Raw genomic sequence first — 57,671 nt, 5'->3', positions numbered from 1 at the left:
CCGTAGATTTAGGGACACTTACTGATGAATACGAAAAAGAAATCACAATCCATACCACAGCGACCGACAAGAAAACAGGCGAAAAAATGATTGTTGCCGGAAAAGCCATCAAGATCGTGGACAAAGTCACACTTAATGGCTTGGAAACAGGCAGAAAATATAAACTTTCCGGCTGGCAGATGTTAAAGGAAGAAAACGCCGAACTTCTGATTGATGGAAAACGTGTAGACAGTGATTACACATTCACTGCCGACAGTGAAAAAATGACGGTTGAGATTACTTACAGTTTTGATGGTTCAGCTCTTGGTGGTCAGAACCTTGTTACCTTTGAGGAATTGTACGATATGAGCAATCCAAAAGAGCCTGTCAAGGTTGCCGAACATAAGGACATCAACGATGATGGACAGACGGTTCTTATCACGGAACGTATCATCAAAATCCATACGACCGCTACGGACAAGAACGGCAAGAAAGAAATTGAAGCCGGAAAAGATGTAACGATTGTGGATAAAGTCACATTAGATGGTCTGGAAGTTGGAACAAAATACAAACTTTCCGGTTGGCAGATGTTAAAAGAGGAAAATGCAGAACTTCTGATTGATGGAAAGAAAGTATCCAATGAGTATGAGTTCACAGCCGACAATGAAAAAATGGCGGTTGAGATTGCCTTTACCTTTGATGGTTCTTCTCTTGGTGGTAAAAACCTTGTTACCTTTGAGGAGTTATACGATATGACCAATCCAGACGAACCAAAGAAAGTGACGGAACATAAGGACATTACAGACGATGGACAGACTGTGACAATCAAGGAAGTGCCGGAAATCCCAGACACACCAAAGGATACCGACACGCCGGATACACCATCTACGGTTACTAAGACAAGTGACAGCCCAAAAACAGGCGACAATACCAATATCTATGCTTATCTTGCCATGCTTGGTCTTTCCTGCGTAGGGCTTGGCGGTATGCTTTATTTCAAACGCCGTAGAAAGAAATCATAAGGCGGTAATGTAGCGGTTGGTAGAGCGTTCAAGGTCGCCACCCTTTTTGCAACTTCACGCTCCCGTGAAGCACTTGGTTTACGGGAGCGTGAAGTCCACTAGGGGCGTGGGGAGTGTAGCTCCCCACAAAGTACAGCAGGAAAGAAAATAAAACAGAAAGAAAAGAGGTCAATCATTTATGGAATTAAGATTTGTCGTACCAAACATGGAAAAGACATTCGGAAACTTGGAGTTTGCCGGAGAAAATACTACGGAACAGCAGAGAATCAACGGACGTATGGCTGTCATTAACAGAAGCTACAACCTGTATTCCGATGTGCAGAGAGCTGATGATGTAGTTGTGACGCTTCCTGCCAAAGCTGGCGAAAAACATTTCTCGCCGGAGCAGAAGGTCAAACTTATCAACCCACGAATCACTACCGATGGCTATAAAATCGGGGAACGTGGATTTGTCAATTACATCTTACTCGCAGACGATATGTTACCAGTGGAAAGTAAATAAGGGGGGTATTCAGATTATGAGATTAGCAAATGGAATCGTCATTGATAAAGAAAAGACTTTCGGAGTGTTGAAGTTCTCCGCATTACGCCGTGAGGTTCATGTACAGAATGAAGATGGAACGGTCAGTGAAGAAATCAAGGAACGTACCTACGATTTGAAATGCAACACACAGGGACGCATGATACAGGTATCCGTTCCGGCGACTATTCCGTTAAAGAATTATGATTATAATGCCGAAGTGGAACTTATCAATCCTGTTGCGGATACAGTGGCAAATGCAAATTACCGTGGTGCAGATGTGGACTGGTATGTAAAAGCAGACGATATTGTTTTGAAGAACAAAGGCACTCATGCCGGAAATTCACAGAACAATGTTCCACAGCAACCGCCGAAGAAATAAGTCTGTAACTAAGGGATTTTCATTGTATTGTTCAAATGTAATTGATATAATATAAAACAATCAAATCGGAGTTTGAAGCGGAGGTATGTATTATGAATATATGTATTATGAATATAGGATTTTGGTCGTGTATAATTTTGGTAATACCATTTCTGATTATAGGTGTGTTATTTGCGATTTTTAAGGAAAAAGCAACAAAATTTGTTTCAGGATTTAATTCATTTTCTAAAGAAGAACAGGCATTGTATGATAAAGCTCATATCTCTCGTGATATAAGAAATCAGTGCTTTATGTGGGCTATTATAATGTTGGCAGGAGCATTATTATCCTGCTTTTTAACCCCATATATAGCTATACCAACCTATATTATTTGGTTAGTTCTGTTTTTTAGAGAAGTCCACTTTGATAATCATAAAGCGTTTGAAAAATATTTATTAAAGTAAATTCAAGTTTGGAGAATTGAGAAAATCGGTAGTTGTGAACTTAGAATTAGAGGTGTTGAAAATGAAAATAATAATTATATTTATTGATTTACTGATGGCAACTGTTCTCTTTTTTGTTGGAAGATTTTTTATCAAATCAAGGAATACAGAAAGAAGTGTGCTGTTTTTATCAGGAGATTATACTGGATTAAATACAGAGAAAATATGCAGAGTTACTGGAAAACGGATTAAGACATGGGCAATGCTCTTTTGTCTTGGCGGTATAATTGATTTTATCAAGCTGGGTGCAGGAATAATAATAGTTTCCGTTTTTTTTATTATCTTACTTGTATTTCATTTGGTTGATATGACTATAAATCGAGACAAGTACCGGGTATAAATTCCAGTTTTACAATTCAATACTTATATTCACAAAGCAGTTAGTCTACATGATTGACTGCTTTTCTTACGTCCAAAGAAAGGAGTATATATGAAAGTATGGCAAAAATTTAAAGGGAACAGGATTCGTGCCAGTGACAAATCACTGGTTTATCATTTCTGTATCGGCTGGCTGTTGCTCCTGTTCGTTGCGGTATTCCTGCTACTGAACCTGCGACAGCTCCTTGTTACCGACTGGAAAGATTTTAACCTGCTCCATGCCGGAATTACTTGGACTGCCTACAATTCCATTACGGTTCTGATAGCGATTGGTGTTTGTGCATTGGTCGCTTTTCTCTACTACCATTACGGATATGACCGTGTCAAGCGGTTGCTACACAGACAAAAGCTGGCTCGTATGGTGCTGGAAAATAAATGGTATGAAGCAGAAAATACCAAAGACAGCGGTTTTTTCACTGACCTGCAAAGCAGATCCAGAGAAAAAATCGTGTGGTTTCCAAAAATCTACTATCAGATGGACAACGGCTTGCTCCATATCCTGTGTGAAATCACAATGGGAAAATATCAAGAACAGCTCCTGTCCTTAGAGGATAAACTGGAATCGGGACTGTACTGTGAGCTGACCGACAAGACACTGCATGACGGCTATATCGAATACACCCTGCTCTATGATATGATAGCGAACCGTATTTCGATTGATGAAGTAATTGCCGAAAACGGCGGTCTGCGGTTAATGAAAAATCTGGTGTGGGAATATGATTCACTTCCCCATGCCCTTATCTGCGGTGGTACAGGTGGTGGAAAGACCTATTTTCTACTGACCATCATTGAAGCACTGCTTAGAACCAATGCAGATTTATATATTCTTGACCCGAAGAACGCTGACCTTGCAGATTTGGGAACGGTCATGGGAAATGTCTACCACACGAAAGACGATATGATTGACTGCGTCAATACCTTTTATGAGGGCATGGTCACACGCTCGGAAGAAATGAAACTGAACCCGAACTACCGTACAGGAGAAAACTATGCCTATCTGGGACTTTCTCCACAATTCCTTATCTTTGATGAATATGTGGCTTTCCTAGAAATGCTCACAACAAAAGAAAGTACCGCCCTGTTAAGCCAGCTAAAGAAAATCGTCATGCTTGGCAGACAGGCTGGCTATTTTCTGATTGTGGCTTGCCAGCGTCCAGACGCAAAATATTTCGGGGACGGTATCAGAGATAACTTTAACTTCCGTGTGGGGCTTGGTCGCATGAGTGAACTTGGTTACGGTATGCTCTTTGGAAGTGATGTGAAAAAACAATTTTTCCAGAAGCAAATTAAAGGGCGTGGATACTGTGATGTGGGAACAAGTGTCATATCAGAATTTTACACTCCCCTTGTACCCAAAGGCTATGATTTCTTGGGTACGATTGGGGAACTTGCAGAAAGGAGAACAGAAAAAAAGGCTCTCGAACAATCCGAAGCCTTACTTTAATTTCAAGATGTCATTAGGTGTGCAGTCCAGATATTCACACAACTTTGCTAAGATGGAGAAGTCGATTCTGGTTACTTTATTTTTGCAGTAGTTGTTGAGCTGTGTCCGCTGTAAATTACAGGCTTCACAGACTTTGTTTTTACTGATATTCTTTTCTTTGAGAAGATTTTCTAAATCCATGTATACTGTCATTTTTGTTTACCTCGTCTTTTAATCAAATTATAAATATAGCTGTATTGAAAAATAAGCTGTTTTGCTCTACACTTGTACTGTAATACAGGTGTACGGAGGAAATTAAAATGATAAGAAAACGGACAATAATTATAGTAATCACTATACTTCTGCTCTTGGCAGGAATCCTGTTTTACCTGCAATTGGGACGACAGATGGACGTATCTTCTTCGTCTGGCTCTGGCTCTGATAACCATTATGAGCTACGGGTGTCGGTCATACTCAACACTTTGGTCGTGACCGATCAACAGAAATGTGCGGAACAAATATTTGAAAAATGCAGGGACAACTCTTTTCACAGTGTCCGTTTCAGTTATGATATTCAGATTCCCCACGCACTTTCTGTTACGGTCTACAAGAACCAGAAAGACGCTGAATCCGGCAACTCGGCATTTAGCTTTTCCTATCGGCAGGAGAACCAGATAGACGGCACATACAATATTGTGGACAATCCAGAAAAATTTACTCTGGAAATGGACTGATTGCACACATAAGGCAGGACGGACAGGTGGCGTGCGAAGCGAAAGCCACAGGTACGGACTAGCCTTGCTGGTGTGGCGGTAGCCACGCCAGCAGACAATAGCCCCTCGGTATCTAACAGAGGGGCACAAATCACAAGGAAACATACACAAAAGTTACCGATTCTTGGCTGAAATCAAGCGTTTGGTAGCTTTTTTTATTGCTGTGACATCGGACTAAAAATGTCACAGTTTTCTGTAAAGGGGGTATCGCACTGAATGATACAGAGTGGATACAGGATTTTGCAGACAGGCGTTTGCAGTACGGTGTATCCCAGACGAAACTTGCGGTCATGGCTGGAATCAGCCGTGAACATTTAAGCCGTATCGAATCCGGCAAGGTGGCGGTCACAGAAGAAATGAAAGTAAAACTTTTGGAAGCTCTGGAAAGATTCAATCCAGAAGCACCGCTTACCATGCTGTTTGATTATGTGAGGATACGGTTTCCGACACTGGATATTGGACACATCATCAAGGATATTTTACAGCTCAATATCCAGTACATGATACATGAGGACTTCGGGCATTACAGTTATACAGAACACTACTACATCGGAGATATTTTCGTATATACTTCTCCCGATGAAGAAAAAGGTGTCCTGCTGGAACTGAAAGGAAAAGGCTGTCGCCAGTTTGAAAGTTATCTGCTGGCACAGGAACGGAGCTGGTATGATTTCCTTATGGACGCTCTGGTGGACGGTGGTGTGATGAAACGCCTTGACCTTGCCATCAATGACCATACAGGAATGTTGGATATTCCAGAACTGACCGAAAAATGCCGGAATGAGGAATGTGTATCGGTGTTCCGTTCCTTTAAGTCCTATGCTTCCGGCGAACTGGTCAAGCATGAGGAACAGGACAAGGCTGGTATGGGCTATACACTTTATATCGGCTCATTGAAAAGTGAGGTGTACTTCTGTGTTTATGAAAAAAGCTATGAGCAGTACATCAAACTTGGGATTCCCATTGAGGAAGCACCGATAAAAAACAGATTTGAAATACGGTTAAAAAATGAACGTGCTTATTATGCTGTCCGTGACCTGCTGACTTACTATGACGCTGAACGGACGGCATTTTCTATTATCAACCGTTATGTACGCTTTGTGGATAAGGAAGCAGACAAGAAACGGAGCGACTGGAAATTATCTGTCCGCTGGGCGTGGTTCATCGGGGAAAACAGAGAGCCGTTAAAGCTCACGACCAAACCCGAACCCTACACACTGGACAGAACCCTACGCTGGATTCAACGGCAGGTTGACCCGACACTCAAAATGCTGGAAACAATCACAGCGAAAACAGGCATTGATTATCTGAAAGAAATCCGTAAATCCACAAAACTGACGGAAAAGCACTACAAGATAATCGAACAACAGACTACATCTACCGAAGATGTGATTTTGGAAAAGGAGAATTGAAAAATGCAACGATTATTATTTGACTTCCTGTTCTTCTCTTTAGGTGGAACAGTTGGCGTGATTGCCATGTGTATTTTACAGGCTGGCAGACAGTCTGACAGAAAAATGATGGAACTGAAAGGAGAAAAGAAAGCATGAATTTTGGACAGAACCTTTATAACTGGTTTTTAAGCAACGCACAGAGCCTTGTGCTGATGGCGATTGTTGTTATCGGAATCTACTTGGGATTCAAGCGTGAGTTTTCCAAACTTATCGGATTCTTGGTAGTTGCCTTAGTCGCCGTTGGTCTTGTATTCAATGCGTCCGGCGTAAAAGACGTATTGTTACAGTTATTTAATAAGATTATTGGAGCGTAAAATTAAGAATCCCACATTTTGAACACAAACTTGTGGTAATATACTAATATCATTAAAATGTTTAAAGGAGATTCTTATTATGGTTAGATACAGTATTGAAATCGGACAGCAAGAACAAGATATTTTAAAAGAAATCGTTTTAGCCAGTGATAAAAATGTAAAGAAACGTAAATTTGCAACAGGGTTATCGTCTGTGATGGCTGTCATAATGTTAATATATACGATTCTTTGTTTTATGAATAGTCGTATTGGATATGGTATTATTGGATTATTATTTTCGGTTTTCTTTATCTGGATTATCATAAACGGAGCTAACACATTTCAGAAAAAAGTAATAAATATTGTTCATTCAAAGATGGATAATAAACTGACTTCGGGAAAACGTGAATATTGTTTTGATACCGATGGTATTACAGTTAGTTCTGATATCGGTAACGGGACTAATCATTGGAACGCCTTTAAATGTTGGGGGATTTTCAGAAATTACATATATATCAGAACAATAAAAAATGAAATGGTTCTTGTTAATCAAAATGATTTGTCTGAAAATGATGTAAAAGAGTTAAAATCCCTTTTGAGTCAGAATTTAAAAGAAGAAACGCTTTAATATTGTTTTAGAGTTAAGCAGTCTTTCAGTTATGATCGACTGCTTTTTTCATACTCAAAATTAGAAGAAAGGACTGAATTACGATGGAAGAATGTAGCGTATTGATTGAAACGACCAAATCAGCAGAGGATAAAACCTCTCGCTGGTTTGATTTACCCATTGATTATGAGCTGTTCCGTGACCTGCTCGGTGTGGAAGCTGACAGCAATGATTATCAAATCATTGATATGAAGCTCCCCTTTGCTGGCGACATTGTAAGGTCAACTTCTGTCAGACGGTTAAACAAGCTGTACTTTGCTTACACGGATTTATCGACAGAGGTTCAGCAGGCTTATAAAGAGTTGATTTCCTATTGTGGCGGTGTTGAGGATTTATTGCAGAAGTCGGAAGAATTTCTGTTTTATCCAGAGTGCCACAACATCGTGGACGTTGCCCGTTACCGCTTGGAGCATAACATTGAATTTTCTGCTCTATCCGAAAAAGGAAAGAAATACTTTAATCTGGAAGCCTACGCCCATGAACTGGAAGAAAAAGGACGTTATGCTCTCTGCAACAACGGTATGTTCAAACTTTGACAGGTGGTATTGCTTATGGCAGAAATGAAAGTATTTGTTATCAATCTTGATGAACAGGAAAAAGATACAGGCTGTGCATGGTTTACACTTCCCTGCAACATAGAAGCATTAAAACAATCCATTGGCTTACCGCCGGACAGTGACCGTTATCTTATCAGTGATTATGATTTTCCTTTTGAAATCCTGCAAGATACAGACCTTGACCTGTTAAACAATATCTGCCTTGCGATTTCGGAGAGTGAAATCCCACCCGAAGATATACCTGCAATTCAAAGAGAATTTTTTTCAAACCTGCAAGAGCTGGAAGCCGGACTTTGCAATATTACATACCATCGGAACTGTTCAGATATGGAAAAAACATCAGAACATTTCTTATGTGTGCATGGCAGATTTTATGAATACAATGAGTGAAAGGAAGTGAACCGCTTATGATTGATGATATGCAAGTCTATATAGCCAATCTTGGCAAGTACAATGAGGGAGAACTGGTCGGGGACTGGTTCTCTTTTCCATTGGACGAAGAAGTGATTGCAGAACGTATCGGCTTAAATGCTGAGTACGAAGAATACGCAATCCATGATACGGACAACTTCCCGATGGAGATTAGCGAATATACTTCCATCGAAGAACTGAACCGTATCTATGAGCAGTTGGAAGAATTACCAGATTACCTGCTGGACGACTTGGACAGTTTCGTATCCTGCTATGGAAGTCTGGAAGAACTGGTGGAACATAAGGACGACATCATTCTGTATTCCGGCTGTGAAACGATGACCGATTTAGCCTACTATCTGATTGATGAAGAACAGATACTCGGAGAAATCCCGTCCTCTTTACAGAACTATATCGACTATGAAGCCTACGGGCGTGACCTCGATATAGAGGGGACATTTATTGCAACAAACGCTGGTATCTGTGAGGTACTGCGTTAAGGGCTGGCAGATCAGCACCGCCACTGGTGCTACTGTCAGCTTTTTCTTGGGGACAGTCTGGAAATCCGGCTGTCCCTGTTGTTATGAAAATGAAGAAAGGAGCATTTACAAGTGAAGAAAATCCGAAGTTATACAAGTATCTGGAACGTGGAAAAGGTACTGTATGCCATCAATGATGTAAACCTGCCATTTCCTGTGACCTTTACCCAGATTACATGGTTTGTACTGACGGAATTTATCATCATTCTGTTTGCAGATGTACCGCCACTTTCCATGATTGAGGGAGCATTTTTAAAATATTTCGGGATTCCCGTTGCCCTCACATGGTTTATGTCACAGAAAACCTTTGACGGGAAAAAGCCATACAGTTACATCAAGACGATGGTGCTGTATGCTCTGCGTCCCAAAGTGACTTATGCCGGAAAAGCCGTGAACCTGCATAAGCAGAAATTTGAGGAAACTATCACGGCAGTAAGGAGTGTGACCTATGTTCCCGATTAAATATATCGACAATAACCTTGTCTGGAATAAGGACAATGAGGTGTTCGCCTACTATGAGCTGATACCGTACAATTATTCATTCTTATCCCCAGAACAGAAATACCTTGTGCATGACAGCTTCCGTCAGCTTATCGCACAGTCCCGTGAGGGAAAGATTCATGCATTGCAGATTGCAACCGAAAGCTCAATCCGAAGCATACAGGAACAGTCAAAGAAGCTGGTAACGGGGAAATTAAAGGAAGTCGCCTATCAGAAAATAGACGACCAGACCGAAGCCCTTGTATCTATGATAGGCGACAATCAAGTGGATTACCGTTTCTTTCTGGGATTCAAGCTCATGGTCACAGAGGACGAAGTCAATCTGAAGAACATCAAAAAATCGGTATTTCTGACATTCCGTGAGTTTTTGAATGAGGTAAGGCACACGCTGATGAATGACTTTGTTTCCATGGGCAATGATGAAATCAACCGTTATGCGAAGATGGAAAAACTGCTGGAAAACAAAATCTCCCGTAGATTCAAAATCCGCCGACTGGAAGCCAAAGATTTTGCCTATCTGATGGAACACCTCTACGGCAGGGACGGGATAGCTTATGAAGATTATGTGTATCCTCTGCCAAAAAGAAAATTAAAAAGAGAAACACTGATTAAGTATTATGACCTTATCCGTCCTACCCGTTGCGTGGTGGAAGAAAGCCAGCGATATTTGCGTCTGGAACATGAGGACAGCGAAAGTTATGTATCCTACTTTACGGTCAATGCCATTGTCGGGGAGCTGGACTTCCCATCATCGGAAATCTTTTATTTCCAGCAACAGCAGTTCACATTCCCTGTGGATACGTCCATGAATGTTGAGATTGTGGGAAATAAGAAAGCCTTAACCACTGTCCGTAACAAGAAAAAGGAATTAAAGGACTTGGATAATCACGCCTATCAAGCCGGAAACGAAACAAGTTCAAATGTGGTGGAAGCCTTGGACAGTGTCGATGAACTGGAAACAGATTTAGACCAGAGCAAGGAAAGTATGTATAAGTTAAGTTACGTCATACGGGTGTCTGCACCCGATCTTGACGAACTGAAACGCCGTTGTGATGAAGTCAAGGACTTTTACGATGATTTGAACGTGAAGCTGGTACGTCCTGCCGGAGATATGATGGGACTGCATGGAGAGTTTCTTCCAGCCAGCAAACGTTATATCAATGATTATATCCAGTATGTGAAATCCGACTTTTTAGCCGGACTTGGTTTCGGTGCTACCCAGATGTTGGGAGAAAATACAGGAATCTATATCGGATATTCCGTGGATACGGGAAGAAATGTCTACCTGCAACCGTCCCTTGCCAGTCAAGGGGTAAAAGGTACGGTCACAAATGCGTTGGCTTCTGCCTTTGTGGGTTCGCTTGGTGGTGGAAAGTCATTCTGTAATAACCTGCTGGTGTATTATTCCGTCCTGTTCGGTGGACAGGCAGTTATCCTAGACCCGAAAAGTGAGCGTGGAAACTGGAAAGAAACACTGCCGGAGATTGCAGAGGAAATCAATATTGTAAACATTACCAGTGATTCCAGCAATCAAGGGCTGTTAGACCCGTATGTGATTATGAAAGATGTCAAGGACGCTGAAAGTCTTGCCATTGACATTCTGACATTCCTTACAGGAATTTCTTCAAGGGACGGCGAAAAGTTTCCTGTCCTTAGAAAAGCTGTCCGCACGGTATCCCAGAATCAGAACCACGGGCTGTTGCAGGTCATTGAGGAACTGCGAAAAGAGGATACCGCCGTATCCCGTAACATTGCAGACCATATCGAAAGTTTTACGGACTATGATTTTGCACAGCTTCTGTTCTCGGACGGTTCGGTGGAAAATGCAATCAGTCTGGATAACCAGCTCAACATTATACAGGTTGCAGATTTGGTTCTGCCGGATAAGGATACCACCTTTGAGGAATACACGACCATTGAACTGTTGTCGGTATCCATCTTAATTGTTATCAGTACCTTTGCCCTTGACTTCATTCACAGTGACCGAAGCATTTTCAAAATCGTGGACTTGGACGAAGCATGGGCGTTCTTAAATGTGGCACAGGGAGAAACACTCTCAAACAAGCTGGTGCGTGCTGGTAGAGCCATGAACGCCGGAGTATATTTCGTGACACAAAGCTCTGGGGACGTATCGAAAGAAAGTCTGAAAAATAACATCGGCTTAAAGTTTGCGTTCCGCTCCACAGATACCAATGAAATCAAGCAGACCTTAGAGTTTTTCGGGCTGGACAGTGAGGACGAAAATAACCAGAAACGGTTGAGGGATTTGGAGAACGGGCAATGCTTAATGCAGGATTTATACGGGCGTGTCGGTGTGGTACAGATACACCCTGTCTTTGTAGAACTACTCCATGCCTTTGATACCAGACCGCCGATAAAAAGTGAGGTGGATTTGGAATGATGAAATCTGTCACAAAAGAAAAGGTATTCCATGTACTGAAACAGGTTCTGCTTGCCGTGACCGTCACGCTGGTACTGCTGTCCCTGCTTGGGACGGTAGCTCATGCGTCTGGACTGGTCGATGATACGGTCAATGCAGGCAACCTGTATTCAAAGTATCCGCTTTCCAATTATCAGCTTGATTTTTACGTGGACAATAGCTGGTCATGGCTTCCGTGGAACTGGCTGGACGGCATTGGAAAATCGGTGCAGTACGGGCTTTACTGTATCACAAACTTTGTCTGGACAATCAGCCTGTATCTTAGCAATGCCACAGGATATGTGGTGCAACAGGCGTATAAGCTGGACTTCATCAATGACATGGCAGACAGTATCGGGAAAAGTATCCAGACACTTGCCGGAGTGACCGAAAACGGATTTTCCAGCAGTGGATTCTATGTGGGATTCCTGCTCATTATCATTCTGATTGTAGGTGTTTACACCGCCTATACAGGGCTTCTCAAACGGGAAACAAGCAAAGCACTTCACGCTGTTATCAACTTTGTGGTGGTGTTCATCGTGTCTGCGTCCTTTATTGCTTATGCTCCCAATTATATCCAGAAAATCAATGATTTCAGTTCGGACATCAGCACCGCTTCTCTGGACTTGGGGACAAAAATCATGCTCCCAGATTCACAAAGCAAAGGCAAGGACAGCGTAGACCTTATCCGTGACAGCCTTTTTGCGATACAGGTAGAAAAACCGTGGCTGTTGTTGCAGTTCGGGAACAGCGATACCGAAGAAATCGGGACTGACCGTGTAGAAGCTCTGGTATCTGCCAGCCCGTCCGATGATGATGGGGAAACAAGGGAAAATATTGTGAAAACAGAGATTGAGGATAACGACAATGACAACCTTACCATTCCACAGGTCGTCAACCGTCTTGGCATGGTGTTCTTCCTGCTCATTTTCAATCTCGGTATCACAATCTTTATCTTCCTGCTTACCGGCATGATGTTATTTTCCCAGATACTTTTTATCATATATGCCATGTTTTTGCCTGTCAGCTTTTTACTGTCCATGATACCGACCTATGAGAACATGGCGAAACAGGCAGTTGTCCGTGTATTCAACGCCATTATGACAAGAGCTGGAATCACGCTGATTGTGACCGTGGCATTTTCGATTTCCAGTATGTTCTACAACATTTCCACAGATTATCCGTTCTTCATGGTGGCGTTTTTGCAGATAATCTGTTTTGCCGGAATCTACATGAAGCTCGGAGAGCTAATGAGTATGTTCAGCCTTAATGCCAATGACAGCCAGCAGATAGGTCGCCGGATTTTCCGTAGACCGATGGTGTTCATGCGACACAGGGCAAGACGTATGGAACGCCGAATTGCAAGAGCTGTCGGTGCTGGAAGTGTTGCAGGTACGGTGGCAGGTGCAAGTGTTGCCAGAGCCGGAAAGCCAGCAACGAACCAACCGCCAAAGAAACGGGAAAATACTTCTGCCAGCATGGGAAGCCGTGTCGGTTCTGCTGTCGGTGCTGTGATGGATACGAAAAATAAAGTCCGTGACAGTGCTTCCTCTCTGAAAGAAAATGTGAAAGACCTGCCGACACAGGCTGGTTATGCCGTCCACTCTGCCAAACAGAAAGCAAAGGATAATGTATCAGACTTTAAACGTGGCGTTGTGGAAGAACGGGAAAACCGACAGGAACAACGTACACAGAAACGAAACCTGCACAGGGAAAATATCTCACAGAAAAAACATGAATTACAGAAAGCACAGGAAGCAAAGCAGACAGTTCATGCGAATGGATCAGCGACAGCCGGAGCTACCAGAAGCCATGAACGCCCTGTTGCCACACCTGTTCCAAAACCAGCACAGACCGATATAGTTACGAAGCCGGATATGAAACGTCCTGCTACTTCTCCTGTGATAAAAAATGCAGAAATCAAGGCTGGAAAAGAAACCGTCCGAACCAATATCAGACAGGAACAACAGGTCAAATCTGTTGCCAGAACGAATCAGTCAAACGTAGCGGAATCCAGAAGTAATCAAAAGAAAACAACCGTACAGAAACAGGTCAACCAAAAACAAAATCGTAAGACTGTTACGAAGCAACCAGAGAAAGGACGGAAGAAATGAGATTAAAGCGTATCCTTATCATAGGTACGATATTCCCAGTCCTTTTCTCCCTCGTCCTCTTTTTCGGGATACTGATTTCCGGCGAACATGACGACAATTCAAACAGCTATTCGCCTGTCTATTCTGGCATGAACCTGTCAGCCGATGTCCTCAAACATCAGCCGATGGTAGAAAGATACGCCAGAGAAAACGGTATTTCGGAGTATGTGAACGTCCTGCTTGCCATCATACAGGTGGAAAGTGGCGGTACGGCTATTGATGTCATGCAGTCCAGTGAAAGTCTGGGACTACCGCCAAACTCCTTAAGTACAGAAGAATCCATTAAGCAGGGGTGTAAATATTTTGCGTCCCTGCTTTCTTCCTGTAAAGCAAAAGGCATGAATGACATTAACGTGGTCATTCAATCTTATAACTATGGTGGTGGCTATGCAGACTATGTGGCGAAGAACGGGGAAAAGCACAGCTTCAACCTTGCAGAGAATTTCGCAAAGAATAAATCCGGCGGTACAAAAGTGACCTATACGAACCCGATAGCGGTCAGCAAAAATGGTGGCTGGCGTTATAACTACGGGAATATGTTCTATGTGGAGCTGGTCAACCAATATCTGAATATAAAACAGTTCAGTAACGAAACGGTACAGGCGGTTATGAATGAAGCGTTGAAGTATCAAGGCTGGAAATATGTCTATGGTGGCAGTAACCCGAACACCTCTTTTGACTGTTCTGGTCTTACCCAGTGGTGCTACGGAAAAGCCGGAATCAGCCTGCCACGAACCGCACAGGCACAGTATGACGCAACCCAGCATATTCCATTGTCACAGGCACAGGCTGGCGATTTGGTCTTTTTCCATTCCACCTACAACACCAGCGACTATGTAACCCATGTAGGAATCTATGTGGGAAACAATCAGATGTATCATGCCGGAAATCCAATCGGCTATACTGATTTGACCTCTGCCTACTGGCAACAGCACATCATTTGTGCCGGAAGAATCAAACAATAGAAAGGACTTGAAATATGTTTAAGAAGAAAGAAAAAACAGAGAAAGCACCTAAGAATAAGAAAGTGCGTACCATGAAAGTCGGGACACATAAGAAATCTGTCCTGCTGTTGTGGGCGGTGCTTTTAGCAAGCACCAGCTTTGGTGTGTATAAGAATTTTACCGCTATTGACACCCACACGGTACATGAAAAAGAAATCATTCAGCTAAGATTGAACGATACCAACGGTATTGAAAATTTCGTCAAGAACTTTGCGAAAGCCTACTACTCATGGGATACCAGCAAGGAAGCCATTGAAGCAAGGACAACGGAAATCAGTAAATACCTTACCAAAGAATTACAGGATTTGAACGCCGATACCATCAGAACGGACATACCAACCAGTGCGACCGTTACAAATGTGCTGGTCTGGAATGTAAAGCAGTCTGGAACGGACGATTTTACCGTTGCCTACGAAGTAGATCAGCAGGTAAAAGAGGGAGAACAGACACAGGCAGTCATAGAAAACTATACCGTGACCGTTCATGTGGATAAGGACGGTGCAATGGTCATTACCCAGAATCCAACCCTTGCTCCGGCGGTACAGAAATCAAAGTATGAACCCAAAACACAGGAAGCCGATGTCAGTGTCAGCTCCGATTCAGTCAAAGACGCTACCGCTTTCTTGGAAACATTCTTTAAGCTGTACCCGACAGCTACGGAAAAGGAACTTGCCTACTATGTCAAAGACGGTGTGCTTGCTCCTGTATCCGGCGACTATGTATTTTCAGAACTGGTAAACCCTGTCTTTACCAAAGACGGCGATAATCTCAAGGTCAGTGTGTCTGTAAAGTATCTGGATAACAAGTCGAAAATGACGCAAATCTCACAGTATGAGCTTGTGTTACATAAGGACGATAACTGGAAGATTGTAGAATAAATATTACAGCAGAATAGTATGGTAATTGTTTATCCAATCTATACTATTCTGCTTACAATTAGATTGACAAAATAAGAATCCCTCTCATATAATTGGTTGCAATGGTATTGAGGAAATACAACCTTAAATGTATAATGGGAAAGTAGCATTGCAGGAATGAGGTAGGCTAATGAATAAAATATTGATTATTGAAGATGATTTAGAAATAAATGCGTTATTGGCTGATTTTCTAAAAGAAAAAGGATATGCTGTGCATTGCCAATATGATGGACTTCATGTTCTGGATTTTTTGAATAAAGAAAAAATTGATTTGATTATACTTGATATTATGCTTCCTTATCGGAGTGGTGATATTATTTTATCTGATGTACGCAAGAAATTTACGATACCTGTTATTATTATTTCAGCGAAAGAAACTACACAAAATAAAATCGACTTGCTTCGTCTGGGAGCAGACGATTATATCACAAAACCTTTTGATATGGAAGAAGTGCTTGCCAGAATTGAAAGTAATCTGCGAAGAGTACAATTTCAAAATAGCCAGACAGAATGTTTGCAATATAACAATCTGACTTTAGACCTAGAGAAAAATACAGCATTTTTGAATGGAATAGAATTATCCTTAACCGCTAAAGAATTTGGCATTTTAGAATTGTTGATGAAATATCCAGATAAAGTATTTTCAAAATCGAATCTTTTTCAAAGTGTTTGGGATACAGAATATATTGCTGAAGATAATACACTTAATGTTCATATCAGTAATTTACGCAATAAATTAAAAGCGATATGCTCTGATACAGAATTTATTGATACTGTTTGGGGCATTGGCTACCGCCTACATAAAGCTAAGGATTAAACGTTCCTTAGCTTTATTATTTTTTTAACTTTTCTCATTACGATTTAAGAAATTCTTTAAAATTGCCCGTTATACTGGTTTAAGTAAAGGAGGTTTGGGATATGAGTTCAATTATTTTAGAAGCAAAGTCTTTAACCAAAGAATATAAACAAACATTAGCATTAGACCACATAAATTTACAAATAAAAAAAGGAAAAATTTATGGATTTATTGGTCAAAACGGAGCAGGTAAGACTACTTTTTTAAGATTAGTCACAGGGCTTGCGTTTCCAACAAGTGGTACACTTTCTTTATGGGGAAATTCTGGAACAGAAGAATTGCAGAAACAGCGTAAACGAATTGGAAGTATGATTGAAACGCCTGCCCTATTCCCGTCAATGACTGCCTATCAAAATATGGAAGTACAGCGTATTCAACGCGGCATACCAGATAAATCAGTTATTAAAAGGACATTAGATATGGTTGGATTGCAAGATACAGGTAAAAAGAGTGTCCGCAATTTTTCATTAGGTATGCGTCAACGATTGGGGATAGCGATTGCACTTTTAAATACACCAGAACTATTGATTTTAGACGAACCTATCAATGGTCTTGACCCTGCTGGAATTGTAGAAATCAGAAATTTATTAAAAATTTTGAATAAAGAATATGGTATGACCATTTTGGTTTCAAGCCATATCTTAGAAGAATTGTATCAAACAGCATCAGAATTTATTCTGATTGACCATGGAAAAATTATAGAAGAGATTTCTGATTATGAATTAAATGAACGGTGTAAACGACATATAGCAATTAAAACAACAGATGTTCAGAAAACGGTTCTGGTTTTGGAAGAGAATCTTCATACAGATAACTTTAAACTAATGCCAGATGGCATAATTCGTTTGTATGATTATTTGAATGATTTAGAGACAGTTGCGTCTGCTTTGGCAGAATCGCACATTCTTGTAACAGGACTTTCTGTATCTGGCGATACTTTGGAGGACTATTTTTTGAGCAAAATAGGAGCTTCCTGTATAATTCAAATATAGGGAATTCCAAGAAAGAAGGTTGAGAAAAAGAAATACCTCAGAGTAAAATAAGATTACTGACTTTGGACGGTTAGTAAAAAATCTTATTAAAACAGTGAGGTATCTATAATGAATTGTAACACACAGAACGCAAAAATTGCATCCATAACTGAAAAAACTTTGATTGTTGGAATTGATGTCGGCAGTGAAACTCATTTTGCCAGGGCATTTGATTGGCGGAACTATGAATATACAAAGAAGCCGCTGGAATTCAGTAATACTGAGGCGGGTTTCATGATGTTCAAGGCATGGGTGGAAGATATCGCAGAAAAGCAAGGTAAAACAGCTGTAATTCCCGGAATGGAGCCGACCGGTCATTACTGGTTTGCACTGGGGAAATTCCTGCAGGACAGCGGGATGAAGCCTGTACATGTGAATCCGCACCATGTCAAGAAGTCGAAAGAGCTGGATGACAACAATCCCAATAAGAATGACCGTAAGGATCCAAAGACGATTGCGGCACTGGTCAATGAAGGACGCTTCTCTTATCCCTACATACCAACCGGTATTTATGCGGAGATCAGGAGCTTATCGAATCTTCGTTTCCAGACGCAGGAAGAGCTAACAAGAATCAAGAATCGAATCGCTAGATGGTTTGCCATTTATTTTCCTGAATATAAAGACGTTTATGGGGATTTAATGGCAGTCAGCGGACGAATGATACTCAAGGAAGCTCCATTGCCGGAGGATATCAGAATACTTGGAGTGAACGGTGTAAACCAGATTTGGAGAAACGCGAAGCTGCGAGGCACTGGAATGAAGAGGGCAAAGATCCTGGTATCAGCTGCAGAGCATAGCGTTGGAAGTAAGGAAGCACCGGAAGCGGCAAGGATTGAATTGAAGAATCTGCTGAATGACATGGATGTATATGTGTCAAGGATGGAGGAACTGCTCCAAACTATAGAGGAAAAACTGAAGACGATTCCATATGTTGATAAACTGATGGAAATCAAAGGAATCGGATTGATTACAGTCAGCGGATTTATTGCAGAAGTAGGTGACATTGGACGTTTTGATAATCCGAAGCAGCTGCAGAAGCTGGCGGGATATGCAATCGTGGCAAATGATTCCGGAAAGCACAATGGAGAGAGCCGGATCAGCTACAGAGGCAGAAAACGGCTGAGATATGTGCTGTATGAAGCTGCGATATCACTGGTGGGGAAGAATGCTGAGTTTAAGGAAATACATGAGTATTATCGAACCCGTAAAGAAAACCCGTTAAAGAAGATGCAGTCAGTAGTAGCAGTGGCATGTAAGATTATTAGGGTATTCTACACAATCCTGACAAAGGGTGTGGATTATGACCCAATGAAACTGATGAGTGATATCAGAAGGCCACAGTTGCAGGCAGCGTAGTAAGCAGAGACAAACAGGTAATGTTCTGTCACAGTTGAATTGAACTTTCAGAAATAGCTGCGGAGAGTTGAATTCAGCTGTGACAGGAAGGCTGAGAAGTATGAAGACCGAGTCGGGAAAACGTCCGCCGTAAGGTGCCGTGAGGTATTGATACTTAAACAGGTCAGTAAGACTTAAAACAAAAAAGAATGAGCCAGTAGTCGGCAGGAATAATCACCATAGGGCATGACCCTGTAGAGGAGCTAAGCTGACACCCTGGTTATGGACAGGCGGGACGAAGGAAGTTAGGACCCGGCAGAAATGCGGGTGATCCTGGTAGACACGGGAGGTTCGCTGCCGTAGATGGGAGGGTATACACAAGGCCATGTAGAACGAAAATGATGACGTTTTATTTTGTGTACCCCAACCCCTCTATTTTCGTACCAGATACAGAGAAATGTCCATCTTCTTGGCTCATTCATCTGAGATATGGAACTAAAAATCCCTTGAAAAATAAGGAAAAAAGACTTGACTATATAGGGAGGAACAAAAGATGTCAAATCTCCTAAAAACTGAGTTATATAAGTTGTTTCACAGTTGGTATTTTTGGGGAATTGGAATATTCAATCTCCTTTTAAGTAGCATATTGCTGTTAGATAGTAAAGAACGCTCTTCAAACTTAATTATGGCATCATTATACAATATTCCGTTACTCTATTTTTTGAGTATAGTGTTTATAGCATTGTTCATTGGAAGTGATTTTAGTGGAAGAACTTTAAATACTTATATTACTGCCGGACATAAAAGAAGTTCTATATTTAGAGTAAAGTTAATTGTATCTCAAATAGGTTGTATTATCATTCTGGTATTTCCATTATTTGTACATGGAATTATTAGTCAATTTTATATTGGAGAAAAACTTTTTTGGAATGATAGCACATATACTATGGTTTTACTAACTCTGTTTGCCATGATAACACTGTGTGCATTACCGATATTTTTTGCTTTTATTTTTCGTGATATGGGGAAAACACTGACAGTTTCAATGGTTTTATTTTTTGTTATGATTTTTTTGCTGAACAGTGAATCTGCACAAATAATCAGCAGAATAATACCAATGGGACAACTTAGGTTAATTTCATTGCAAAAGGTCTATTCGACAAACTTTTGCTTGCTTGTAGATTTTTTATGGAATTTTATTTTATATTTCATTGCAGGTAGTGTTTTTTTACATACAGACTTGAAATAACCGGAGGTGTTTTTTATGGATAAATTATTAAAACTGGAAAAATATCAGTTGTTACATAATTCTATTTACTGGTGTGGTATGATTGGAATATTTATTTTAGGATTTTTTACAGCAGATACTTATGTTACAGAGGTCATGGGATCGACAGAAGAAATTGCTTCTTCTCTTGCTGATATTTTTAATGGAATGGTGTATGATTCTACGTTTCTTCTTATCATCATGTCGGCTATACTTGCATTGATTTTAGGACAGGAATTTTCTAAGAGAACAATAAACTTAGAGGTCAGTGCTGGACATTCCAGAAAACAAATTTTTACAAGTAAAATAATATCGTATTTAATTGCTTTTAATCTTATGGCTCTTGTCTATCCAGTTTCAGGGTGCATAAGGGAATTTGGACGCTTTGGTGTTGCAGACGTGGGAATGTTTTTTTACAATATTATAAAAGCAATCATTTATTCTTGTCTGCTTAATAGTGCGATATTTCTAATTGCAATACTTATTTGTTGCTATTTACAGGATGCTGTAAAAGCAACTTCGGTTACAGTAATTATTATTTTTGGTCTTAGCTTATATCTTGGCTATGGAATGATGTTGAGATTACCAGTCGGTTTTTTACCTACTTATCAAATCAGAATCGTTGTCAGCATGAAAACCTTTTTTCAACCGATAGCTATTTTAGTAGGATGTATATGGTCTGGTATATTGGTATTGCTTTCGTGGATAAAATTTTGTAAATGTGATTTTAAATAGGTGGAGAAAATGTCTAACATAGAATGGATTTTAATTATCATAACAATATTTTTAGTAATACTGCTATTTCGATATATTCAATTAAAAAAACAAATCCGTAATCTTGCGGATCAAGTTAATGAATTGAATTCTGGAAATTCACAGCAGATGTTAGACATTTCGTTGATTGATAAAGATTTAGAAAGACTGGCTGGTATATTGAATCAATATAATATCAGACAACGACAGGCTGTTGCAGGCGTATTACGCAATGAAGAGTATTTAAAAGAATCTGTTGCTAATATATCACATGATTTGCGTACACCTCTTACAGTCATTCTTGGTCATTTACAATTATTGCAAAAAGAAAATTTGGAATCCAGTCAAGCACAGCGTGTAAAAGTGATTTTTAGCAAAGCCGAAAAAATGAAAGAATTGGTAGAAACATTCTATGACCTTTCTATTTTGGAGGAACAGCAGACAGTTCCAGAAAAAGAAAAGTTTAATATATCTAATATGTTAATAAATTTAATTACGGAAAATGCCGTTGCATTAGAAAAGGAGAATATTTTACCCGAAATAAATCTCCCAGATTATTCAATATACGTATATTCTGATAAAAATATGGTAGAACGAATTTTACAAAATCTGTTGACAAATGCAATTAAGTATTCTGTTGGAACGATAAAAATAACACTTATGGAGAAAGAAAATAATAATATTATATTTACCATTGAAAATCCAATGAGTGACAGTTCAGAAATTGATTGCAATCGACTTTTTGACCGTTTTTATACAGGCGATAAATCAAGACATAATGGAAGTACAGGATTGGGACTTGCGGTAGTAAAAACACTTGTTGCCATTCTTGGCGGAAATATTGTTGCAAAAGTACATGCCAATAGCCTTATTATTACTCTTGAATTATAAAGTATTGAAGATATATTCGTATGATAATTCATTGAAGAGTGGACATCAAAATGTAAAGTCAATAGTTTGTAAAGTCCAGTTACAAACTATTGGCTTTTTTCATTACTGTGTAACAAGTAAATTTACGATAAAGAAATAAGGATAGTCGGCTCTTATTTGTTGCCTGCGGAGCAGATCAACAAATAAATGTTGAAGAATCTGTATAGGAAAACAGAGAAAACAAGAAGCAAATCACTTCTTATTCTCTCTGCTGTTCAAGATACCGTCAATCGTACCTTGAATGATTTTTAATTCATTATCACTCAATAAATCAAGTGACGAATCTATCTGACGGCGGGCTGTGTTTTTCTCAACATTCTTCGCTGGATAGAAATACTCGTCAACAGATATATTGAACATTGTAACTAAATCATGGAATAACTGAAAGCTAGTATAACCGTTATTAATTAACTGGACTTTTGAATTGGCAACGTATCAACCACCACCTCTTCACTTGAATTAATTTCTTCAAGCTTATACTTCCAGTGATATACGACAGGTTGTTCGTTTACTTCATCGAAGTATCTATAGATACGCTGCACAAGTTCATCCTTAGTTTTTACACGTATGCCTTTTAGCATCTGACGTGTGAGTTTACTAAAGAATCCCTCAACAAGATTCAACCATGAACCATGCTTGGGAGTAAACACAAATTCAAATCTTCCCGGCTTTGTCGCAAGGTATTTTCGGGTTTCCTCTGAAGAATGAACTTTCAGATTATCCAATACCAGACGAATCCGGTCAGTCTCCGGATATTTTGAATCAAGTATTTTTAGAAACTCAATATATTCCTTGCTGCTGTGTTTATCTTTTACAAGCGGAATTGCCTCCCCTGTTTGTAAGTCGATTCCAGCAAGCAGTGAAATAGTTCCAAGACGTTTATATTCATAATCACGGCTGACCGTCTTGTGATTTTCATCCGGCAAGAGGTCTTCTGTGGTATTGGCAATTGCCTGAATTCCGGGTTTTTCATCATAGGAAAGTACATGTACAACCTGTTCATCCTCCTTAAACGGAATGAGCTGTCCCTTCTCGTCAAACTGTAAAGACAATTGTTTATATACAAGAAGAACATTATGCATTTTCTGGTCAAAATCAGGGTCACGATTTTCGCAGTAATAAGTTATTTTGTTAGGCTTAATATCCGCTTCTTCCAGTATTGTGCGGACCTTTGACTGACTGATTGTTGACAACCTTGTATGACCTGCTTCTTCGGCAAATTTATTAATATGTTTTGTAAGAAGAGCACGCGTCCATACTTCTGCTGAATATCCAAGATTGACAGGCTTCTGACAGGCGATATTTATTATCCAGGCTTTTTCATCATCGGTTATTTCAGCATTCCTGCCACGACCGGGTGCATCAAACAGAGCATTTTCCACACCACCCTCAAGGTATTTATTGATACAGAGCATGACGCTTTTGCGATTCATTCCTACTTTGTCTGCAATATGGTCAACTGAAATACCTTCTGCTTTGAGTAGTAAAATTCTTGCCCGAATTACTGTCTGGGCTTGAATTGTTCTTGCACGCATCTGAGTTTCAAGATATAAACGTTCGTCCTCGCTAAGATTAATAGTGGATGCTTTTCTTCCCATAGTTTAATGCTCCTTTTGATTTGATGAGAACAGTATACTACAGAAAAGAAATATAGTCCATTTATTTAAAAACTTTTGTACTAGGGTGTTTTCCGATATTTTCAATATCTGCGATATGACGTTCTCCGTAAAAGACTTTATCGCCTAAATCATTTCTGGAAAGCCCTGCTTTCTCTCTGGCTTCTCTGATTGCCAGTCCTAAAGGACGAAAATCAAAGCTGTGTGTATCTTTCTTTTTCCTCATTTTTAATCACCTAGCATGAGTTTATACTTCATGTTGTGCGATTAGAATGTATTAAAAACTCATATTATATGCACTATAAATTCAAATAAAGTATTACCTAGTTCGGTAAATAAAAAAAACCGTTCTGTGGGTAATCTCTTTTATAATGTCCAAAAATATAGGGACGGTTTTGGTATAACCAGAGCTGTCCTGTTTCTATTTTCACAGGATTGCTCTGGTCAAGGAGCAATTTGTGATTCTAAGTAAAACAGGCAGTCTATACCAACAACCGAATTTATTCCGTTTTTTTCTCAGTACATCATCAGTCCTTGAACATGAATTAAAAACTCATATATCAGATGTTTTAAAAACAGTCTATTTGTTATTGATGCAAATAGGCTGTTTTCATATTTACAAAAAATTTTTTCAATCCTGCAACAAATCACACCCTGCCGTACAGATATGGTGCGGAAAGAGGGATACATACTTTTCACTTTATAGAGAAAGGGGGTGTGATTTTGAAACCATCAGACTTCCAAAAGACAATACAGTGTCAGTTTGACTGTAAGCTCAAAAAGGTTGTGAAAGGCATTGCCCGTAACTACCGCAAGGAATTAGCCAGACGACAGGCAAAGGAAGTATCCTTTTGTGAGCTTCCAGAGATTGTTGTTGAGAAATTGATTGTATGGGACGATTACGAAAGTGAATATACAACATTCGATGTGTGCGGTACAGAAATCCGTGTACTTGACGAAGAACTTGCAGAAGCACTGAAACAGTTGCCGGAGCAGAGCCGGAACATTGTATTGATGTTTTTCTTCTTGGATATGAGTGATTCGGAGATAGGCGAAAAGCTGAACATTAACCGAAGCACATCATACAGGCACAGAAGAAATTCACTTGAAGAAATCAGAAAGCAGTTAAAGGAGAAGAAAACAAATGAAGAATAAGCAACACACACTTCCATCATTTTTTCTCATATCATCAGCCGTAGACGGTAACGAAAACGCCATAGAAAAGCTGTTGCTGTTCTATGAAGCCTACATATCAAAATGTTGTTTACGCCCATTTTATGATGAATACGGTAACGTATACATTGTGGTTGATATGGAATTAAAGGGACGTATCAGAGAAGCCCTTTTGAAAATGATATGTGAATTTGAAATAGACGAACATTAAGTAATATTTGAGCGGAGCATGATTTAACAAACTCCCCTCTTTCCTGTTCCGCTTTTTCTTATCATTCTGTATCAGTCCATTTGCAAAAATGAATTGATACAGGCTGACAAGAGCCTAACAGTTCTTTGACAAGTGAATAAAGCAGTCAGATACGTTTGTGCTTGCAGTGAGCCATCAGAGGTTGTACGCCGTGACTTTTCCAATCGGGAGATAGCGATTCATGCAATGATCTGGGAGCGACCGTTGGAAAAGTCGTTCTGCCATGACCTGCAACACAGGATAATGATACACCCGTATGACACGGTTCAGCCCACAGGAATGGGAATGGTTGAGATACCAGCGGAGCTTGCCGAAGCCGTCTGATTGCTTGTAAAACTATCTAACAACGATTTTGCAAGAAAAAATCATCTTAATAGAGCTTTTTTGCTCATCATTTGATATACTGATAGACAAGATATTGAGATTTCCTTATCTGGTCTATGGAAAGGAGGATTATGATTACCGTAACAAAAAAAGACCTCATAGCACTAGGTTATGGAACTTCTTTCTCGGCAGACATCATAAGAAAAGCAAAAAAACTTATGATTGAAAAAGGGCATACTTATTACCAATCCCGTAAATTGGACAGGGTACCCAAAGAAGCCGTGGAAGAATTATTAGGGATTACATTATCAGACACAAACGATTGATTGTACTTCTTGCATATCATGTAAGGAGAGAAATCATGGCAAAAGACCCTATTAAGAAAGCAGATAACGGGACTTATTATTTCAGAGCTAATTTAGGCTACAATCCCATTACCGGAAAACAGATACAAAAATACCGAAGTGGATTCAGAACGAAAAAAGAAGCAAAGGAAGAATATTCAAAACTGGTGTTAGCTTCTACCGAAGAATTAACAACAAAAAAAGATGGCGTTTCTTTTCAGCAATTTATAGAAGAAACCTACCTGCCATGGTATAAAACACAGGTAAAAGAAAGCACTTATCTTAATCGTGCTACTACCATCAAGAAACATTTTTCCTATTTCTACAAAATGGAAACAGACGAAATCGAACCTATCCATGTTCAAAACTGGCAGTTGAAACTTGCAAAAGATTTTAGCCCTAATTACATTCGTATCGTACAGGGAATGCTTTCTATCGCATTTGACAGAGCTATTGTTCTTGGAATTGCGAAGAAAAATCCTTCTCGTATGATAGGCAATATCAAAAGCAAGAAAACCAAAGTTGATTTCTGGACATTAGAAGAATTTCAAAAGGTTATTTCCTTACTCTGTAAGAAAGACTATTATGAACATTATCTGTTTATATCGTTCTGGTTATTATTTATGACTGGTATGCGAATTGGCGAAGCGTCAGCATTACATTGGTCAGACATAGATTTTGAAACAGGCTTGCTTAGCATTACCAAAACATTATATTACCGAACAATGACGGACTATAAATTCGTTGAGCCGAAAACACAGGCAAGTATCCGTACTATTTATATTGATTCAGATACACTCAATGAGCTAAAGGCTTGGCAAAGTGTTCAGCAACAGGTTCTTCCCGATTGTCCACTTGTACTAAGTTATAACGGAACTCCAACCAGTAAAACAACGCTTCCCAGAGCTTTGGAAAAGTTGTCAAATTTAGCAGGTGTTCATCGTATTAAAATTCATGCCTTGCGACATTCACACGCTTCATTGCTTATCAGCATGGGCGAAAATCCTTTACTTATCAAGGAACGTTTAGGACATGAAAAAATACAGACAACACTCGGCACTTATGGTCATCTGTATCCAAATACGAATCTTGAAGTTGCTAAAAAACTGACTGGAATATTACAAGTACAATCTGCTACTGAAAGCATTGCTAATTATACCAGCAATCAACATACAGCAATCTATCACAGAACAGTTGAAGAAAAATAATGCAATGAAAATGCAATCCTATAAAGGAAAAGCTGTAAAACCCTTGTAAACAAAGGCTTTACAGCTTAGCTCCAACTATTCAAACTCAATCGTTCCCGGTGGCTTACTCGTCAGATCATAGAATACTCTGTTTACTCCACGCACTTCATTGATAATTCTGCTCATCACCTTATTCAGAACTTCATACGGGATCTCTGCCGCCTCTGCAGTCATGAAATCAACTGTATTCACTGCTCTCAGTGCAACGGCATAATCATAAGTTCTCTCATCACCCATAACACCAACACTTCTCATGTTCGTCAGTGCTGCGAAGTACTGACCGATCGTGCGGTCAAGTCCTGCATTGGCAATCTCCTCACGGTAGATAGCATCTGCATCCTGAACGATACGAACCTTATCGGCTGTTACTTCACCAATGATGCGGATTCCAAGTCCCGGTCCTGGGAATGGTTGACGGAATACCAACTTCTCCGGCAGTCCAAGTTCCAATCCTGCTTTGCGAACCTCGTCTTTGAAGAGGTCACGAAGCGGCTCGATGATTTCTTTGAAATCTACATAATCCGGAAGTCCTCCTACGTTGTGGTGGGACTTGATCACTGCTGATTCTCCACCGAGACCACTTTCTACAACATCCGGATAAATTGTTCCCTGTGCAAGGAAATCAACTGCACCAATCTTCTTTGCTTCTTCTTCAAAAATACGGATAAATTCTTCACCAATGATCTTACGCTTTGCTTCCGGCTCTGTAACGCCTGCAAGTTTATTATAATATCTCTCCTGTGCGTTCACACGGATAAAGTTCAGATCGAACTGTCCTTTCGGTCCGAATACAGCCTCTACCTCATCTCCCTCATCTTTGCGAAGAAGACCGTGATCTACGAATACGCAGGTAAGCTGCTTTCCGATCGCTCTGGAAAGTAATCCTGCTGCCACTGAAGAATCAACTCCGCCTGATAATGCAAGCAGTACTCTGCCGTCTCCGACTTTTTCACGGATCTCTTTAATTGTATTCTCCACAAATGCATCCATTTTCCAGTCACCAACACATTCACAGACATTTTTTACAAAATTATTGATCATCTTTGTTCCTTCAGCAGTATGGAGTACCTCTGGATGGAACTGGATTGCATACAGCTTTTCTGCTTCATTTTCGGCTGCTGCCACAGGACAGTCTGCTGTATGTGCAGAAATCTCAAATCCCGGTGCAATTTTTGAAATATAATCGAAATGACTCATCCAGCAGATTGTCTTTTCAGATACTCCCTCAAAAACTTTGGATTCCCTCTTATCAATAATAACTTCTGTCTTTCCGTATTCTCTGACATCTGCTCTCTCAACTTTTCCGCCAAGAACATGAGACATCAACTGTGCTCCATAACATAACCCAAGAACCGGAATACCAAGCTTGAACAGCTCATCTGTATAAGTCGGTGAATCCGGCTCATAGCAACTGTTCGGTCCCCCTGTCAGAATGATTCCCTTAGGATTCATTGCTTTAATCTTCTCAATATCCGTCTTGTAAGAATAAATTTCACAATATACATTACATTCTCTGACACGGCGTGCAACTAACTGGTTATACTGGCCACCGAAATCAAGAACGATCACTAACTCTTTCTTCAAGGCTCTCCTCCTGTAAAATATGATCTTATAAGATCTTCTTTTTTGTTCCGTACCCTTAATTATAGTAGAGCTTTCCCGCTTTTACAAGCATTATTTCAGTCCTTCCAAACTGTTGTCCTTCCAAACTGTACATATTTCAATCCTCCAAACTGTCATAAATTGAGCTGGCTGACACCTACGGCTCACCATTGCCCACAACACATCACTTAACAGTTCAGTGTTCTTCCTCCGGCAAATTATATCTCATGTGAACCCGACTGCAGCTTACCAGGTTTTTGCAACAAAGAAACTACGATACTCCGCACCATCTATCTCTACTGTTTCCCAGATGCAGCTTACCGGATTTTTGCAAAAAAGAAACTCCGATACTCCGCATCGTCTATCTCTACTGTTGCCCGGATGCAATTCACCGGATTTTGCAATAAAAAGAAGCAGTCCTGCATTACCAGAACCGCTTCCTCTTTTCAATCCTATTTTTTTCTATAATCAAGCTGCATATTTTTCAAGTTCTTTCTGTAATTCTTCACATTGATCCGAATACATCTGAAGTTCGATCACGTTATTAAGTCCAAGGTGCATAATGCCAAGCAATGATTTTGCATCTACCACTGCACGACCTTTTCTCATATCCATATCAAAATCATATTTTGAAACTGTATTAACAAACGCTACAATTTCCTCAGGATTTTTAAATGTAATCTGCATCTTACTCATTCTTCTCACCTCTTTATTTCCCGACTATGTAATGCATGAAACCCTTTTCATCTAAATCAGTTGGTATCATATCATATATTTCTATCTTGAAAAGGTGGAAATTCTTTAAAAAGGTGGACTATTTTAATCTATTTTATTGCATTTTTTTGCGAAATTCCGTTGGAAGCATCCCCACTTCTTCTTTAAATACCCGGCTCATATATTTGGGGTCTGAATATCCTGTTAATTCCGCAATCTGATTTAATTTTAGCTTACTGTTCAACAGCAAATCTTTGATCTTTTCTATTCTGAATTTCCGTACCGTTTCTGTAAAACTGCTCTGTGTCTCTTTCTTAAACTGCGTACTCAGATACTCTTCCGAAACATAAAGCCTGCTGGCTGTCTCTTCCAGGGTAATCCCCTCACTATAATATTTTTTTGCCATCTCGACTGCCTTACGGACCATCGTACTGAATGCTTCATTTCCCTGAAGATCCTCTTTTTCAAAATTAAAATAATTTAATAATTCTTCTATCGCTCTTCGAATCTGCTTCCAGCTCGTTGCCTGACCTATTTCAAGAATCAGAATAAGTACCTGAATTTCTGCTCCAAGCTCCCATTGGATCTTATACATATTTACGATGTTCAGACTGAAACGAATCAGACAATCTTTCAGTGTCTCGGGAAAACAAAACTGCCCCTCCAGCATTTCACATAATTCTTCAAAGCACTTTTCCAGCTCTTTTTTTCTTCCCGCCAACGTACAATCTCTTGCCCGTAATTCAAGTTCTGCAGGATATTTCAATGGAAGAAGCTCCAGTTCCCGTCCCGCTATTCCCTTCTCACTGATCAGCACACCTCTTCCAAGCGTCAGATTCCACTGCCGCAATAACGGTATTTTTGTCCGATATTGCCAAAGATCCATCATATGATCGATTCTTTTCCACACGCAGACTACATCCCCATTGAGATTACTGCATAACATAGGGACAATATTTTCCTGGAAGTATTGCTCTGCCATTTCAAATTCCGCTGTCTGATATACAATCACAAATATTTCCTGCCATACTTCCAATGGAAGAATGCAGACTCTGAATTTATTTTCTTTTTGCAGACTTCTTTTCAGCAAATGAACTGCTTCTGCTTTATTTTTTTCAAAATCTTCCCCCAACCACAAAATAAACATCCCACAAGAGTCTTCCACCGTAAATCCATAATTTCTGACTGTAATCTCATTTAATTTATTCTCCGGCTGATACTGCCCGTTCATACACCCGATCAGGAGATTCTCCACTGTAAAAGATGCATTCAGCCAATACTCATTTCTCATTTTTTCGCAGATCTGCATCAATGCCCTTTTTAACTCAAGCGGACGGATAGGTTTCATGATATACCCGTCCACGCTCAATTCAATCGCCTGCTTTGCATATTGAAAATTTTCCGTTCCACTCAAAACTACCACTTTAAAATCAAATGCTTCTGCACGAAGTTTCTTCAACATCGACATTCCATTCATTCGTGGTAATTCTATATCCATAATCACCAGATTCGGACGCAATGCACTGATCAGCTCATAGCCCGACTGTCCATTCACGGCTGTCCCTACCAGTTCATAACCGGAATCAACTTTTTGCAGGATTGACTGTATCTGCTGCAGTATTTTTTCGTCTTTCTCAATAATTACAGCCCGCACTTATCTGCCCCTTTCAAGAATCTTACTGCCTGCTTTCGTTTATCTTATCGTCTATTTCATGGTTGCATCATTCTTTGCATTATAACATATCTTCCTGTTATCAGAAAAGAAAAAGCAAAAGGACTTTGAATCCCTATATGCTCCTTTGAGATTCTGTCCTTCTGCTCTCTCTAAACTAAATTCTATTTTTCTCTCATTTATCTGCTCTCATTTACATCTGTCGCAAATGTTGATGGAGATATTTTTCTCTTGTTGCCATCCCACCTCTGATATGTCGTTCTGATTTATTCATGTCCAACACTTTTCGTGCCTCCTGTGCCAGAGAGGGATTGATTTGAAGAAGCCGTTCGGTGACGTCTTTATGTACCGTACTCTTACTTATCCTGAATTGCTTCGCAGTCTGTCTCACCGTCGCACTATTTTCTATAATATAGTCTGCGATTTCCACCGCCCGCTCCTCAATATAATCTCTCATGGAAAAGCCCCTGCATCGTTTATTTTTTACAATCTATGCAGAGGTCTGAAGATGTATGTCTGAATTGTATATTCAGACAATATCTCCTGATCATCCGCGACATATGGCAATTCATATACAGGGGGCACTTAGTTTTTCTTCCTTATCCCCCGGATCGCCAACACGATTCCCGTCCATATAATCGCCGTTCTTGCCAGCCACTCAACTTCGCCGCCAATGATATAACAGATCAGATATATGATAACTACTGCAACAATTATTTTCACAATATTATCTTTTTTCTCTTTCTCATTCTGCAGACGTTCTGACACAGCTCCGATGGTATTCTGATCTAGATTCATCTTTCTGAAAATAGCTCCAAGGACCTGAACTGCAGGATTCTCGAGCACCCGCTCTCCTCTTCCGTTGGTGATTTCTTTAAAAATTTTGGACATCCAGTTCGTATAAGTTATTCTTCTCATAAATCATATTCCTTTCTGCTGCTTCATTGCTGCCGTATTGATTCAGTCTGTATTCATTTGAGAACTGCATTTACAACTTATTTTTTTAAATAAGCTTTCAAATTTGTGTAACAAAAATAAGAACCAGATAAGAGTTCCTCATCTGATTCTTATTATCTCATTTCAGGTATCCTTTTGTACGGACACCCTTCTTTGCATTTTTAACGCTGCATCTTAGTATCTTTTTCTTTTCAGCACGGTTACAACCGCCCCTGCTGCCAGTATCATCAGTGCAAATGCTCCTGCGATCGGTGCAGTATCTCCGGTCTTGACTGCTCCGTTAGAGGATGTGCCATTTCCTTTGCCCGATCCATTTCCATTACCTGCTGTATTTCCATTATTCTGACCATTGTTGGAATTACCGTTCTGGTTATCCTTTCCATCATCAGACTTGGATTTTACAACCAGGTTGTTGATTGCATCATGAATCGCATCTGCATAAGCATCTACTTCTGCCTGCTTGGACAATGGCTGATTTCTGTCGACCTTGGCGATCGCATCTTTCAGTGTCTTCACAGTTGCGTCTGTATAAATACTCAGATCAGCCGGTACTTTTGCAAGTGCTTCATCCACTTTCGTGTAATCTGCCTTGATCATTTTCAGTGCTGCCTGTGCATTTTCAAATCTTGCTTTTGCTGCCTGGAACTCATCCGCAGATACATTTCCTGTACTGCTGTCCAGTGCCATCAGTGCATCGTAAGCTTCCTTATACTCTGTATAAGTCTCTTCTGTGTAATCTCCTGCTTCAGACTTGAACTGAATCTTATCTCTGTAAGCATCCATATCTGTTGCTCTTAATACAAGACCATCGATTGCATTGCGGATAGACTGTACTGCTTCTGCAATCTGTTCTGCTGTACCGGATGTCTTCAATGCATTCATGTTATCCGCATTTACAGTTGCTGCCAGAACTGTATAGGAATCTGTTGTATAATTAGCTGCTTCATATTTTGCTGCATCACTTAATGCTGCATTCAGTTCCACGATGCTGATAAGATTTGCTTTCGCATCCTGCATAGCACGGATATTGGCATCTGCCTTTGTCTCATCATCAATCTGGCTTTCAGCCTGTGCGATAGCTGCTTTCAGGACTGCATAGCTGTCGCTTGTGTAATTTTCCGCATTGACTTTCTTCATCTCATCAATGACTGTCTGTACTGCGGATGTATCTTTCAGTACAAGTGCTCCTTCTGCTGCCCGCAGAGCTGTCTCTGCTTCCTGTACACTTTCTGTTGTTCCATTTGCAAGAACAGCATTTGCTGCATCCAGTGCATCACTGTAATTCTTCCAGCTTGCTGCTGTATACTTCTTTTCATTTCCCTCATGCCGTTCATTGCATTCTGCGATCACGCTCTTCAGACTTCTCACATCAACTAATGCTGTAATACTGTCTGTATAAGCTGCTTTCTTTGCTGCGATCTCTGTCGGATTAACTCTTGTAGTATTATCTGCTTCGATCAGATCACTCAGAGCTTTCTTTGCATCGGTATATGCTTTGGCAGATGCTGTCGTATAATCATCTGCATTATACTCAACTCCTGCCTGAAGCTCCAGTTCAGCAAGTTCTCTTTCTACTTTTGAATACTCAAGAGCTGCTTCTTTTTCTTCAATCTGAGTCTTCAGCTTTTCTGCTGTATCCTGGGAAAGATTATCTGTATCTTCCAGTGCTGCCACAATCTTATTGAGTACAGTTTCATATGCTGTAAATGTCTTGGCTGTATAAACTTCAACCTCTCCGTCTTTCTGGCTCTTCTTCTCTGCAACTGCCCTGCGAAGTGCCTCAAGAACTGTAGCATTTGCTTTTACTTTTGCCTTACTGCATGCAGTCTTCAATGCACCTGCTGCTGTATCAACTGTATCCTGTGTAGCATACTCATTCGTTTTCAGTTCTTCAGCAACTGCTCTCGCTTTATCTACTGCTGCTTTAGAATCTGTTGTCCAGTTTGCTGCATCACTGCTTCCTGTTGCCGCAATCGCCTCATCCAGCTTTGTCTTGTCAACTGTAGCTGCTGCCTTACTGCTTGTCTTGATCATTGAAATTTCCGGAATATTTTCACCCCAGGTTACTGTTACATCCAAAATTCTTTTATCTGAAGCTACAGCAAATTCATTGATTGCCTGGCTCAGTTTACCAAGTGTAACTGCCTGGATATTACTTCCATCTTCATTTGCAATTCTTGCAGTTACAACTGCATCAGATGCTGCTCCATTCTGGATCATACGGATCGTTCTCTTTGCCTCCAGATCAGAAATGCGATAAGTAAATGATCCATTTGCTTCTGACGGCTTGTATACCGTACGGTAATCTTCTTCAAATACATTGGAAGGTACTTTTCCTTTTTCTTCGATCACGGTCGATACGATATCTCGATTTGACTCTGTAGAGATATAGGCTCCACCATTGATCTGGATCTCATAGAAATCAACCCATCTGTAACTGTATGTCTTAAGCGGTACAACTCTTAAGTAACGTCCGCTTACATTCAGCCCTGTCTGCTCTGCATACATATTTCCAGGATTCTCACTGTCATGTGTCAGAGCTGCATAATCTTTTGCTGTATCTGTATTGGCTGTATTCTCGAAAGAATTATTTCCTACAGTCAGCACTGTTGTCCAGTTTGCTGCATCAGGATCATTTGCTACTTCAAATTTTGCATAACGCAGGAAATCAAGGCTTGTCTCTTTTACATAGTAACGGATGGACTTGAAGTCGATCGTCTGTCCAAGGTCAAACACGATCTTCTTTCCGCTATCCTGCACACCTGTGATCGTTCCATATGTTGTAAGGTCTCCGTCAAAAACATTATTGACGTTTCCGCTTCCACGCATATCACGGCTTGCATCGTTCTGTGCAAAATCACTGGTTACTGTCTTTTCACCAATAAATTCATACGTTACTGTGAAAGCATCCCAGCTTACATCCACTGCTGCATCTGTATCATTATAAAGTCTGATATAACGTGCATCGGCTGCCTGGGACGGACCTGTTACCTCTGTCCACTCTACCCCATTCATAGAAGTCTGTAACTTCAGTGAAGTTCCTGTCGGACTGGTAATTCCTGTCACCGCCTTGATATGTCCAAGATCGATTCCGATATACTTTCTGGCTCCTACGCTTAAGGATGCTGCATTCAGTGATACAGTTCCTTCTGCTGCTGTTCCAAGGACCTCACAGTTCTCGATATTTGTAAATACGTTATCTTTTGTTCCTGTATTATTTACTCTTTCTGTTACCGTAAATTCTGAGAATCTCGCCCAAGTCTGTCGATATTCCAGATTGCGGATACGGATATACTGTGCAGAAAGTCCGTTTAATTCAATATCCAGTACATCAGTTCCTGAAGTTGTTCCTGTATGGGATTCATATCCCGGAACGGCTGTCCAGCTCATTCCATCTACAGATGTCTCAACTGCATATTTTACAAACTTATCACCATTGGACGGTGATCCTACTGCGATATGTACACTTTCCAATGTTGCAACCTTTCCAAGATTGTATCCAAGGAAATCATCTACATTTACAGCATCACCAGCACCTGTATTAAACCAGATAAATGTACTGTTATTTCCGTCACGAAGGAGTGATTCTGATCCCTGGTAAACACTCCAGCGATTCGGCTTCATTAATGTATAACTGAGTTCGCTGTCGTCTCCGTCATCTGTATTCTCATCTTTGTTGATCGTGATCTCATTAACCTGCAGCCATGCATCTGCTTCATTGTCTGCTGTTGCGATCAGGCGGATACCCATTGCTTCAAAATCTTCCGGAAGATTTTCTTTTGCAACACTTACTTCCTGGTTCTGGTTTCTGACACCTGCAAAACTATTGTTCATGCCTGTAAGCTCCAGATCTTTCCAGGTCTTTCCATCGGTTGTGTACTGCAGCTTTGCCTGGTCCATATGATCTTTTCCTGCTCCAAGAAGGAACCGGATATCATTGATCTTGATTGCCTTGCTGTAACTTACTCCGATATAGGTACCTGTTGTAATCTTATTCGGTGTCTTATAAATCGCACTTGTGCTGTCATCTCCGTCAAATAAGTTATCCACAGAGCCTGTCGGTGTGTCTGTACGGCTTGTGATGTATTTACGGATCACTTTGTCCGGATTCAGGGCAAGTTCAGCTTTGCCTGATACATATTCAGCCAGTTTTTTAATAAACGGAACAATATGCTGTACTCCGACTTCTGCGACTTCCTGATAATTTACATACAGGAAATCATGCGTCTTGGACTGTGCGAATGCCGTTTCTCCTTCTGTATTGTATTCCACAACTGCGGATACATCTCCGTTCAGAGAACTCTTTACTCCATTCAGGTATGCAATCGCTGCATCTGTTGTATCTTTCCAGCAATCCAGCCAGTAAACAATCTGATTTCTGATTGCCTCATTACCTGATTCTTTATACAATGCTGCTGCATCCTGAAGTGTCTGGAATTCCTGGATCAGATCATCCACATCTGCTTCTGTGACCGTTTCCGTTTCCAGTTTATCTTTAAATGCGTTGAGTTTTTCCTTCAGTTCTACTGACTCCTGAAGCTCAGTTACACGGCTGTCCATATTCTGATTGATCATATGCTTGGACAACTCTCTGAGTGCATCACTTGCTTCTGTCTCTACTGCCGAATTATGATCTACAAATGAAAATGCGTCTTCCCATGTCTGATCTGCATCGGCATCTGTATCCCAGATATTCCATGCATAGGATGCATTTGCAAAAATAGCTACTTTACTTGGCTCTGACTGCTGCATCGGGTTCAGCATGATTCCCTGAATCTTAGACGCATCAACACCACCATGAAGGAATGTGCTGTTACCACCCATGATCAGATGCTTATGTGAGTTATCTGAACAAGGCCAGTTGATCCACATGAAAGGACCTCTTCCTACATTATTTGTAAATGTAGTAGTAAAATTATTTGTAACCTCACCCCAGACACGTCCACCGGTCATAACGATCTGTACATTTTCCGGTACACTCTTCAGGGCCTGAAGTTCACTGGAACTTCCATTTCCCATATAATCATACGGAACGAACGGAAGTGTCATCTTCATATCAGGGTATTCCTGCTTCACCTCTGCCAGCCAGGTACTCATATCGTTCAGAAGTCTTACTTCATTTGCTGCTCCCGGATTTACAAAGTCATCCGCAAGAATCGCAATCTGACGTACTCCTGCATCAATTACCTGCTTAAACTTTGCTTTCAATTTTGCAAGATCTTCATTATAGTGTGCATCTGTATCAAAGCGGAAGTTATTTCCACTCGGAAATGGATGCAGGGCATACACAAATCTGCACTTGGAAGCATTTCCAGCTTCTGCAAGTGGTCTGATCTTACTCTCTAACTCTTCATCTGTATAGAGTTCATTCCATTTCGTTCTGTGTTTCGGATCATCCTTTGGTGCATAGAAATAAGCATTTAACTTATAGTATCCCCCCCATGTCATCAGATTCACACGATCCTCTGTAGACCATGGATTTCCATAATATCCTTCAATAAATCCACGGCTTACAACATCTGCATAATCTTCAATCGTAAAATTTCTGATCGACAGGCTCTCTGTCTGTGCAAGTACATGATACAGTGTCGTCAGTCCATAAAAACTTGCATCTGTATCTTTTCCCAATACAGCAATCGTATTGTTGTCACTTTTCAGGAAATAGGAATCGGTATGATCAAATAATGAAGTATCTACATGATATCCATCTACGATCTGATCATCTACTGTTCCGTCCGATCCGTAAACTCCTACATAAATGTTCGTTGCACCACTCTTTTCTGCATCTGATTCTGTCACATTCAGACCTTTCAGTTCTGCAGTCTCTTCAAGTCGTGCTTTTGTTGCATCGTCAATATCCTCATCATAAATGACATTGACATTCTTTTTCAGGATGTAGCTTCCATCCTGATACGTCATTTCCTGAGGATTCGGATAAAGCTTATATGTAACTTCTTCCGCTTCCTCAGCCTTTGCCGGTATTGCAGTCATCGGCAGAACCATTGCCACCGCCAGCACTGCTGCAAGTACCTTTTGGACTCTTCTTCCTTTCATGATTCTTCCTCCCTTGCAAAATTTAATTTTATTTAACTATTAAATAAAATCACGCAAGTATACAAATCTATTATAACATTACAAGATTTTTTTTCCTTGTCATTACCGTTACTATTCTTCCTTATTTTTGTCTAATATGGAACTAAAAATCACCGGATTTTCAGATACTTCTCTTTAAAATCCGGTGGTTTTCTCCATCTTGAAACTATTCTTTTAATATTCAAATACAGCAACGCCATAAGCAGGGAGCGGATATGCAAAAGAATATTTCTGACCGTCGCACTCTTTCTTCACCGGCTTATAGATCTCTTTTCTCTTTTCTCCAGAACCTCCATACTCTTTCTCGTCGCTGTTCAGTACCAGCTTACACTGCCTCTTCGTCGGCACTCCAACCCGGTAATCTTCTCTTGCTACCGGAGTAAAGTTGCACACAAACAAAAGATTCTTTTTCTTTCCCTTTGAATGTCTGACAAAACTGAAGATACTTCTGAAAATATCATCTTTATTGATCCATTCAAATCCGGCCGGATCATTATCCAGCTCATACAGTGCAGGATTCTTCTTATATAAATGCAGAAGATCTCTGTACCAGTTCTGGATCTGCTGATGTGGTTCTTCTGAAAGAAGGAACCAGTCCAGTTCTCTCTCCTCGCTCCACTCACGCAGTTGTGCAAACTCCTGTCCCATAAAAAGAAGCTTCTTTCCCGGATGTCCTGTCATAAATGCATATGCTGCCTTGAGATTAGCATATTTGTCAAAGCCTTCTCCCGGCATCTTATTCAGCATGGAGCATTTCAAATGAACGACTTCATCATGCGAAAGAACAAGGATATAGTTCTCCGAATATGCATACTCCATGGAAAATGTCATCATATGATGTGCATTTTTCCTGAAATACGGATCCAACTTCATATACTCTGTAAAATCATGCATCCATCCCATATTCCACTTCAGGCTGAATCCCAGTCCGTCATCCTCCGGGTTTCCTGTAACCTTTGGCCATGCAGTGGATTCTTCTGCGATCATCATCGTCCCCGGATTTCTTCCAAGTACAACAGAATTAAGATGCTTGAAAAACTCAATCGCCTCAAGATTCTGATTGCCACCATACTTGTTTGGGACCCACTGTCCGTCCTGCTTTCCATAATCAAGATAAAGCATGGATGCCACTGCATCGACACGCAGTCCGTCCACATGGAAATGCTCGATCCAGAACAATGCATTTGCAATCAGGAAATTCCGTACCTGCGGCTTTTCATAATCAAAGATCTTCGTTCCCCAGTCAGGATGCTCTCCCTTTCTCGGATCTGCATACTCAAAAGTCGGTGTTCCGTCAAAATCAGCCAGTCCGTGAGCATCCTTCGGGAAATGTGCCGGAACCCAGTCAAGAATCACACCAATCCCATTCCGGTGCAGATAATTGATCATATAAGCAAAATCTTCCGGTGTTCCATATCTGGAAGTCGGTGCATAATAACCGGTTACCTGATATCCCCATGAGCCATCAAATGGATGCTCCGCGATTCCCATCAGTTCTACATGCGTATACCCCATCTTTTTCACATATTTTGTAATCGCTTCTGCAAATTCACGATAAGTATAAAATCCCTCATCTTCCCTTCCCGGATGCCTCATCCAGGAACCCATATGCACTTCATAGATGGATAACGGATTTTCTTTATTATCCCATTTTTTTCTGCTTTCCATCCAACGGTCATCCGTCCATTTTAAATGAGAAACGTCCGTAATCCTGGAAGCAGTTCCCGGCCGAAGCTCTGCATAATTGGCAAATGGATCTGCCTTATAGATCAGCTCTCCGCTCTCTGTCTCAATACAGTATTTGTACATCTGTCCGTCTTTCGCTTCCGGTACAAAAACTGTATAGATTCCTAATGGCTCCTGCCGCTCCATCCTGTCCGCTGCAGCATCCCATCCATTAAACTCTCCGATCACTGAAACACTCTTTGCATGTGGAGCCCATACTGCGAAATAAACACCCTTTTTGCCTGCTGTCACTTCATGTGCACCAAGCTTCTTATAAATCTCATAATGATTCCCCTGCCCGAAAAGGTAGTGATCCAGTTCTCCTATCTCATAAGGCTGCAGTTTTTTCACTGCCTTCTTCTTTGTAACCATAAATCCACCTCACTGCTCGAATTCTTTCATTGCTTGGGATTTTGCTCCCAACATCATAGCATCATTATACTTGATGTACCTGAAAAAAGAAAGAGAAAACATATTTTTGCACAAAAATAGACAGCCTTTCCCAAGACTGTCTATTAATTCTGACTAAATTTTGTCGTTAAATGTTGAAATCTCGTTCGGAAAGAATAATTCTGTCCGACGAATCTGTATTTCTTCCGAATACTCTCTTCACCAGCTTCTTGGCTGAAGCTTTCTGTGAATGTGCGATTGCCTTATCCATTACTTCTTTTACTTCCGCAACAGTTACTGAATGATCTTCTCTCTGAAGAGAATCAATGCAACTGTAAAGAGCAAGAATACCCATTTCATCAATCTTGTAACCATTCTCCTGGGCATAAGTCTGACCAAATGTTACAAGCTCATCATTAATGAAGATCGGCACTTCCAGACGGGAAGTAAACTTTCTCCTGAACTCACGGTTGGAGGAAAGCAGACGATCTAACGGCTTTCTCTGTTCCTCAAGCACGATCAGAAGTTCTCCTGTATCACGCTCCATTGCCCTGTTCAGCTTGGCGACTGTCTTTTCATTCATCTTTCCTGCTTTTTCAATGATCAAAGCACCACCGTATAATTTATCGAAAATATCTCCGATCTTTTTCTTATTCAGGGACTCTCCTGTCACGATTGCTACCTTACCCTGACGGATCTCTCTCTGCTTCTGGATTGCTTTAACTACATCTACTGCAAGAACAGTCTTGCCATTTCCTTTATCTCCAATAATCAGGAGATTTCCTGTCTTCGACGTTCCCTTCCGGTTTGTACAGTTCTTATCCTGCTCCAGAACATCTACTAACTGTTCGCTCATGCCACGCACAGGAACAAAATAAGAGAATAATTTCTTCTGTTCTTCTGTCAGGCCGGCTCTTGTACCGATTCCGCTCTGAGTTTCCAGATCATATCTTCCATGTACTACAAATCCTGTATCCATGGATAATGCATCTGAAATTTCATCCAGTGGCAACGGAGAAGTCTTACCTGTAGCGATCAGCTTTGCAGTTTCCTTTCTGCTCAACGGTGTCGTAGCCGACATGATATCAATTCCATCATCTTCGTCCGGAATCTCCCGATCATCCGGCTCTTCACTGTGCTTCGGATCTACCTTGAATTCATCTTCAAAATCAGGTGCATCTTCCTCGTCCGGTTCTTCGTCCGGTTCTTCTTCGTCTTCATAGTAGAATTCCTCATCATCTGCTAACTCATCATCATCCGATTCTTCATAATAAGCTTCATCGTCATCTTCATATTCGTCATCATAGATTTCATCTTCATACTCATCTTCATCATAGGATGTATATTCATCTTCTGAATCGTCGTCTTCGTAAGATTCATACTCATCTTCTTCTGAATCGTCGTCTTCGTAAGATTCATACTCATCTTCTTCTGAATCGTCATCTTCGTAAGATTCATACTCATCCTCTTCTGAATCGTCATCTTCGTAAGATTCATACTCATCTTCTTCTGAATCGTCGTCTTCATAGGACTCGTACTCATCCTCTTCATCCTCTGACTCTAAGAAGTCTTCATCTTCAAATAAATCTTCGTCTTCCTCCGGCAGATCATCTAAACGGAGAGATTCTGTCACTTCTCCCATATTTTCATGCGGTTCTTCCGGTGCTTTTTCTATCTCTTTTTCTTCTGGCAAAGACTCCTCTGCCGGAACTGCACCTTCAATTTCATCAATCAGCCGCTGAATATCAGGAGACAGGATTGGAGTATCTTCCGTAACCTCGTCTTCCGGCTCTTCTTCGTATATTTCCTCAGCATCCGCCTCAACGACATCTTCTGCTGATTCTTCAATCGGCTCTTCCTCGGCATCTTCTAATATATCTTCTGCTTCGTCTTCGTCCGGTTCTTCCTCGTACGTTTCTTCTACCGACTCATCATATACTTCTTCCTCGGCATCCTCAAGCAACGCCTCTGCTTCTTCCGAATCCCAGTCAGATAAAATCTCTTCAAAACTCAGCTCCTCTGCATCCGCTTCTTCAAAGGATTCTGTATCATCTTCCCAATCCTCAGCAGGTGAATCCTCCAGGAAGTCTTCCGCTTCTTCCATATCGAAGATCTCTTCTTCCGGTTCAGCCGGTTCTGCATCAGCAATTTTTTGCAGTTCTTCTTCTATTGTCCCTGTCTGTGTTTCTTCAATCGGCTCTGCCTCTTCGACTTCTTCTGCCTCTTCTTCAACCGGTTCTGCCTCTTCGACTTCTTCCGCCTCTTCTTCAACCGGCTCTGCTTCTTCGACTTCTTCCGCCTCTTCTTCAACCGGCTCTGCCTCTTCGACTTCTTCCGCCTCTTCTTCAACCGGCTCTGCCTCTTCGACTTCTTCCGCCTCTTCTTCAACCGGCTCTGCCTCTTCAACTTCTTCCGGCAGCTCTTCTGCCACCAGATCTTCAAGATCCAGCTCTTCTGCGTCATCTTCCGTAATATCTGTTGTGATTTCTACAGGGATCCGCTCTGTCTTATCTGCCGCTTCTTCTGATACTTCTCCAGGAATAAGTTCCTTCATTCCGATTGGCACATCACCTGTATGCTTTTCCTGTGAAATCTGATTTACCATATCAAGATCCACGACCGACTCAATATCACCGATCGCACTCTCAAGATCAGAAATATCCGGCTCTTCATCCTCTGCCGCAGATACTTCCGGCTTGCGATGCAGTAACTGCTCCAATGCCTCATCCAGCCGCATTGTATCACCGATCTTTTTCTTTTCCGGCTTACGGACTGGTTTCTCTGAACTTTCTTCTTTTCCTGTATCCTGCTGTCCAATACTCTCAGGAATATCCTCAACCGGCTCTTCTGAAACAGCCTCTGAATGCTCCGTTGCTGCTTCATCCAAATGATCTTCCGGCTCTTCATTTTCTGCAACATACGTCTCAAGATCCGGAATCTCTTCCGTCTCACCGCCATTTTTTTCAAATCTGCGATTATACTTTTCCTGCTGCGAAGGTGTCAGTGGCTTATACTGCATCTTCAATTCCATTGCTTTATATACATATTTGCCTTCACTGAACCACAGGATCAGATCATCACATTCTTCCAGACATTCTGCCGTCATACCTGCTTCCTGATAAAGCTTTGCAAGTTCAAACGCCCATTCTTCAATATATTCTGCCTTCTTAAACTCTTCCAGTGCTTCAATCTGCTGCTCTAACGGAGCCCGCTGTGCCCGTAAGATCTGGTATCTCAGAATATGTCTGTTCGGATCTTTTGGTGCTAACTGCACAAACTCATCATAAAAATCTATTGCTTCATCTACATTCCCCGTCTTCAGTGCAAGAGAACTCAGACGATACAATACCTTCCGGCTTCCTTCTGCCCGATGATAAGCAATCTGCAAAATATCATAGCTTTTCTGATATTCACCGGTCTTTTCATAAATATCACTTACATTCGCAAGCATCATGGCATTGCGAACCCTTCTCCAGTCAATGGAGTCAGCAATCTCCTTTGCTTCCCCGTATTCTTCATTTTGCATAAGCTCTATCATTCGCTCTGACAGTTGCTTATATTCATATTTGTCCACCGCATTCACCTCATTATATTAATGTTTATTCGGTAACTCAAGATCTCTTCATGTCAATTTAACATAAGGCGATACTCTTTCATTAGTGTACCATACCATCTTCCCAATGTCAAAAAAATGCACCTCCAACTACCCTTGAAGATGCATTTTTTATAATATTTAATTTTCTCATTATTTTTATTTTATATTCTGGATCGAAGGTAAATCCTGATACGATTCCTGTAAGACCATTTTTCTTTTACAGCTACTGTTCCATGTTCCTTTACACATCGTTCAGTTCTGTATGTGGTAACTTTATTCAATATATCTGCAACTGCTTTATCTTTTTATTATGAATCTGGTCTTGTATTCTCTCCGTTCCATTTATTTTCATTCTTAATTTTTACCAGATCTGCGAATTAACTTTTGCTCAGGTCTCTTTCTTCACAGGAACCTGCAATCGCCGTACCACTGACATATTGATGAAATTCTGAAACTATACTGTCCATTGGTCCAACCTCCTGTTATCCGTTATTTTTAATCTAATCAGGCATCCGCTTCTTGTACCTTCTTAGTTAAATATCTTTTTTTGATGGTTTTATCTTAACACCCGGGCTTCTATTTGTCAATATATTTATCCGTTTTTTTCGTATTTTTTATTTATTTTTATTTTTATATATAATTGTTTGAATTTTCAGTTAATTCGTTCTTGCATATCTACGCCTTAATCCTCTGCTGTCAGCTTTTCTTTTACTTTCAAAATTCTTCTGACCGATTCATCAATTCTTTCTTCTGTTAAAGTTCCATTCTGAACAGCCTCTAAAATTCCCTGATATGCCTCCTGAAAATTTTCCGGCATCAAAAGCATATCCCCACCAGCCTCTATAACTTTAACCGAGACCTCTGCCGAAGAATAATGCTGTGAAATTGCCCCCATATTCAATGCATCCGTAATTACAATTCCATCAAATCCCATTTTTTCTCTTAATACATCCGTAATCATAATTTTAGACAGGGAAGAAGGCGTATTGTCTCCTGTCACATTCGGTACTGAAATATGCCCTGCCATAATAATGGCAATATGATTTTCAATGGCATTCTGAAAAGGAACCAGTTCCTGCTGCTCCAGTTCTTCCAACGACTTGTCTGTATAAGCATATCCCTCATGTGTATCTCCGGCTGTTGCCCCATGCCCCGGGAAATGCTTGATTACTCCATACACATTTTCCTCATGCAGCCCATCCAGTACTTTTTGCGACAACGCAGCAACTTTTGCACTGTCATTTCCGAATGATCTTTTTTTAACAACTGTATTTTCCGGGTTAGTAAGAACATCCCCTACCGGTGCATAATCCAGATTGAAACCTAATTCTGCCAGATAATTGCCAATCGTCTGTCCTATTTCGTAAGCTCTTTCCTCATCTGTAACTTCGCACATATCTTCAACAACAGAAACATTCGAGATTCCGCTGCCTGCAACTCTTGCTACAGTTCCACCTTCTTCATCTACACTCAGAAAAATCGGGATTCCACTCTGCTCTGTACTGTACGACTGCGTAGTGTGAAGCATATCTGATAATTGTTGTCTGTCCTCGATATTCCCTGCAAAATAAATCATGCCACCAACCGGATACTGTTCCAGGCATCTTTTTGTCGTGTCTCCCGCTGCCGTTACCTTTCCCATTCCGGTCAATGCTTCCGGCGTAATGATAAATAACTGAGCCACTTTTTCTTCCAATGTCATCCCGGAAATTTTTTCTTCTACCCAGTCAGGCTTCTTCTGTTCCTTTTTATCGGTTGTAGTCTGCTCCACTTTTTCCGTCTTCCCAGCGTATTTTCCGGTTGGGGAAGATTCTTTCATATTCACAAATTTAATACACAATATTAATAGAAAGGCTGCAGCCAGCAGAAAACTTCCGCCGACCACAGCAATAATTTTTTTACTCTTCATATTTAATTCCTGAAATTAACAAATTTCCGCACCTGCAGGCATCTCTTTCTCCGGTGTCATCAGTGCAAAATTTCCATCTGCATCTTCAGCACAGAGCAACATTCCCTCTGAAAGAACTCCGGCAAGCTTCGCAGGTTTCAGGTTGACGAGAACCATAACCTTCTTTCCTACCATCTCTTCCGGCGTATAATATGCCTTAATTCCTGATACGATCTGCTTTACCTGACTTCCGATCTTTACCTGGGAGCATAAAAGTTTTTTCGACTTTTTGACTGCTTCGCAGGCGATGATCTCTCCTACCTGGAACTGCATTGCACCAAACTGCTCGAATGTGATCTCTTCTTTTGGCTCAAGATCAATGACTGCTTCTTCTTTCTTTTCTTCTTTTTTCGGATGAAGTTCCTCTACTTTTTTCAGAACTTCTTCCAGATCCATTCTCTGGAACAGAATTTCCGGTTTTTCTGTCACATGACCATTTCCAAGCTGCTCAAGGATCTTTTTGCTTGTAGATGGCATATATGGCTCAAGAAGTCTTGCACCCTCTGAAATACCCTGGATCAGATTCCATAATACAGTAGACAGACGATCTTTCTTTGACTCATCTTTTCCAAGTACCCATGGTGTAGTCTCATCAATATATTTGTTGCAGCGTTTAAACAGATTGAAGATTTCTGTGATCGCATCTGCCACACGCAGATCTTTCATCTTTTCAGCTACTGCCTTTGCAGTATTCTCTACGACTGCCTTCAGGTCAGCATCCACTTCTTCTGCCACGCCTGTATCTGTCACTGTTCCGCCAAAATACTTATTTGTCATGGAAATTGTACGGTTTACAAGGTTTCCAAGCGTATTGGCAAGATCTGAGTTCAGACGCTCTACCATCAGCTCCCAGGAAATCACTCCATCGTTCTCAAACGGCATCTCATGGAGTACAAAGTAACGAACCGCATCCACTCCAAAGAAATCAACCAGCTCATCCGCATAAAGCACATTTCCTTTAGACTTGCTCATCTTTCCGTCTCCCTGAAGCAGCCACGGATGTCCAAATACCTGCTTTGGAAGTGGAAGATCCAGTGCCATCAGGAAGATTGGCCAGTAGATCGTATGGAAACGGATGATATCTTTTCCGATCAGATGAAGGTCTGCAGGCCAGAGTTTGTTAAACTGCTCAGTACTATTTCCCTCTGCATCATATCCGATTCCTGTAATATAGTTTGTCAGAGCATCCAGCCATACATACACAACATGCTTTGGATCAAAATCAACCGGGATTCCCCACTTAAATGATGTTCTTGATACACACAGATCCTGCAGTCCCGGGAGAAGGAAGTTATTCATCATCTCATTCTTACGGGATACCGGCTGGATAAACTCCGGATGCGTATTGATATGCTCGATCAGACGATCCGCATATTTGCTCATTTTAAAGAAATACGCCTCTTCCTTTGCCGGCTGCACCGGACGTCCACAATCCGGACATTTTCCGTCTACGAGCTGGGACTCTGTAAAGAATGACTCACATGGAGTACAATACATTCCCTCATAGTGTCCTTTATAAATATCTCCTTTATCATAAAGTTTCTTAAAGATCTTCTTTACCTGCTTTTCATGATCCTCATCTGTTGTACGGATAAACTTGTCATAAGAAGTATCCATCAGATCCCAGATTCTCTTGATCTCTCCTGATACCTTATCAACAAATTCCTTTGGTGTAATTCCTGCTTCTTCTGCCTTCAGCTCGATCTTCTGCCCATGCTCATCTGTTCCCGTCTGGAAAAATACGTCATATCCCTGACTTCTCTTATAACGTGCGATCGCATCTGCCAGTACGATCTCATAAGTATTACCAATATGCGGCTTGCCGGATGTATAGGCGATCGCTGTTGTAATATAATATTTTGGTTTTTCTGACATAATTGTCTGCCTCCTTTTAAAAAAAATACCGTCTCCCTGAAGACTTTCATCCTCAAGAAGACGGTTCTGTTTCACCGCGTTACCACTTCTCTTCGTTCCCACTTCACAGTGAAAACCTCCGTGAGTGACCTGCATCCCTCTGCTGCCACTCCTACGCTGTAAAGGGCGAACCCTTTGCAGACTTACCTGAAAGCTCATCTGCACTGCTCAGGAGCCATCTTCCCCTGCCTCCTGTTCATCCCCTCTCAGCCAACAGAACTTTCTTAAGTTCTCCCGGGGATCTCTCTGTAAAACGGTAATCAGGCTACTCTCTCCATCCTTGCTTTTCTACGCTATTCTGCTTTTCGCAATCCTTAGAAAGCGTAGCACACCGCCTCAAAAATGTCAATTCAATCTTTTTGCTTTCTCTTCTTTCTACTGCTTTTTCACTCTCGGGAACCGGATATTTACCCGGAACAAATCTCCATCCAGATACAGGTTGAAAGTTCCGCCCTGCATCGTTGTCAGGCTCTGTGCGATCGACAGTCCAAGTCCGCTTCCTTCAGAACTTCTTGAAAGATCTCCACGGATAAACCGTTCGGTCAGTTCATCTGCCGAAATGTTCAACTGATGTTCAGAAACATTTTTCAAAGACAGATCCACCGTATCTTCTTCCAGCTTCAGATCCGCGTATACCCTTGTTCCCGGCATGGCATACTTGGCTGCATTTCCGAAAATATTCTCCAGAACTCTCCACATTCTTCGCCCGTCTACATGAACAACCGCAGGTTCTGCCGGCAGATTGACGATCATTTTCAGATTCCTTGCCTCAAACTTCTCAGCCATCTCACCTTCCGTCTGCTGGATCATCTCCACAAGATCTACATCCATATACTCCAGAGAAATATTCCCACTGCTTACCTTGGATGCCTCAACAACGTCTTCCGTCAGTGTCTTCAGCCTCTGTGCTTTCGCCTCCAGTATATCCAGATAGCCCTGGATCTTTGGATCTGCAATATCCGACTGCTTCAGGATCGCTACATAATTAATGATCGAAGTCAACGGTGTCTTGATATCATGTGATACATTCGTGATCAGATCCGTCTTAAGACGCTCATTTTTCATTGCCTCTTCTACGGCCATATGGAATCCGTTGGCAATTCCATTGATCATCTCTGCCAGCTTTAAGTTCTCACCTCTTAAGCCTTGCAGCGGGATCTGATATTCCATATTTCCCAATGCAATTTCTTCAATACCTTTTTTCAGTTTCTCCTTGAGTAATAAACCGTTCAGGACAACATAAAATACACCCACGTCTGCCAGTAACACCAGAAGCATTGTAACCCCATTCCTGAACAGCACTGCAATTCCCTGTACAAGGAAAAATCCACATAACAGAAGCACTGTCTTTGTCGTCTTCTTCCGGTTATCATATATTTTATAGATGAACCGCACAATCACTCTCAACAGACTGTTCTTCCACAGGTTTCGTCCCTTGATCCGCTTGATCAGACTCACGTATCCCATAAAGAAGCAGCCCAGTGTAAATACTCCATAAAAATAAATTTCTGCCAGCTCTGCAATACTCAATGACGGAAGATATAAACTTGCTGACATATATGCTGAAGAAACATCCATTCCACGAGCATAATAATACTCAAAATAAGTACCTCCATCCTTCAGATAAGTCGGAATATCATTGATCATCGTATAGATATTTCCATTCCAAAAATGAATCCCGATATAAGAACCAACGATCCATATCAGTACGATCAGCACCGCTGCAATCTCTGTCTTCCAATGATCAAAACCGTTCAGGTGCAGTTCTTCATCTTCCGCAGTTCTTCCTGCCTCCAGTGTCAGCCAGATTGTTGCCCCAAGGAACAGGATAATGCTCAGAACCAACAGCCATGTTGTTCCTTTAAAATACGGGATATTATTATCATAAGCTACCTTATTCTGATAAAACTGATCCTGGATCGTATAAGTTGTATCCACCGCAACCGCAAATACGCTGTTCCATTTCTTTTCACTGCTGTAACTGCGGAGTTTTTCCCATTTATCCGATTTCGATACATTCATATTACTGTTAAAATCTTTTAGCTTTGGATAAATGACCATATATTTAACATCTTTCTCCGAGATCAGATTCTGGACATTTTTCTCCAGCTCTGCATAGTTCTCGTAAGAAGTCTTATTCGTCACTACCTTTTTCGTGTCATTATTCGCATAAATGTAAGTAAAGTTTGTATTGCCTTCCTCTAAATGTTCAAATCCCATCTGATAATTCTGATAATCTGAGTAAATATTCCCCAAAGTATACGCAAGATCATCATAAATGACGGACAGTTTGCCATTCAGACGCGGACTGTTATTCACTACCTGCAAAAGGTTTTCTGCTCCCTGCGGTGCATATTTTTCGATTAATGCACTTCCAAAATTCCAGCAGTCTGTGTACAGGATATTTCCTTCCATGTCCACAATATCAAAATTATAAAAGCCTGAAGATGTATACTTACCGTTCTGAAGTTCCTGCAGAAATCCGTCAACATCACTCCCATCCTGCATGATAATATCAAATACTCCCGACTCTACCCGTGTCATGAAATCACTCGTATAGTAATACTCATATGTCCCTTCAGGCTTCTGACATACGATCACACTGTTCTTCGCATAATTATCGCTCTCTGCACTGTCAAAATCTTCTCCCCAGTTGATCAGTTCCTCCAGTGAATACGCAATACCCGAAACATTTTCTCCGTTGGCAGTATCATTCTTGCTGTACTCCATTACGTCGATCTCTTTGTTCCGGTTCATCATCCCATCTGTCTCAAAAAGATTTTCCAGCCGGATCTGCGTAAGGACATCATCCATGTAATTTTCAACCATGTAATTAAATTCCTGCGATTCCTCAAATGGCTGTTGGCTCATCGTCCATAAGGACGGCAGATCTGTGCTTCCTGCAAGATTCATAAGAGACAACAGATTCGTTATCAGCATTGCACCGCTGAGAATCGCCACAATAAGAACGATCGCCTTTACACCTGTCTTTCTGTACCACTTATTCATATTTCGTCCTTTCAGCCTTTATCAATTTTATAGCCTACGCCCCATACTACTTTCAGATATCTTGGATCTTTCGGATTGATCTCGATTTTTTCACGAATATGGCGGATATGGACCGCAACTGTATTATCCGCACCAATCGCCTCTTCATTCCAAATCGACTCATAAATCTGATTAATAGAAAAAACCCGTCCCTGATTTTTCAGTAATAACAAGAGAATATTATATTCAATCGGCGTAAGCTTCACTAACTCTCCGTCCACCGTCACTTCTTTCAGATCATCATTGATCCTGAGTCCGCCAACTTCATACACTTTTTCCTTTTGTTCCTGGGATGTTCCACCAAGCTCATTATAGCGACGCAGTTGAGACTTGACCCTTGCTACCAGTTCTAACGGATTGAACGGCTTTGTGACATAATCATCCGCCCCGATATTCAGTCCGAGTATCTTATCTGAATCTTCTGACTTTGCAGAAAGAATAATGATCGGTACACTGTTCGTCTCCCTGATCTTCAGAGTTGCCCTGATTCCATCCAGCTTTGGCATCATCACATCAAGGATCAGAAGATTTACTTTCTCTTTCTCCAGAATATTCAATGCCTCAACTCCATCATATGCCTTCAGGATATGATATCCCTCCTGGGACAGATAAATATCTATTGCCTCTACAATTTCTTTATCATCATCACAAACTAATATATTATACATTTCAATCACCTCCCTTTTAGTATACATGATATCGGTCATTTTTTAAAACCAGAGTGTCAAAATCTTAGAATTTTATTAAAAAAGAAAAGTCCGCTGGATTTTCATCCAACAGACTCTTCTCTCTTAAACTTTCATATGGAAAACCGCTTATCTTCTTTTCCTTCTGAAGACAACCGTTCCGGCTGCCAGCGAACCACCAAGCATGAATACAAATACTGCCATATTTGTGCTGTCGCCTGTCTTGGCTGCTGCATTTTGCTTCTTATTTGTTGTTCCGGCATTATGATTCTGATCCTTAGTCGGATTATTTACACCGGCATTTCCGTTATTGCCATTATTACCGTTGTCTCCGGCATTTCCGTTATTGCCATTATTACCGTTGTCTCCGGTATTTCCGTTATCGCCGCCGTTACCATTATTTTCACTCTTTGTTGTTACACTCAGTTCTGCGGCTGCATACTCTGTTGCATTCTCATCATCGCCTACGGCAACAACTTCGATCTGATAAGTCTTACCGGCTTCAAGACCTTCTATCGTATATCCTGTAGCATCTGCCGGGATATACGTCACGTATTCTTTTCCATTTACATAGATCTTGTAACCTGCCAGTCCTGCTGTGCTTGCCGGTCCATCCCATTTCACTTCAACGGAATTTTTCGTAATTTCACCTGTCACTACATTCTCCGGTGCTGAAGGTTTGTCCGGCTGATCCGGCTCTTCTATTTTCTCGAATCTTGCAGTCAGTGTAATATTCTTCGTGATGGCTGTATCGAAATCGAACGCCGTATCACTTCCTTCTTCATACCAGCCAAGGAACTTATAACCCTCTTTTTCCGGATCGGCTGGCTTCGCAGCCTTTTCTCCTTCTTTGACGGTCTGTTCTTTTCCGTCGATCGTAACCGTATAGGTCTTATCTTCCGGCTGATCCGGCTCGCTTCCTTTTTCAAATTTTGCGATCAGGGTCAGGTTCTCTTCCGGAGTTACTGTATAAACGGCTTCATCACTTACCTTTGTTCCAAGGACATCATACCATCCGGTAAATGTAGCACCTTTCTTTGCTGTTGCAGTAAAGGTAACTTCTTCTCCCTGTTCGATCTTTTCTTTAGAAACAGTCGCTGTACCTTCTCCTTCTACATAAGTACTCATACGGAGTTGTGTCTTTGTAAGATCCTGCGTTCCTGTAAGCACTCTGAATTCTGCTGCACTACCGAAACCATTCTGTCCTTCTGATACAACCAGCTTGATCTTGGATGTCTGAACCGGTGTAAAGTTTACCGTTTTTTCTGTACCTGTGCTTTCCCACGTTCCATTCTCTACAAGAGCTGTCCAGTTTTCATCCGCATCCTCATAATACAGAGAATATTTCAGGATATATCCGTTATTTCCCGTCGGTCTCGGCAGATAATAGAATCCGTTCACATCATAGGACTGTCCCATATCAATCGTGATCGTTGCCGGCAGTGCTTTCTTACTCGGAGAGTACTGCGTATGCCAGATCGTTGACCGATCATTGTCAAATGCTGCACTGATTGGTCCGTCACTGTTCTGATTATCTGATGTCACTGTAAATCCGGATGGATCAATCGGCGAAGATTCCCCATCTGACATCGTAGAAGAAAGATTTACATTATCAATGATGGCATGTACCGCATTTGTATCAGAACCAATCCTTGTCAGTGGCAGAGAAAGTGTAGAGCTTGTAATACCGGTCTTCTTCACATCGCCTTCATATGTAAAACTTCCGGTTGCTTTATACTCTTTTCCATCTGCAATCAGGACAGTACTTCCGTTCTTTGTACGGATCTTTAATGTCATCTTCTGATTAACAGGAAGTTTATATCCAAAGGAATAGTCATATCCTTCTCTTGTAAATCCAAGTGTTCCATCTTCCATAATGCGGATATTATGAGTACTGTAGGCTTCATGATCTTCGTCCTTCTCAGCTTCAAAGAGAATCTGTCCCGGTTCTGCCGGCTGAGTCAGTGTGATATCAAAGCTCAGTTCTTTCTCAGGTCCAACTTTATCCAATGGAGTAGAGATATAGCTTTCTCCGCCCTTCAGAACAAGTTCTCCATCCTTCACTTCCGCATTCTTTCCGTTCTCTGCATCATATTCATTTGCACTCTTATCTGAAAGTCCATCCTCAAAATCATAGGAAAGAATCTCATCTGTCTCACTGTCTACTTTATCATATGCATTGACTCCTGGAGCTTCACCCACATTCTCGCTCGTCTGCTGTGCTGTTGTAAAAGAAACTTCTCCTGATTTGCCCCACAATGCAGCCGCATAATATGGTGCAGCATCATCGAAGCGATCATAGATCTCCATCTCAGTCAGTCCGTTCGCTCTCTGATCAACCATATCGTTCCAGATCGCATAAGCTCCTCCCAGTGTCTGTTCAGAACCTGACGGAACACCCATACGTGTAGCCGGATCATAATTATACATGGACTTGCGGCTCAGATAATCAGCGTAATATCCTGCTGCCGGTACGATATATACACTTCCGTCATTCATATCGATCAGATCATAACCCTGCTGATACATGGATTTCGGATTTGCCCATCCATCGTTCCAGATGTTCATCTGAACACCTTCACTTCTTACAGATGTGCTTCCGTTTCTTGCTGTAAGACTTCCCCACAGACGAACAGTATTTCCATTATCCTGGATATAAGCCAGAAGGTCATCTGTAAACTTACGGAACTGCTCTGTATACTGTCCATCATACTCATCTGTTCCGATATTCACTGTAGTATCCTGGTCAAATACCGGATCATCACCCTTAATATACTCATCCCAGATGCTCTCAATAAATGCCAGTGACTCATCGTACTTCGTGCTGAGGTTGAAATGATCATTCTGGCGTCCTGTCGTTCCGAATCTGAGATCCGGTCTTACCTTTGTAAATGACAGAGAATGTGCAGGAGTATCAAATTCCGGGATAATATCCAGTCCTAACTTCCGGTAATTCTGGATCATGGACTTCATCTCAGCCTTGGTATAATACATATCGTCACTGGTCAGGTCTGCCTGATTCAATCCACCCTCTTTGACATCAGACTCCATACGGAATCCCTCATAAGCTGACATTGCACCCTCTGAGGTTGAATAATTTTCAAGGAAAATATAGTTATCGTTCAGATGAAGCTGCAGGTCATTCATCTTATACCACAGCATTGTCTTTGCAACTTCCTGAAGTGTCTCGCTTTCAAACGGTCTTCTTCCTACATCCAGCATAAAGCCTCTGACTTCATACTTTGGATAATCCCTGCATTCGCCCTTCGGGATTGTCGTACCATTCTGCTTCAGGATCTGAAGGATTGTTCTTGTAGACCAGTAAGCTCCTGCTTTCTGCTCTGCCTTCACTTCCACTTTATCCGTTACATTCATGGAATATCCTTCTTCTTTCAGCCCATTTCCGGCTGCCTCAAGTGTAAAGAAGAAGTCTCCTGCTGATGCCTGATCCGCATAAACAATCTCGATGGATTTTCCCGTGATCTCTTTATAATCGTTCTTAAATTCTTCAGCCATTGCAGATAATTCTGCCTTATCCTTTGTTGCTACAACGATACGGCTGGAATCACTGATCTCAAAGGAACCACCCTTTGCACCTTTCCATTCTGCCAGTTCCGGGATTACGTTCGGCTTTGCATTATCTCCGTCTTCTGCCGTATACTTTCCGGTTACAGTCATAGTATATTCTTTGGAATCTACTGCCGTACTGTCGTCACCGGCTTTCTTTACATTGAAGTTCATCTTCACAGTCTTTGTAACAAGCGGCTGATAAACTGTCAGATCCCTGTCTACGATCTGCTCATAATCTGCACCGACAAAACTGATCTCATATCCTTCAGGAACTTCCGGCATTGCCAGCTTTCCTGATGCTCCATCAATACTGGAAGGAACTTCCAGGCCGTCTGCAACTTCTTTCGGAGTTCTCTCCGGCTCTGTCGTAGCAAGCTCTGCCTCATAAGTTTCAAACTCATAGACTGAAACGGTCGGCCAGCTTACAGAAGCACTTCCCTCCGGTGCTCCCGCCTGATCAAAGGATTCAATATATAATCTCAGATATCTTGTCGTTACTGCTTCATCAAATACGATCGTCTCTCTATAATCTGAAGGACTTGCCGTAAATGCTTTTACCGTCTCCCAGTTCTCTCCGTCGGAAGACTTCTCGATCCGGTAGGCAGTCGCATTCTTTCTCTCCCAATGGATCTTTGCTGTTCTGATCGTCTTCTCGCTGCCATAATCCAGCTTCAGCCAGTGTGATCCTGTTGCCGCCGGACTTGCCCAGCGGGTCGTATCATCGCCGTCAACTGCCTTGGAGGCATCTGTTCCGGTTGTCTCACTTCCGTCTGCTGTTGCAGTTGCAGCGGTACTCAAATTCTCTGCTTCTCCAAGGATCTCAAACTCATACAGGGATACTGACTGCCAGCTTCCCGGATTTACTGTATAACCATTGACTGTCAGCTTTACGTACTGAGCCGTCACAGCCTCATCCAACTGGATATCACTCGTAACTGATGTAATATTTTCTCCGTCATTTTTTACGTAAACATCCCGGTATTCTCCATCTTCTGTATCACATACAGAAATCTTGAAGTTCGTAATATTCGTTCTTTCCCATTCGATCACAAAATGATCAAATGTCTTCTGTGTACCGAGATTCACCGTCAGCGTCCTTGCCGCCTGACTTGTACTCTGATTCGTTGCCCATCTCGACTGATCTGCCTTTGCAGCATCTCTGTTGACGATTCCGTCGATCGCCTTATCTGCTCCCCAGTAATTCGTCTCCTGATCACTGACGGTTGCCGTTCCACTTAATGCATAATTGATCTCATTATTTGCCGCAGCACTTACTGTGGCCGGTGGAATGATTGTAACACCACTCAAAACCATGGCAGCAGATAAAACGCACGCATTCATACGCTTTACTGTCTTTAATTTCATTCTTCCTCTTTCCCCTTCCTTTTAGATAGGATATTGTATGGTTTTGCCTTAAAAGTAACAATCCATTTACATAGTTTGTATTAATTATCTCATTCATTCAGAAACTTTGCAAGGAGTTTTTATTTGATTTGCACAAATTTGTGGTTGTTGGGGTGATACGCTTGTAGATTAGAAAGCTTCTTTGTGAAGAAGCGGACGCGGAAAGCAGGGATATTCCTTCGTGGTGCAGGCCCGCTTTACCTCAGCCCGTTGACCGTTTGTAACTCGAAAGTGGAAATCTTCGTGCAATGGCACTCGATTTACTTTCTCTAACAAACGCTGCAAAGTGTCTTCGGAACGCTCCTGCTAATGCACCTGCTCAGGAACACCCTGCTTTCCGCTGACCATCTCGATAAGAAGTTTTTTAGCTCCACAGCGTAGTCACTCAACAATACAAGATTTAAAAGATAAAAAGAGCCGGATGGCTATTGGCTAAGATATTCGATCGTAGATATTGTATTTAATATTTGACTAATCATTCATCTTAGTTGATAGCCTTCCGGCTTTTTACTTCTTACTTAAATTTCGTGTTTGTTGAGAGAAAATGTCCCGGCACGAGAACTGTTTTCTGACTTGAAATGCCTAATATCCGCCCTTGCTGTTGCGTGAGCATTGCATTGACAGGGAGCGTTCCGAAGACACTTTGCCCAACTTGTTAAGGAGCGTAAACAGGAGTGCCTCTGCACGAGTGTTTCCACGTTCCTGTTACAAGTTGTCAACGGGCTGAGGTAAAGCGGGTCCTGCACTGCGATGCAACAACAAGTGCGGATATGAACGCCCTTCTGTCAGAAACACTTCCTGCCGCCGAATCATTTTCACTCTCAACAACTACAAATTTTATACTTATTTCATACAAACTTTAAACTCTTTTAATTGATTTTTTCCTTACACTATTTTATACTCATCTCACATCAAAATCTCAGACAGATCCAATTCCCATTTTCTACGTCTGATGTCCAGTATGGAGAGCATTTCATATTTCAAGACCATTTCGGTCAGAGATTTTCATTTTGATGATAACGATTATATTTTTATTAAGGAGGACTTGCCTATGGGACAAGCAGATGTAAATGTTAATCTTTGGCTTAAGGATACGAAACGGTTCGCAGACCTGTTCAACGCCATTTTATTTCAGGGAAAAGCCGTGATCCTACCGGAGAATCTTCACCCCAGCCCGGAGACAACCGCAGTCAGTCTTCAGGACGCTCAGGGGAAAAATGTTGTAAAAAAGCAATACCGTGATATCATCATGAACTGGCAGGATCAGGCTGTGCTGATGCTGCTGGCGGTGGAATCACAGACTGCCATTCATTACGCTGCACCGTTGAAAGTAATGCTCTATGACAGCATGGA

Annotated in this window: 46 protein-coding genes and 1 pseudogene (2 of these 47 running past the window's edge); 30 read left to right on the top strand and 17 right to left on the bottom strand. The window is 41.2% G+C overall.

All coding sequences use genetic code 11. From position 1 onward, the window contains the following. The 6 genes and pseudogenes from NQ541_RS01105 to NQ541_RS01080 form a co-directional block, all read left to right on the top strand. Window positions 1–1,001, top strand: a pseudogene (locus tag NQ541_RS01105) (VaFE repeat-containing surface-anchored protein) (its annotated part extends 1,201 nt beyond the left edge of the window); the annotation flags it as partial. Between the two features lie 178 nt (window positions 1,002–1,179). Next, entirely contained in the window at window positions 1,180–1,503 is a 324-nt protein-coding gene (locus tag NQ541_RS01100) for a YdcP family protein (protein WP_005611080.1), read from the top strand. Window positions 1,504–1,519: 16 nt separating this feature from the next. Next, window positions 1,520–1,903: a YdcP family protein gene (locus NQ541_RS01095; RefSeq protein ID WP_005611082.1), complete on the top strand. Its 384-nt coding sequence runs from the start codon at window positions 1,520–1,522 to the stop codon at window positions 1,901–1,903. Between the two features lie 107 nt (window positions 1,904–2,010). Further along, on the top strand, window positions 2,011–2,346 hold the full coding sequence (locus NQ541_RS01090; protein ID WP_028086657.1) for a DUF3784 domain-containing protein: 336 nt from the start codon (window positions 2,011–2,013) through the stop codon (window positions 2,344–2,346). A 61-nt stretch (window positions 2,347–2,407) separates the two neighbouring features. Next, window positions 2,408–2,725 (top strand): hypothetical protein, encoded by a 318-nt coding sequence (locus NQ541_RS01085; RefSeq protein WP_005611085.1) that lies wholly within the window; start codon window positions 2,408–2,410, stop codon window positions 2,723–2,725. Window positions 2,726–2,815: 90 nt separating this feature from the next. Next, window positions 2,816–4,207: an FtsK/SpoIIIE domain-containing protein gene (locus NQ541_RS01080; protein ID WP_005611086.1), complete on the top strand. Its 1,392-nt coding sequence runs from the start codon at window positions 2,816–2,818 to the stop codon at window positions 4,205–4,207. Here NQ541_RS01080 and NQ541_RS01075 read toward each other — a convergent pair. Further along, entirely contained in the window at window positions 4,199–4,399 is a 201-nt protein-coding gene (locus tag NQ541_RS01075; RefSeq protein ID WP_005334884.1) for a helix-turn-helix domain-containing protein, read from the bottom strand. The genes NQ541_RS01080 and NQ541_RS01075 overlap by 9 nt on opposite strands. Before the next feature lie 107 nt (window positions 4,400–4,506). Between NQ541_RS01075 and NQ541_RS01070 the strand changes: the two genes are divergently transcribed. The 19 genes from NQ541_RS01070 (at window position 4,507) to NQ541_RS00980 (ending at window position 22,007) form a co-directional block, all read left to right on the top strand. Further along, window positions 4,507–4,920: a hypothetical protein gene (locus NQ541_RS01070; RefSeq protein ID WP_005611089.1), complete on the top strand. Its 414-nt coding sequence runs from the start codon at window positions 4,507–4,509 to the stop codon at window positions 4,918–4,920. Window positions 4,921–5,165: 245 nt separating this feature from the next. Continuing rightward, entirely contained in the window at window positions 5,166–6,371 is a 1,206-nt protein-coding gene (mobT, locus tag NQ541_RS01065; RefSeq protein WP_049931265.1) for a MobT family relaxase, read from the top strand. Window positions 6,372–6,374: 3 nt separating this feature from the next. Continuing rightward, on the top strand, window positions 6,375–6,509 hold the full coding sequence (locus NQ541_RS01060; RefSeq protein ID WP_005611092.1) for a DUF3789 domain-containing protein: 135 nt from the start codon (window positions 6,375–6,377) through the stop codon (window positions 6,507–6,509). Next, entirely contained in the window at window positions 6,506–6,727 is a 222-nt protein-coding gene (locus tag NQ541_RS01055; RefSeq protein WP_004844214.1) for a hypothetical protein, read from the top strand. The genes NQ541_RS01060 and NQ541_RS01055 overlap by 4 nt, the downstream gene beginning before the upstream one ends. Window positions 6,728–6,806: 79 nt before the next feature. Then, the gene (locus NQ541_RS01050; protein ID WP_005334889.1) at window positions 6,807–7,334 is read left to right on the top strand and encodes a YcxB family protein; all 528 of its coding nucleotides are present in this window, start codon (window positions 6,807–6,809) and stop codon (window positions 7,332–7,334) included. Window positions 7,335–7,417: 83 nt separating this feature from the next. After that, a complete protein-coding gene (locus NQ541_RS01045; protein WP_005611094.1) occupies window positions 7,418–7,909 on the top strand; it encodes an antirestriction protein ArdA in 492 nt (163 codons plus the stop codon). Window positions 7,910–7,924: 15 nt separating this feature from the next. Beyond that, window positions 7,925–8,320, top strand: coding sequence for a hypothetical protein (locus tag NQ541_RS01040; protein ID WP_005611096.1), 396 nt, complete (start codon window positions 7,925–7,927; stop codon window positions 8,318–8,320). Window positions 8,321–8,337: 17 nt separating this feature from the next. After that, window positions 8,338–8,841, top strand: a complete 504-nt coding sequence (locus NQ541_RS01035; protein ID WP_040015616.1) for an antirestriction protein ArdA — start codon at window positions 8,338–8,340, stop codon at window positions 8,839–8,841. Window positions 8,842–8,952: 111 nt separating this feature from the next. After that, complete coding sequence (locus tag NQ541_RS01030; protein WP_005611098.1) at window positions 8,953–9,342, top strand: conjugal transfer protein; 390 nt, start codon at window positions 8,953–8,955, stop codon at window positions 9,340–9,342. Beyond that, window positions 9,329–11,782 (top strand): conjugal transfer ATPase TcpF, encoded by a 2,454-nt coding sequence (tcpF, locus tag NQ541_RS01025; RefSeq protein ID WP_005611100.1) that lies wholly within the window; start codon window positions 9,329–9,331, stop codon window positions 11,780–11,782. The genes NQ541_RS01030 and tcpF overlap by 14 nt, the downstream gene beginning before the upstream one ends. Then, window positions 11,779–13,914, top strand: a complete 2,136-nt coding sequence (locus tag NQ541_RS01020) for a CD3337/EF1877 family mobilome membrane protein (protein ID WP_005611102.1) — start codon at window positions 11,779–11,781, stop codon at window positions 13,912–13,914. The genes tcpF and NQ541_RS01020 overlap by 4 nt, the downstream gene beginning before the upstream one ends. Continuing rightward, window positions 13,911–14,918 carry a bifunctional lytic transglycosylase/C40 family peptidase gene (locus NQ541_RS01015; RefSeq protein ID WP_005611104.1) on the top strand — a complete coding sequence of 336 codons (1,008 nt, stop codon included), beginning with the start codon at window positions 13,911–13,913 and terminating at the stop codon, window positions 14,916–14,918. The genes NQ541_RS01020 and NQ541_RS01015 overlap by 4 nt, the downstream gene beginning before the upstream one ends. Before the next feature lie 14 nt (window positions 14,919–14,932). Further along, a complete protein-coding gene (locus NQ541_RS01010) occupies window positions 14,933–15,835 on the top strand; it encodes a conjugal transfer protein (protein ID WP_005611106.1) in 903 nt (300 codons plus the stop codon). Between the two features lie 169 nt (window positions 15,836–16,004). Then, entirely contained in the window at window positions 16,005–16,691 is a 687-nt protein-coding gene (locus tag NQ541_RS01005) for a response regulator transcription factor (RefSeq protein ID WP_005342931.1), read from the top strand. A gap of 101 nt (window positions 16,692–16,792) precedes the next feature. Beyond that, window positions 16,793–17,722, top strand: coding sequence for an ABC transporter ATP-binding protein (locus NQ541_RS01000; protein WP_005611108.1), 930 nt, complete (start codon window positions 16,793–16,795; stop codon window positions 17,720–17,722). A gap of 108 nt (window positions 17,723–17,830) precedes the next feature. Beyond that, window positions 17,831–19,117, top strand: a complete 1,287-nt coding sequence (locus NQ541_RS00995) for an IS110 family RNA-guided transposase (protein WP_005608692.1) — start codon at window positions 17,831–17,833, stop codon at window positions 19,115–19,117. Between the two features lie 532 nt (window positions 19,118–19,649). After that, the gene (locus NQ541_RS00990) at window positions 19,650–20,345 is read left to right on the top strand and encodes an ABC transporter permease (RefSeq protein ID WP_005611110.1); all 696 of its coding nucleotides are present in this window, start codon (window positions 19,650–19,652) and stop codon (window positions 20,343–20,345) included. 15 nt (window positions 20,346–20,360) lie between these two features. Beyond that, window positions 20,361–21,098: an ABC transporter permease gene (locus tag NQ541_RS00985; protein WP_005611112.1), complete on the top strand. Its 738-nt coding sequence runs from the start codon at window positions 20,361–20,363 to the stop codon at window positions 21,096–21,098. A gap of 9 nt (window positions 21,099–21,107) precedes the next feature. Further along, window positions 21,108–22,007, top strand: a complete 900-nt coding sequence (locus NQ541_RS00980; RefSeq protein WP_035403270.1) for a sensor histidine kinase — start codon at window positions 21,108–21,110, stop codon at window positions 22,005–22,007. 231 nt (window positions 22,008–22,238) lie between these two features. Here the strand turns inward: NQ541_RS00980 and NQ541_RS00975 are convergent, their stop codons facing one another. The 3 genes from NQ541_RS00975 to NQ541_RS00965 form a co-directional block, all read right to left on the bottom strand. Continuing rightward, the gene (locus NQ541_RS00975) at window positions 22,239–22,406 is read right to left on the bottom strand and encodes a hypothetical protein (RefSeq protein WP_005611117.1); all 168 of its coding nucleotides are present in this window, start codon (window positions 22,404–22,406) and stop codon (window positions 22,239–22,241) included. A gap of 47 nt (window positions 22,407–22,453) precedes the next feature. Continuing rightward, window positions 22,454–23,644 (bottom strand): IS630 family transposase, encoded by a 1,191-nt coding sequence (locus NQ541_RS00970; RefSeq protein ID WP_005609147.1) that lies wholly within the window; start codon window positions 23,642–23,644, stop codon window positions 22,454–22,456. A 61-nt stretch (window positions 23,645–23,705) separates the two neighbouring features. Continuing rightward, window positions 23,706–23,888, bottom strand: a complete 183-nt coding sequence (locus tag NQ541_RS00965) for a helix-turn-helix domain-containing protein (RefSeq protein ID WP_005611119.1) — start codon at window positions 23,886–23,888, stop codon at window positions 23,706–23,708. A 497-nt stretch (window positions 23,889–24,385) separates the two neighbouring features. On the opposite strand from NQ541_RS00965, the gene NQ541_RS00960 reads away from it, so the two are divergent. From NQ541_RS00960 to NQ541_RS00945, 4 genes are all read left to right on the top strand, one after another. Further along, window positions 24,386–24,817: an RNA polymerase sigma factor gene (locus tag NQ541_RS00960; protein ID WP_044940673.1), complete on the top strand. Its 432-nt coding sequence runs from the start codon at window positions 24,386–24,388 to the stop codon at window positions 24,815–24,817. Then, window positions 24,807–25,046, top strand: coding sequence for a helix-turn-helix domain-containing protein (locus NQ541_RS00955; RefSeq protein ID WP_005423216.1), 240 nt, complete (start codon window positions 24,807–24,809; stop codon window positions 25,044–25,046). Before NQ541_RS00960 ends, NQ541_RS00955 begins: the two co-directional genes overlap by 11 nt. A gap of 494 nt (window positions 25,047–25,540) precedes the next feature. Then, complete coding sequence (locus NQ541_RS00950) at window positions 25,541–25,735, top strand: DUF3173 domain-containing protein (RefSeq protein WP_009265203.1); 195 nt, start codon at window positions 25,541–25,543, stop codon at window positions 25,733–25,735. Window positions 25,736–25,770: 35 nt separating this feature from the next. Beyond that, window positions 25,771–26,961 (top strand): site-specific integrase, encoded by a 1,191-nt coding sequence (locus tag NQ541_RS00945; protein WP_005611123.1) that lies wholly within the window; start codon window positions 25,771–25,773, stop codon window positions 26,959–26,961. A 75-nt stretch (window positions 26,962–27,036) separates the two neighbouring features. Here NQ541_RS00945 and guaA read toward each other — a convergent pair whose 3' ends face one another. The 13 genes from guaA to NQ541_RS00880 all read right to left on the bottom strand — a co-directional run bounded on the left by guaA (window position 27,037) and on the right by NQ541_RS00880 (window position 56,279). Continuing rightward, on the bottom strand, window positions 27,037–28,584 hold the full coding sequence (guaA, locus tag NQ541_RS00940) for a glutamine-hydrolyzing GMP synthase (RefSeq protein ID WP_005611125.1): 1,548 nt from the start codon (window positions 28,582–28,584) through the stop codon (window positions 27,037–27,039). Between the two features lie 486 nt (window positions 28,585–29,070). Beyond that, window positions 29,071–29,298: an HPr family phosphocarrier protein gene (locus tag NQ541_RS00935; RefSeq protein WP_005611127.1), complete on the bottom strand. Its 228-nt coding sequence runs from the start codon at window positions 29,296–29,298 to the stop codon at window positions 29,071–29,073. Between the two features lie 133 nt (window positions 29,299–29,431). Then, window positions 29,432–30,970, bottom strand: coding sequence for a response regulator transcription factor (locus NQ541_RS00930; RefSeq protein WP_005611128.1), 1,539 nt, complete (start codon window positions 30,968–30,970; stop codon window positions 29,432–29,434). Between the two features lie 211 nt (window positions 30,971–31,181). Then, window positions 31,182–31,445, bottom strand: coding sequence for a sporulation transcriptional regulator SpoIIID (gene spoIIID, locus NQ541_RS00925; RefSeq protein ID WP_005611129.1), 264 nt, complete (start codon window positions 31,443–31,445; stop codon window positions 31,182–31,184). 128 nt (window positions 31,446–31,573) lie between these two features. Continuing rightward, the gene (locus tag NQ541_RS00920) at window positions 31,574–31,906 is read right to left on the bottom strand and encodes a hypothetical protein (RefSeq protein ID WP_044940677.1); all 333 of its coding nucleotides are present in this window, start codon (window positions 31,904–31,906) and stop codon (window positions 31,574–31,576) included. A 213-nt stretch (window positions 31,907–32,119) separates the two neighbouring features. Beyond that, window positions 32,120–37,999 carry a beta-N-acetylglucosaminidase domain-containing protein gene (locus NQ541_RS00915; protein WP_005611133.1) on the bottom strand — a complete coding sequence of 1,960 codons (5,880 nt, stop codon included), beginning with the start codon at window positions 37,997–37,999 and terminating at the stop codon, window positions 32,120–32,122. A gap of 213 nt (window positions 38,000–38,212) precedes the next feature. Further along, a complete protein-coding gene (gene glgB, locus NQ541_RS00910; protein WP_005611135.1) occupies window positions 38,213–40,135 on the bottom strand; it encodes a 1,4-alpha-glucan branching protein GlgB in 1,923 nt (640 codons plus the stop codon). A gap of 166 nt (window positions 40,136–40,301) precedes the next feature. Further along, on the bottom strand, window positions 40,302–43,736 hold the full coding sequence (locus NQ541_RS00905; protein ID WP_005611136.1) for an ATP-binding protein: 3,435 nt from the start codon (window positions 43,734–43,736) through the stop codon (window positions 40,302–40,304). Window positions 43,737–44,430: 694 nt separating this feature from the next. Beyond that, on the bottom strand, window positions 44,431–45,657 hold the full coding sequence (locus NQ541_RS00900) for a glycoside hydrolase family 3 protein (RefSeq protein ID WP_005611139.1): 1,227 nt from the start codon (window positions 45,655–45,657) through the stop codon (window positions 44,431–44,433). A gap of 15 nt (window positions 45,658–45,672) precedes the next feature. After that, window positions 45,673–47,706 (bottom strand): methionine--tRNA ligase, encoded by a 2,034-nt coding sequence (gene metG / locus NQ541_RS00895; RefSeq protein WP_005611141.1) that lies wholly within the window; start codon window positions 47,704–47,706, stop codon window positions 45,673–45,675. Between the two features lie 279 nt (window positions 47,707–47,985). After that, entirely contained in the window at window positions 47,986–50,619 is a 2,634-nt protein-coding gene (locus NQ541_RS00890) for a sensor histidine kinase (protein ID WP_005611144.1), read from the bottom strand. An 11-nt stretch (window positions 50,620–50,630) separates the two neighbouring features. After that, entirely contained in the window at window positions 50,631–51,326 is a 696-nt protein-coding gene (locus NQ541_RS00885) for a response regulator transcription factor (protein ID WP_023921536.1), read from the bottom strand. Window positions 51,327–51,473: 147 nt separating this feature from the next. Then, complete coding sequence (locus tag NQ541_RS00880) at window positions 51,474–56,279, bottom strand: discoidin domain-containing protein (RefSeq protein ID WP_005611146.1); 4,806 nt, start codon at window positions 56,277–56,279, stop codon at window positions 51,474–51,476. A gap of 1,090 nt (window positions 56,280–57,369) precedes the next feature. Here NQ541_RS00880 and NQ541_RS00875 point away from each other — a divergent pair. After that, on the top strand, window positions 57,370–57,671 hold the 5' portion of the coding sequence (locus tag NQ541_RS00875) for an Rpn family recombination-promoting nuclease/putative transposase (protein WP_259936359.1). The gene runs 703 nt beyond the window's last position; only the first 302 of its 1,005 coding nucleotides appear in the window; the start codon lies at window positions 57,370–57,372; its stop codon lies off the right edge, out of view.

Origin of the sequence: [Ruminococcus] lactaris ATCC 29176 (assembly GCF_025152405.1) — a bacterium.
In the GTDB taxonomy this organism is placed as follows: domain Bacteria; phylum Bacillota; class Clostridia; order Lachnospirales; family Lachnospiraceae; genus Mediterraneibacter; species Mediterraneibacter lactaris.
This window is presented reverse-complemented; position numbering and strand designations above follow the sequence as displayed.

Coding starts and splice junctions, on each gene's coding strand:
- NQ541_RS01100 (WP_005611080.1), top strand. CDS start 1,180: ATGGAATTAAGATTTGTCGTACCAAACATGGAAAAGACATTCGGAAAC.
- NQ541_RS01095 (WP_005611082.1), top strand. CDS start 1,520: ATGAGATTAGCAAATGGAATCGTCATTGATAAAGAAAAGACTTTCGGA.
- NQ541_RS01090 (WP_028086657.1), top strand. CDS start 2,011: ATGAATATAGGATTTTGGTCGTGTATAATTTTGGTAATACCATTTCTG.
- NQ541_RS01085 (WP_005611085.1), top strand. CDS start 2,408: ATGAAAATAATAATTATATTTATTGATTTACTGATGGCAACTGTTCTC.
- NQ541_RS01080 (WP_005611086.1), top strand. CDS start 2,816: ATGAAAGTATGGCAAAAATTTAAAGGGAACAGGATTCGTGCCAGTGAC.
- NQ541_RS01075 (WP_005334884.1), bottom strand. CDS start 4,399: ATGACAGTATACATGGATTTAGAAAATCTTCTCAAAGAAAAGAATATC.
- NQ541_RS01070 (WP_005611089.1), top strand. CDS start 4,507: ATGATAAGAAAACGGACAATAATTATAGTAATCACTATACTTCTGCTC.
- NQ541_RS01060 (WP_005611092.1), top strand. CDS start 6,375: ATGCAACGATTATTATTTGACTTCCTGTTCTTCTCTTTAGGTGGAACA.
- NQ541_RS01055 (WP_004844214.1), top strand. CDS start 6,506: ATGAATTTTGGACAGAACCTTTATAACTGGTTTTTAAGCAACGCACAG.
- NQ541_RS01050 (WP_005334889.1), top strand. CDS start 6,807: ATGGTTAGATACAGTATTGAAATCGGACAGCAAGAACAAGATATTTTA.
- NQ541_RS01045 (WP_005611094.1), top strand. CDS start 7,418: ATGGAAGAATGTAGCGTATTGATTGAAACGACCAAATCAGCAGAGGAT.
- NQ541_RS01040 (WP_005611096.1), top strand. CDS start 7,925: ATGGCAGAAATGAAAGTATTTGTTATCAATCTTGATGAACAGGAAAAA.
- NQ541_RS01035 (WP_040015616.1), top strand. CDS start 8,338: ATGATTGATGATATGCAAGTCTATATAGCCAATCTTGGCAAGTACAAT.
- tcpF (WP_005611100.1), top strand. CDS start 9,329: ATGTTCCCGATTAAATATATCGACAATAACCTTGTCTGGAATAAGGAC.
- NQ541_RS01020 (WP_005611102.1), top strand. CDS start 11,779: ATGATGAAATCTGTCACAAAAGAAAAGGTATTCCATGTACTGAAACAG.
- NQ541_RS01015 (WP_005611104.1), top strand. CDS start 13,911: ATGAGATTAAAGCGTATCCTTATCATAGGTACGATATTCCCAGTCCTT.
- NQ541_RS01010 (WP_005611106.1), top strand. CDS start 14,933: ATGTTTAAGAAGAAAGAAAAAACAGAGAAAGCACCTAAGAATAAGAAA.
- NQ541_RS01005 (WP_005342931.1), top strand. CDS start 16,005: ATGAATAAAATATTGATTATTGAAGATGATTTAGAAATAAATGCGTTA.
- NQ541_RS01000 (WP_005611108.1), top strand. CDS start 16,793: ATGAGTTCAATTATTTTAGAAGCAAAGTCTTTAACCAAAGAATATAAA.
- NQ541_RS00995 (WP_005608692.1), top strand. CDS start 17,831: ATGAATTGTAACACACAGAACGCAAAAATTGCATCCATAACTGAAAAA.
- NQ541_RS00990 (WP_005611110.1), top strand. CDS start 19,650: ATGTCAAATCTCCTAAAAACTGAGTTATATAAGTTGTTTCACAGTTGG.
- NQ541_RS00985 (WP_005611112.1), top strand. CDS start 20,361: ATGGATAAATTATTAAAACTGGAAAAATATCAGTTGTTACATAATTCT.
- NQ541_RS00980 (WP_035403270.1), top strand. CDS start 21,108: ATGTCTAACATAGAATGGATTTTAATTATCATAACAATATTTTTAGTA.
- NQ541_RS00975 (WP_005611117.1), bottom strand. CDS start 22,406: ATGTTCAATATATCTGTTGACGAGTATTTCTATCCAGCGAAGAATGTT.
- NQ541_RS00970 (WP_005609147.1), bottom strand. CDS start 23,644: ATGGGAAGAAAAGCATCCACTATTAATCTTAGCGAGGACGAACGTTTA.
- NQ541_RS00965 (WP_005611119.1), bottom strand. CDS start 23,888: ATGAGGAAAAAGAAAGATACACACAGCTTTGATTTTCGTCCTTTAGGA.
- NQ541_RS00955 (WP_005423216.1), top strand. CDS start 24,807: ATGAAGAATAAGCAACACACACTTCCATCATTTTTTCTCATATCATCA.
- NQ541_RS00950 (WP_009265203.1), top strand. CDS start 25,541: ATGATTACCGTAACAAAAAAAGACCTCATAGCACTAGGTTATGGAACT.
- NQ541_RS00945 (WP_005611123.1), top strand. CDS start 25,771: ATGGCAAAAGACCCTATTAAGAAAGCAGATAACGGGACTTATTATTTC.
- NQ541_RS00935 (WP_005611127.1), bottom strand. CDS start 29,298: ATGAGTAAGATGCAGATTACATTTAAAAATCCTGAGGAAATTGTAGCG.
- spoIIID (WP_005611129.1), bottom strand. CDS start 31,445: ATGAGAGATTATATTGAGGAGCGGGCGGTGGAAATCGCAGACTATATT.
- NQ541_RS00920 (WP_044940677.1), bottom strand. CDS start 31,906: ATGAGAAGAATAACTTATACGAACTGGATGTCCAAAATTTTTAAAGAA.
- NQ541_RS00915 (WP_005611133.1), bottom strand. CDS start 37,999: ATGAAAGGAAGAAGAGTCCAAAAGGTACTTGCAGCAGTGCTGGCGGTG.
- glgB (WP_005611135.1), bottom strand. CDS start 40,135: ATGGTTACAAAGAAGAAGGCAGTGAAAAAACTGCAGCCTTATGAGATA.
- NQ541_RS00900 (WP_005611139.1), bottom strand. CDS start 45,657: ATGAAGAGTAAAAAAATTATTGCTGTGGTCGGCGGAAGTTTTCTGCTG.
- metG (WP_005611141.1), bottom strand. CDS start 47,706: ATGCAGGTCACTCACGGAGGTTTTCACTGTGAAGTGGGAACGAAGAGA.
- NQ541_RS00890 (WP_005611144.1), bottom strand. CDS start 50,619: ATGAATAAGTGGTACAGAAAGACAGGTGTAAAGGCGATCGTTCTTATT.
- NQ541_RS00885 (WP_023921536.1), bottom strand. CDS start 51,326: ATGTATAATATATTAGTTTGTGATGATGATAAAGAAATTGTAGAGGCA.
- NQ541_RS00880 (WP_005611146.1), bottom strand. CDS start 56,279: ATGAAATTAAAGACAGTAAAGCGTATGAATGCGTGCGTTTTATCTGCT.